Source organism: Cocleimonas sp. KMM 6892 (assembly GCF_035798195.1).
Taxonomy (GTDB): domain Bacteria; phylum Pseudomonadota; class Gammaproteobacteria; order Thiotrichales; family Thiotrichaceae; genus Cocleimonas; species Cocleimonas flava.
Genome location: NZ_JAPFBV010000008.1, coordinates 57,672 through 115,342 on the forward strand (window position 1 = coordinate 57,672; position 57,671 = coordinate 115,342).

57 protein-coding genes (2 of these 57 cut by a window edge) are annotated in these 57,671 nt (G+C 41.1%); 38 read left to right on the plus strand and 19 right to left on the minus strand.

The annotated features are described in order from the left end of the window. Window positions 1-291, plus strand: the 3' portion of a protein-coding gene (locus tag OO007_RS18450) for a putative bifunctional diguanylate cyclase/phosphodiesterase (RefSeq protein WP_325809919.1). Its footprint begins 1,671 nt before the window's first position; only the last 291 of its 1,962 coding nucleotides appear in the window; its start codon lies off the left edge, out of view; it ends in the stop codon at window positions 289-291. 34 nt (window positions 292-325) lie between these two features. Here the strand turns inward: OO007_RS18450 and OO007_RS18455 are convergent, their stop codons facing one another. The 3 genes from OO007_RS18455 to OO007_RS18465 form a co-directional block, all read right to left on the minus strand. Beyond that, a complete protein-coding gene (locus tag OO007_RS18455) occupies window positions 326-1,093 on the minus strand; it encodes an ABC transporter permease (RefSeq protein WP_243651595.1) in 768 nt (255 codons plus the stop codon). After that, complete coding sequence (locus tag OO007_RS18460; RefSeq protein ID WP_325809920.1) at window positions 1,083-2,060, minus strand: ABC transporter ATP-binding protein; 978 nt, start codon at window positions 2,058-2,060, stop codon at window positions 1,083-1,085. Before OO007_RS18460 ends, OO007_RS18455 begins: the two co-directional genes overlap by 11 nt. A gap of 123 nt (window positions 2,061-2,183) precedes the next feature. Further along, window positions 2,184-2,567, minus strand: a complete 384-nt coding sequence (locus tag OO007_RS18465; RefSeq protein ID WP_325809921.1) for a hypothetical protein — start codon at window positions 2,565-2,567, stop codon at window positions 2,184-2,186. Between the two features lie 329 nt (window positions 2,568-2,896). On the opposite strand from OO007_RS18465, the gene OO007_RS18470 reads away from it, so the two are divergent. Next, the gene (locus OO007_RS18470; protein ID WP_165874700.1) at window positions 2,897-3,724 is read left to right on the plus strand and encodes a universal stress protein; all 828 of its coding nucleotides are present in this window, start codon (window positions 2,897-2,899) and stop codon (window positions 3,722-3,724) included. A 213-nt stretch (window positions 3,725-3,937) separates the two neighbouring features. Here OO007_RS18470 and lysS read toward each other — a convergent pair whose 3' ends face one another. The 7 genes from lysS to OO007_RS18505 form a co-directional block, all read right to left on the minus strand. After that, window positions 3,938-5,446: a lysine--tRNA ligase gene (gene lysS / locus OO007_RS18475; RefSeq protein WP_325809922.1), complete on the minus strand. Its 1,509-nt coding sequence runs from the start codon at window positions 5,444-5,446 to the stop codon at window positions 3,938-3,940. Between the two features lie 60 nt (window positions 5,447-5,506). Next, a protein-coding gene (prfB, locus tag OO007_RS18480) for a peptide chain release factor 2 (protein WP_325809923.1) occupies window positions 5,507-6,602 on the minus strand; the annotation gives its coding sequence in 2 pieces (ribosomal slippage) (window positions 5,507-6,529 and window positions 6,531-6,602; 1,095 coding nt in all). A gap of 860 nt (window positions 6,603-7,462) precedes the next feature. Further along, window positions 7,463-8,320: a DUF2189 domain-containing protein gene (locus OO007_RS18485; protein ID WP_131906239.1), complete on the minus strand. Its 858-nt coding sequence runs from the start codon at window positions 8,318-8,320 to the stop codon at window positions 7,463-7,465. Between the two features lie 295 nt (window positions 8,321-8,615). Continuing rightward, window positions 8,616-8,798: a DUF2970 domain-containing protein gene (locus OO007_RS18490; protein WP_131906240.1), complete on the minus strand. Its 183-nt coding sequence runs from the start codon at window positions 8,796-8,798 to the stop codon at window positions 8,616-8,618. A gap of 9 nt (window positions 8,799-8,807) precedes the next feature. Continuing rightward, window positions 8,808-9,719 carry a heme o synthase gene (cyoE, locus tag OO007_RS18495; protein WP_325809924.1) on the minus strand — a complete coding sequence of 304 codons (912 nt, stop codon included), beginning with the start codon at window positions 9,717-9,719 and terminating at the stop codon, window positions 8,808-8,810. Window positions 9,720-9,724: 5 nt separating this feature from the next. After that, window positions 9,725-10,297 carry a hypothetical protein gene (locus tag OO007_RS18500; RefSeq protein WP_131906242.1) on the minus strand — a complete coding sequence of 191 codons (573 nt, stop codon included), beginning with the start codon at window positions 10,295-10,297 and terminating at the stop codon, window positions 9,725-9,727. A 32-nt stretch (window positions 10,298-10,329) separates the two neighbouring features. Next, a complete protein-coding gene (locus OO007_RS18505; RefSeq protein WP_325809925.1) occupies window positions 10,330-11,331 on the minus strand; it encodes a COX15/CtaA family protein in 1,002 nt (333 codons plus the stop codon). A gap of 436 nt (window positions 11,332-11,767) precedes the next feature. Between OO007_RS18505 and coxB the strand changes: the two genes are divergently transcribed. The 8 genes from coxB to OO007_RS18545 all read left to right on the plus strand — a co-directional run bounded on the left by coxB (window position 11,768) and on the right by OO007_RS18545 (window position 18,357). Next, window positions 11,768-12,964 (plus strand): cytochrome c oxidase subunit II, encoded by a 1,197-nt coding sequence (gene coxB, locus OO007_RS18510; RefSeq protein WP_325809926.1) that lies wholly within the window; start codon window positions 11,768-11,770, stop codon window positions 12,962-12,964. An 11-nt stretch (window positions 12,965-12,975) separates the two neighbouring features. After that, on the plus strand, window positions 12,976-14,628 hold the full coding sequence (gene ctaD, locus OO007_RS18515; RefSeq protein ID WP_325809927.1) for a cytochrome c oxidase subunit I: 1,653 nt from the start codon (window positions 12,976-12,978) through the stop codon (window positions 14,626-14,628). A gap of 2 nt (window positions 14,629-14,630) precedes the next feature. Beyond that, window positions 14,631-14,774 (plus strand): hypothetical protein, encoded by a 144-nt coding sequence (locus tag OO007_RS18520; protein ID WP_165874701.1) that lies wholly within the window; start codon window positions 14,631-14,633, stop codon window positions 14,772-14,774. A 17-nt stretch (window positions 14,775-14,791) separates the two neighbouring features. Beyond that, window positions 14,792-15,349, plus strand: coding sequence for a cytochrome c oxidase assembly protein (locus tag OO007_RS18525; RefSeq protein WP_131906246.1), 558 nt, complete (start codon window positions 14,792-14,794; stop codon window positions 15,347-15,349). Between the two features lie 18 nt (window positions 15,350-15,367). Beyond that, complete coding sequence (locus tag OO007_RS18530) at window positions 15,368-16,240, plus strand: cytochrome c oxidase subunit 3 (RefSeq protein ID WP_131906247.1); 873 nt, start codon at window positions 15,368-15,370, stop codon at window positions 16,238-16,240. 71 nt (window positions 16,241-16,311) lie between these two features. Beyond that, window positions 16,312-16,512 (plus strand): twin transmembrane helix small protein, encoded by a 201-nt coding sequence (locus tag OO007_RS18535; protein WP_131906248.1) that lies wholly within the window; start codon window positions 16,312-16,314, stop codon window positions 16,510-16,512. Window positions 16,513-16,515: 3 nt separating this feature from the next. Beyond that, window positions 16,516-17,304, plus strand: coding sequence for an SURF1 family protein (locus OO007_RS18540; protein ID WP_325809928.1), 789 nt, complete (start codon window positions 16,516-16,518; stop codon window positions 17,302-17,304). Between the two features lie 24 nt (window positions 17,305-17,328). Continuing rightward, a complete protein-coding gene (locus OO007_RS18545; protein WP_325809929.1) occupies window positions 17,329-18,357 on the plus strand; it encodes a c-type cytochrome in 1,029 nt (342 codons plus the stop codon). Between the two features lie 93 nt (window positions 18,358-18,450). Here the strand turns inward: OO007_RS18545 and OO007_RS18550 are convergent, their stop codons facing one another. Then, window positions 18,451-18,783 carry a DUF1820 family protein gene (locus tag OO007_RS18550; RefSeq protein ID WP_131906251.1) on the minus strand — a complete coding sequence of 111 codons (333 nt, stop codon included), beginning with the start codon at window positions 18,781-18,783 and terminating at the stop codon, window positions 18,451-18,453. Window positions 18,784-19,404: 621 nt separating this feature from the next. On the opposite strand from OO007_RS18550, the gene OO007_RS18555 reads away from it, so the two are divergent. Together OO007_RS18555 and OO007_RS18560 are read left to right on the plus strand one after the other, a co-directional pair. Beyond that, on the plus strand, window positions 19,405-20,706 hold the full coding sequence (locus tag OO007_RS18555) for a DUF1800 domain-containing protein (protein WP_131906252.1): 1,302 nt from the start codon (window positions 19,405-19,407) through the stop codon (window positions 20,704-20,706). Window positions 20,707-20,844: 138 nt separating this feature from the next. Then, the gene (locus tag OO007_RS18560; protein WP_131906253.1) at window positions 20,845-22,011 is read left to right on the plus strand and encodes a DUF1501 domain-containing protein; all 1,167 of its coding nucleotides are present in this window, start codon (window positions 20,845-20,847) and stop codon (window positions 22,009-22,011) included. 60 nt (window positions 22,012-22,071) lie between these two features. Here the strand turns inward: OO007_RS18560 and OO007_RS18565 are convergent, their stop codons facing one another. Both OO007_RS18565 and OO007_RS18570 read right to left on the minus strand, forming a co-directional pair. Next, window positions 22,072-23,514, minus strand: coding sequence for a YiiX/YebB-like N1pC/P60 family cysteine hydrolase (locus OO007_RS18565; RefSeq protein WP_325809930.1), 1,443 nt, complete (start codon window positions 23,512-23,514; stop codon window positions 22,072-22,074). A gap of 85 nt (window positions 23,515-23,599) precedes the next feature. Beyond that, window positions 23,600-24,076, minus strand: coding sequence for a Rap1a/Tai family immunity protein (locus tag OO007_RS18570; RefSeq protein WP_325809931.1), 477 nt, complete (start codon window positions 24,074-24,076; stop codon window positions 23,600-23,602). A 602-nt stretch (window positions 24,077-24,678) separates the two neighbouring features. Between OO007_RS18570 and OO007_RS18575 the strand changes: the two genes are divergently transcribed. Genes OO007_RS18575 through OO007_RS18615 form a run of 9 tightly spaced genes read left to right on the plus strand, consistent with a single transcriptional unit; the run spans window position 24,679 to window position 32,090 of the window. Then, window positions 24,679-25,164 (plus strand): Na+/H+ antiporter subunit E, encoded by a 486-nt coding sequence (locus tag OO007_RS18575; protein ID WP_131906256.1) that lies wholly within the window; start codon window positions 24,679-24,681, stop codon window positions 25,162-25,164. Next, window positions 25,164-25,436: a monovalent cation/H+ antiporter complex subunit F gene (locus OO007_RS18580; RefSeq protein WP_131906257.1), complete on the plus strand. Its 273-nt coding sequence runs from the start codon at window positions 25,164-25,166 to the stop codon at window positions 25,434-25,436. Before OO007_RS18575 ends, OO007_RS18580 begins: the two co-directional genes overlap by 1 nt. A 6-nt stretch (window positions 25,437-25,442) precedes the next feature. Continuing rightward, window positions 25,443-25,781 (plus strand): monovalent cation/H(+) antiporter subunit G, encoded by a 339-nt coding sequence (gene mnhG / locus OO007_RS18585; protein WP_165874702.1) that lies wholly within the window; start codon window positions 25,443-25,445, stop codon window positions 25,779-25,781. Beyond that, window positions 25,778-26,761 (plus strand): DUF4040 domain-containing protein, encoded by a 984-nt coding sequence (locus OO007_RS18590; RefSeq protein ID WP_325809932.1) that lies wholly within the window; start codon window positions 25,778-25,780, stop codon window positions 26,759-26,761. The genes mnhG and OO007_RS18590 overlap by 4 nt, the downstream gene beginning before the upstream one ends. Continuing rightward, a complete protein-coding gene (locus OO007_RS18595; RefSeq protein WP_207907077.1) occupies window positions 26,758-27,126 on the plus strand; it encodes a cation:proton antiporter subunit C in 369 nt (122 codons plus the stop codon). The genes OO007_RS18590 and OO007_RS18595 overlap by 4 nt, the downstream gene beginning before the upstream one ends. A gap of 2 nt (window positions 27,127-27,128) precedes the next feature. Further along, window positions 27,129-28,613, plus strand: coding sequence for a monovalent cation/H+ antiporter subunit D family protein (locus tag OO007_RS18600; protein WP_325809933.1), 1,485 nt, complete (start codon window positions 27,129-27,131; stop codon window positions 28,611-28,613). Next, window positions 28,610-30,082: a monovalent cation/H+ antiporter subunit D family protein gene (locus OO007_RS18605; RefSeq protein ID WP_325809934.1), complete on the plus strand. Its 1,473-nt coding sequence runs from the start codon at window positions 28,610-28,612 to the stop codon at window positions 30,080-30,082. The genes OO007_RS18600 and OO007_RS18605 overlap by 4 nt, the downstream gene beginning before the upstream one ends. Then, window positions 30,082-30,360 carry a hypothetical protein gene (locus OO007_RS18610; RefSeq protein WP_325809935.1) on the plus strand — a complete coding sequence of 93 codons (279 nt, stop codon included), beginning with the start codon at window positions 30,082-30,084 and terminating at the stop codon, window positions 30,358-30,360. The genes OO007_RS18605 and OO007_RS18610 overlap by 1 nt, the downstream gene beginning before the upstream one ends. A gap of 29 nt (window positions 30,361-30,389) precedes the next feature. Next, entirely contained in the window at window positions 30,390-32,090 is a 1,701-nt protein-coding gene (locus OO007_RS18615; RefSeq protein WP_325809936.1) for a Na(+)/H(+) antiporter subunit D, read from the plus strand. A 126-nt stretch (window positions 32,091-32,216) separates the two neighbouring features. Here the strand turns inward: OO007_RS18615 and OO007_RS18620 are convergent, their stop codons facing one another. Continuing rightward, window positions 32,217-32,855, minus strand: coding sequence for a uracil-DNA glycosylase family protein (locus OO007_RS18620; protein ID WP_325809937.1), 639 nt, complete (start codon window positions 32,853-32,855; stop codon window positions 32,217-32,219). 154 nt (window positions 32,856-33,009) lie between these two features. On the opposite strand from OO007_RS18620, the gene OO007_RS18625 reads away from it, so the two are divergent. The 10 genes from OO007_RS18625 to OO007_RS18670 all read left to right on the plus strand — a co-directional run bounded on the left by OO007_RS18625 (window position 33,010) and on the right by OO007_RS18670 (window position 45,018). Next, entirely contained in the window at window positions 33,010-33,555 is a 546-nt protein-coding gene (locus OO007_RS18625) for a TlpA family protein disulfide reductase (RefSeq protein ID WP_325809938.1), read from the plus strand. Window positions 33,556-33,800: 245 nt separating this feature from the next. Continuing rightward, on the plus strand, window positions 33,801-34,523 hold the full coding sequence (locus OO007_RS18630; protein ID WP_131906262.1) for a GntR family transcriptional regulator: 723 nt from the start codon (window positions 33,801-33,803) through the stop codon (window positions 34,521-34,523). A gap of 89 nt (window positions 34,524-34,612) precedes the next feature. Next, window positions 34,613-35,488, plus strand: coding sequence for a methylisocitrate lyase (prpB, locus tag OO007_RS18635; protein ID WP_325809939.1), 876 nt, complete (start codon window positions 34,613-34,615; stop codon window positions 35,486-35,488). Between the two features lie 2 nt (window positions 35,489-35,490). After that, on the plus strand, window positions 35,491-36,660 hold the full coding sequence (prpC, locus tag OO007_RS18640) for a bifunctional 2-methylcitrate synthase/citrate synthase (RefSeq protein WP_325809940.1): 1,170 nt from the start codon (window positions 35,491-35,493) through the stop codon (window positions 36,658-36,660). 95 nt (window positions 36,661-36,755) lie between these two features. Then, a complete protein-coding gene (gene acnD / locus OO007_RS18645; protein WP_325809941.1) occupies window positions 36,756-39,362 on the plus strand; it encodes a Fe/S-dependent 2-methylisocitrate dehydratase AcnD in 2,607 nt (868 codons plus the stop codon). 11 nt (window positions 39,363-39,373) lie between these two features. Continuing rightward, window positions 39,374-40,600, plus strand: a complete 1,227-nt coding sequence (prpF, locus tag OO007_RS18650) for a 2-methylaconitate cis-trans isomerase PrpF (RefSeq protein ID WP_325809942.1) — start codon at window positions 39,374-39,376, stop codon at window positions 40,598-40,600. After that, the gene (locus OO007_RS18655) at window positions 40,600-41,265 is read left to right on the plus strand and encodes a nitroreductase (protein WP_325809943.1); all 666 of its coding nucleotides are present in this window, start codon (window positions 40,600-40,602) and stop codon (window positions 41,263-41,265) included. The genes prpF and OO007_RS18655 overlap by 1 nt, the downstream gene beginning before the upstream one ends. Window positions 41,266-41,466: 201 nt before the next feature. Further along, window positions 41,467-43,338 (plus strand): propionyl-CoA synthetase, encoded by a 1,872-nt coding sequence (locus tag OO007_RS18660; protein ID WP_325809944.1) that lies wholly within the window; start codon window positions 41,467-41,469, stop codon window positions 43,336-43,338. 9 nt (window positions 43,339-43,347) lie between these two features. Next, window positions 43,348-44,307: an MBL fold metallo-hydrolase gene (locus OO007_RS18665; protein WP_325809945.1), complete on the plus strand. Its 960-nt coding sequence runs from the start codon at window positions 43,348-43,350 to the stop codon at window positions 44,305-44,307. A 306-nt stretch (window positions 44,308-44,613) separates the two neighbouring features. Further along, entirely contained in the window at window positions 44,614-45,018 is a 405-nt protein-coding gene (locus tag OO007_RS18670) for a phosphate-starvation-inducible protein PsiE (RefSeq protein WP_131906270.1), read from the plus strand. A gap of 37 nt (window positions 45,019-45,055) precedes the next feature. On the opposite strand, the gene OO007_RS18675 is transcribed toward OO007_RS18670, so the two are convergent. Next, on the minus strand, window positions 45,056-45,529 hold the full coding sequence (locus tag OO007_RS18675) for an Lrp/AsnC family transcriptional regulator (RefSeq protein ID WP_131906271.1): 474 nt from the start codon (window positions 45,527-45,529) through the stop codon (window positions 45,056-45,058). A 133-nt stretch (window positions 45,530-45,662) separates the two neighbouring features. On the opposite strand from OO007_RS18675, the gene OO007_RS18680 reads away from it, so the two are divergent. Beyond that, the gene (locus OO007_RS18680) at window positions 45,663-49,328 is read left to right on the plus strand and encodes an indolepyruvate ferredoxin oxidoreductase family protein (RefSeq protein ID WP_325809946.1); all 3,666 of its coding nucleotides are present in this window, start codon (window positions 45,663-45,665) and stop codon (window positions 49,326-49,328) included. Between the two features lie 102 nt (window positions 49,329-49,430). On the opposite strand, the gene OO007_RS18685 is transcribed toward OO007_RS18680, so the two are convergent. Continuing rightward, entirely contained in the window at window positions 49,431-50,096 is a 666-nt protein-coding gene (locus tag OO007_RS18685; protein WP_131906273.1) for an OmpW/AlkL family protein, read from the minus strand. A gap of 203 nt (window positions 50,097-50,299) precedes the next feature. Here OO007_RS18685 and OO007_RS18690 point away from each other — a divergent pair, with 203 nt between their 5' ends. Beyond that, window positions 50,300-51,478 carry an NnrS family protein gene (locus OO007_RS18690; protein ID WP_325809947.1) on the plus strand — a complete coding sequence of 393 codons (1,179 nt, stop codon included), beginning with the start codon at window positions 50,300-50,302 and terminating at the stop codon, window positions 51,476-51,478. Between the two features lie 166 nt (window positions 51,479-51,644). Here OO007_RS18690 and OO007_RS18695 read toward each other — a convergent pair whose 3' ends face one another. Next, a complete protein-coding gene (locus OO007_RS18695) occupies window positions 51,645-52,496 on the minus strand; it encodes a hypothetical protein (protein ID WP_325809948.1) in 852 nt (283 codons plus the stop codon). 526 nt (window positions 52,497-53,022) lie between these two features. Between OO007_RS18695 and OO007_RS18700 the strand changes: the two genes are divergently transcribed. The 4 genes from OO007_RS18700 to OO007_RS18715 all read left to right on the plus strand — a co-directional run bounded on the left by OO007_RS18700 (window position 53,023) and on the right by OO007_RS18715 (window position 55,406). After that, window positions 53,023-53,769, plus strand: coding sequence for a sulfite exporter TauE/SafE family protein (locus OO007_RS18700; RefSeq protein WP_325809949.1), 747 nt, complete (start codon window positions 53,023-53,025; stop codon window positions 53,767-53,769). 411 nt (window positions 53,770-54,180) lie between these two features. Next, on the plus strand, window positions 54,181-54,381 hold the full coding sequence (locus OO007_RS18705) for a hypothetical protein (protein WP_325809950.1): 201 nt from the start codon (window positions 54,181-54,183) through the stop codon (window positions 54,379-54,381). 84 nt (window positions 54,382-54,465) lie between these two features. Next, window positions 54,466-54,672: a hypothetical protein gene (locus OO007_RS18710; RefSeq protein WP_131906278.1), complete on the plus strand. Its 207-nt coding sequence runs from the start codon at window positions 54,466-54,468 to the stop codon at window positions 54,670-54,672. 521 nt (window positions 54,673-55,193) lie between these two features. Further along, window positions 55,194-55,406, plus strand: coding sequence for a hypothetical protein (locus OO007_RS18715; protein ID WP_325809951.1), 213 nt, complete (start codon window positions 55,194-55,196; stop codon window positions 55,404-55,406). A gap of 152 nt (window positions 55,407-55,558) precedes the next feature. Here OO007_RS18715 and OO007_RS18720 read toward each other — a convergent pair whose 3' ends face one another. Then, on the minus strand, window positions 55,559-55,936 hold the full coding sequence (locus OO007_RS18720; RefSeq protein WP_325809952.1) for a hypothetical protein: 378 nt from the start codon (window positions 55,934-55,936) through the stop codon (window positions 55,559-55,561). A gap of 160 nt (window positions 55,937-56,096) precedes the next feature. Beyond that, entirely contained in the window at window positions 56,097-57,146 is a 1,050-nt protein-coding gene (locus OO007_RS18725) for a class I SAM-dependent rRNA methyltransferase (RefSeq protein ID WP_325809953.1), read from the minus strand. A 496-nt stretch (window positions 57,147-57,642) separates the two neighbouring features. Here OO007_RS18725 and OO007_RS18730 point away from each other — a divergent pair, with 496 nt between their 5' ends. Next, window positions 57,643-57,671, plus strand: partial view of a S9 family peptidase gene (locus tag OO007_RS18730; RefSeq protein WP_325809954.1) — the beginning only. It continues 2,110 nt past the right edge of the window; 29 of the gene's 2,139 nt are visible here — the first part of the coding sequence; it begins with the start codon at window positions 57,643-57,645; its stop codon lies beyond the right edge, outside the window.

Below are 57,671 nucleotides of genomic sequence, written 5' to 3' on the forward strand. Positions count from 1 at the left end.
TTTGGAACGGGCTATTCATCATTGAGTTATCTGAAGAAGCTTCCTATTACGACGTTAAAAATAGATAAGGAATTCATTGTGGGTTTACCTGACGATAAGGCAGATCATGCCCTAGTGAAAGCTATTATCACACTAGGTCACTCACTGAATCTGGATGTGGTTGCAGAGGGCGTAGAAACCTATGAGCAATTCGCATTTTTGAAAAAGTATTCCTGCGATATCGCCCAGGGGTTTTATTATCACCGACCATTACCCGGAAATAAAATATCTTACTTACAACTAGCAGCATAATGGCTATTAGATAAGTCATTATGCGTGCTTAAGATTATTCTTTTAAACGATAACCCGTTTTAAACATCCAGCTAATTACGGCTAGACAGGCAACCAGAAAGAATACAATCATCCCCAGACTGAGACCGACATTAACATCTGACACTTCAAAAAAGCTCCAACGGAAACCGCTCACCAAATACAATACAGGGTTGAATAAAGTCACTGTTTGCCAGAATGGTGGCAACATGCTGACGGAATAAAAACTCCCACCGAGAAATACTAAAGGCGTAATAATTAGCAACGGAATGATTTGCAGCTTTTCGAAGTTATTCGCCCATAAACCAATAATAAAGCCGAATAAACTAAACGAAATACACGTCAAAATTAAAAATGTAGCCATCCAGACAGGATGAGCAATTTTTAAATCCACAAAGAAACTCGCTGTGATTAAAATCACTACCCCTAGCACAAATGATTTACTCGCCGCTGCACCGACATAACCCACCATTATTTCAAAAAAGGAAACAGGCGCCGACAGTACTTCATAAATACTACCGGTAAATTTAGGGAAGAAAATACCGAATGAGGCATTTGCTATGCTCTGGGTTAATAAAGACAGCATGGTTAAACCAGGCACTATAAACAGGCCGTATGAAACACCTTCTATGGTATCTATTCTAGAGCCTATCGCAGAACCAAACACTACGAAATAAAGCGCGGTTGAAATCACAGGAGACGCCAAACTTTGAAATAAGGTTTTCCAGGCACGCAGCATTTCATATTTATAGATAACTTTAATCGCTTGGAAATTAATGCGCATGAGGCTTCTCCACTTTTGAGTTTTTATGCTGATTTTGATCACCACCATCATCGTGGACTAAATTCACAAAAATATCCTCTAATGAACTTTGCGTGGTCTGCATATCTTTCAAACTCAGACCGGACTCATTAATGGCCTGAAGTAATGATGTAATGCCAGTACCATCACCTCTTGTATCGTAGGTATAGGTTATTTTAGAACCGTCCTCAGACAAGCTAACACTATATTTTGAAAGTTGTGTTGGTAACGTCTCTATAGGCTCTTTTATCTCAACAATTAACTGTTTTTGCCCCAGCTTTTGCATCAATTCTTTTTTGTCTTCGATCAACAACAATTCACCGTTATTGATCACACCTATACGATCGGCTATTTCCTCTGCCTCTTCGATGTAATGTGTAGTCAGAATAATCGTTACACCAGACTCTTTTAAGCGACGAACAATATTCCACATATCTTTACGCAGCTCTACATCTACCCCGGCTGTTGGTTCATCAAGGAACAGAATTTTAGGCTGGTGCGATAACGCTTTGGCAATCAGAACTCGTCTTTTCATACCGCCAGACAACGTTCTTAGCTCATTGTCCTTCTTATCCCAAAGGGTGAGTTCTCTCAATAATTCTTCGAGATAAGCATCGTCTTTCTTTTTACCAAACAAGCCACGACTAAAATTGATCGTATTCCAGACAGTTTCAAACGCTCCCAAGGTTAATTCTTGAGGAACCAAACCAATCAGTTCTCTGGATTCACGATAATTTTTAATGATGTCGTGATTATTGACAGTAACCGTTCCACTGCTGGGAGAAACAATTCCACAAATTGTTGAAATCAACGTTGTTTTACCCGCCCCGTTAGGACCCAGCAAAGCAAGTATTTCACCCTCTTTGATCTCCAGGTTAATTTCTTTAAGCGCCTGATGACCGCCTTGATAAACTTTTGAAAGATTCTGTATCGATACTATAGGATTCATGTCGCGATAGTACGTGCTTTGTTAACTGGCTTCAATTAACTTATGTTTCTATTAAACGTATTTTACGAACATAAAAAAAGCGCTCTTTTGAGCGCTTTTTTTATGTTTAATTGTGGTGCTGATTTAATGTATTGATTCAGTGCTCTTTATTTCAATGGATTTTAATAAAGGCCCCAAACGTACTGGCTTATTCTGCATTTCACGTGCTAATTCTTCGATACTTTTCTCAGCTGTATCCTGATCATTTCGCTCAAACACATCGTTGTATTGAGTGAATTCGATATTTATCGTTTCATCGACATTGGTAATAAACAAACATTGAATTAACGGATGCTCTCTCTTTCTCGGTGTTGAAATACTTACTGCATTCAAGTTTTCATCTAACTGTGTAAAACCCGATACTTTTCTTTGAAAACCGCTTTCATCGGTCAAATGAAATGTCATTTTTCCTTCTGTTTCAGAAAGTTGTTCTTCTTCTTTTCTTGTTAGAGTGAAAGTCTTAAACATAATATTTCCCGTTTTTTTTGTTGATTTATTTATGTACTTTATTACTTAGTTTGTCTGCCTAGTCTGCATAAACTGAACATCACAGATTAAATCGACAAACCAATATATTTATTTTTATACCAGCTATTTTATGCATTTATTGATTCTGAGGGAAATCTATCCGACAAATGGAAGGTTAGTAAAATAGCCTAAATGAAACGGGTTACAAGCCTATCGTTTAATGATTGATATCAAATTAAAGTGGATGATACGGTCTGAAATTTACATATTTCATTATTTTATAAAAGAAAATGATAGAATCTTTGGGAAAATATAAATGGAAAAATAATATGCAATATAAAGATATTCTTGTTTACCTTGATGATGGTAAATCTAATGCAGAACGTATTACTACCGCTTTTTCAATCGCAGAATCACAGAATGCCCGTTTAACTGCAGTTACGTTATCTGCCTTAAAACCATACCACATGCGCGCATCAGATAAAAAAATGCAACGCACAATCCGCATGCAAGAAGCTGAAAAAAGAATCGAAGAATTCAATGCATTAGCAGCTAAAACAGGTCTTGAATACGCAAGTAAAATCATTACTGGTGATAAAAAAGAAGCTCGCTTAAGGCTCTCTCAATTCGCACGAAACTTTGATCTTGTTATCTTTAGACAAGCCAACCCTGAAAATAAGAACTTTGAGTTAGTAGAAAAAATTGCCAGCAAAATAGTCGTGCTCTGCGGCCGACCCGTTTTTTTCATGCCTTATATTGGCGCGCATCGTATCCCTTGTAAAAACGCGATGATCGCATGGGACGGAACACCTGCAGCTACTCGTGCAGTTCACGATGCATTACCGTTATTAAAAGTTATTGATAAAGTCATCATCACCGTTGTTAGAGAAGGCAACAGCAAAACAGCCAAAGGTGAATTGCTCGCCGATGATCTAGTTGCACACCTAAAAAGACATGACGTTAATGCAACGGTAAACCGAATCAATGCAGGCACCTTTGATGTAGCGACAGTCTTGCTCAATGAAATCGCTGATCACAGTATCGATATGTTAGTGATGGGTGGCTACGGAACCCCCGGGCTTAAACAAAAGGTATTTGGTGGTGTGACAGAAACAATGCTGAAAACGATGATTACACCATTAGTGATGTCGCACTAATCAGCCGATTAGAAAAAATGCTTATAAGTAGAGGGGGATTAGAGGGGTGGCTTTTCTTTAAAATAGAAAGCCACCCCCCTACTTTGAGGCATATTTTTGTGAGTTTATATAAGTAGCCACTGCAATAGCCACTTAAAGTAATTTAAAATATTTAAATGCGTTTCAACTCAACGTGCTGAGCACGCAGAGTTGAAAGCATAATGCTCTATGTTCTTATTCCGGACGCATGTGCGGGAACAAGATAACATCACGAATCGATGGCGAGTCAGTCAATAACATAACCAAACGATCTATACCAATTCCTTCACCAGCTGTTGGCGGCATGCCGTATTCCAAAGCGCGAATATAGTCAGCATCGTAATGCATCGCTTCATTATCACCCGCATCTTTCTCAGCAACTTGCTTCTGGAATCTCTCTGCCTGATCTTCAGCATCATTAAGCTCTGAAAAGCCGTTACCAATTTCACGCCCACCAATAAATAATTCAAAACGATCCGTAATAAAATCGTTGTCATCATTACGACGCGCCAAAGGTGACACTTCAGCAGGGTATTCAGTAATGAAGGTAGGATTGAGAAGCTTCTTCTCTACGGTCTCGTCAAAGATTTCCATTTGAATCTTTCCCAGACCCCAATAGTCTTCAACATGAAGGCCTAAGTCTTTAGCGATTTTTTGCGCGCCAGATTCTGTACTAATATCCGCTTCGGTTAAATCAGGGTTGTATTTGAGGATTGAATCTTTTACCGAGATGCGATCAAAGGTCTTGCCGAAGTCGAACGTTTCACCTTGATAGGTTACTTCAGTTTTGCCCAGAATATGCTCGGCTAAACCACGTAATAATTCTTCGGTAATATCCATCAAATCATGGAACGTCGCATAAGCCTGATAGAATTCGATCATAGTGAATTCAGGATTATGACGCGTTGATAACCCTTCGTTACGGAAGTTACGGTTAATCTCAAATACACGCTCAAAACCACCCACAACCAAACGCTTCAGGTACAGCTCTGGCGCAATACGCATGTACATATCAATATCTAAGGCATTATGGTGAGTCTCAAAAGGTCTTGCCGTAGCACCACCCGGGATCACTTGTAGCATCGGTGTTTCTACTTCCATGAAATCATTTGATTCGAAGTAGTTACGAATATAGCTAATCACTTTAGAACGAATTTTAAAGGTATCACGCGTTTCTTCGCTCATGATTAAGTCAAGATAGCGTTGACGGTAACGTTGTTCCTGATCGCTTAAACCATGGAATTTTTCTGGTAGTGGACGTAAAGATTTAGTTAGTAATTGCAGCTTATCTGCCTTAACCGTTAACTCACCTTTTTGGGTCATAAATAATAGACCTTCAACGCCGACGATATCTCCGCTATCCCAACCTTTGAACGATTCGTATAAGTCATCACCCAATAATTTAATTTGCGCATACACCTGAATACGACCAGACATATCTGAAATCGTGATAAAGCTCGCCTTACCCATCACACGCTTTAGCATGATACGACCAGCTACAGATACACGCACTTCGTTCTCATCGAACCACGGTTTCTCTTTATCCCCATATTCATCCTGAAGATTCTGCGCATAATGATCACGTTGGAATGCATTCGGAAATGCTACTCCAGCTTCACGCATCTGGCCCAGTTTTTCACGACGCAATGCGACTAACTGGTTTTCATCTTGTTCTGGGGCTGCTGTTTTTTGCTCTTCGCTCATGTGACTTCTCTGTTATTTACTTCTGCAGTTTACTGCTGCTATTTTCGTATAATGGTTAATTTAAAGACCAGATTTTAAGCTGGCAGTGATAAATTGATCGAGTGAACCATCAAGTACGGCTTGAGTATTACCCGTTTCCACACCGGTTCGTAGATCTTTGATTCGTGAAGCATCTAATACATAAGAACGTATCTGGCTGCCCCAGCCAATATCTGATTTGTTATCTTCTAATTCCTGATTTTCTGCGTTACGTGCTTGCATTTCCTGCTCATACAATTTCGCTTTTAATTGCTTCATTGCTGTTGCTTTGTTCTGATGCTGCGAACGACCATTTTGACATTGCACGACGGTATTTGTCGGCAAATGCGTCAAACGTACCGCAGATTCTGTTTTATTTACGTGTTGTCCACCCGCGCCTGAGGCACGATAAACATCAACACGAACATCAGATGGATCGATTTCAATTTCGATATCGTCGTCAATTTCAGGAGAAACAAATACCGCACAGAATGATGTATGACGACGTCCGCCGGAGTCGAATGGCGACTTACGCACCAGGCGATGTACACCAATTTCAGTACGCAACCAACCAAAAGCATATTCGCCTTCAAAGCGAATAGTGGCAGACTTGATACCCGCAACATCACCCGGAGATGCTTCCATCAATTCGACTTTGAAACCTTTTGCTTCACCCCAACGCAGATACATGCGCAGTACCATTTCAGCCCAGTCTTGGGCCTCTGTACCACCAGAACCTGATTGAATATCGAGGAAGGCATTGTTCGGATCCATTTCACCGGAGAACATCCTGCGAAATTCCAAACGTTCTACACCCTTAGTTGCAGCATCAAGGTCTTGAGTGACTGCTTCTACGGTTTCTGCGTCGTCTTCCATTTCAGCCATTTCGAGTAAATCATTGGCATCATCCAGTTGCACTGTTAACTCATCAATGACGAGTACAACATTCTCGTAGGTTGATTTATCTTTACCTAGCTTGCGGGCTTTTTCCGGATCATTCCAGACTTCAGGGTCTTCTAGCTCGCGGGACGTTTCTTCTAATAGTTCTTTCTTGGTTTCGTAGTCAAAGGTACCCCCTCAACGCTTCAATGCGTTGCTGTAAATCTTTTATCTGCGTGTAGAGAGGATTGAGTTCCATAGAAATTCATTTATGCTAAAAAATGGCAATGATACAGTGATTAACTGGAGAAAATAAGCCCTTAAACGAGTCAAAAGTATAATTGTTTGTGGTTGATCTCACTCTGAGAAGTCGAAAGCCACCCCCCTACTTTGAGGCTTTTTTTTAAACTTGTGGCATTCCCTAAAGTAGAACGACAGATTCTAGCAAACCCGTTATTGAATCACACTGTCAGATTGAATTATAAACATATAGTTTACTGTCCATTATTAATCTATATAAAAATTCATCTGAAGCGCTAAGATTATTTGATTCTTCAATGCCAAATCTTTTAATAGGAATCTGCATCAAAGGATTACTACCAATAAAAATATCTCCGGGAATATGCTGAATCCATTTTTGCGAAAAAGAGTAGATCCATTGTTTACATATTTGTTCATCTACTTTTTGTAATATCAATAACATTAGTCATTCAGTATCAAATATTACAGAAGAAAAATTGGAAAAAACCTGACCGCTTCAAATCGAAACTTATTAAAGAAAAAGCATAAATAAACACTATTCAGCCAAGAACGCTAAACGATGTGTTAGTTGCTTATGTCAATGATATAAAATATCCCTACCTTTGCTTACAACATCAGACAGCGGTTTATATTCGCCCAATGCCGGTCATAACACTAACCAGAAAATCAAAGCATCTACCCATAAAAACAAATTCTTTCTTGTGTACGGCAACAACAAATTAGAACTGACTAAAATCTAGTTACTATTACTCCAACATAGTAAAAATATATGATCAAAAAAAAGCCCCTGATATCAGGGGCTTTTATTAAAACTTAACTAATGTTTTGCTTTTCCATAAAGATCAGCAAACCAAGCACTTATTTTAACTTTCCTCTCATGAAAGGAAATATCGGTAAATCACAGTCTTCAGCAGTCATGACTCTATCATCAACTACTAACTCTCTGTACGCATGCCAACTTGCATGACCAACAATGGGTAATGTTAATGCTACACCGACAAAGGCAAAAGCAAATCCCAAGCCTATCAGGGCAACGATTGCGAATGCCCAAGTTAGCATGACTACTGGATTCTTTTTAACAGCTCTTACGCTGGTAACCATCGCAGTCACAACATCAGCTTTTCTATGCGTCATTAGCGGAATCGATATTGCACTCAATGAAAAACACACTACGGCAAAAAATAAACCAATAATCGTTAACAAGAAGGTAAATGGTACGATTTGCTTATTAGCCATCATGGTTTCGATGACGTTACCGGAAATCGTCATACTACCGAAGTACACAGCAAACAGTGCGGCAGTGATTACCGACCAAAAGACGATAAGCATACCGATAACAATTGAGAAACCAATGACTCCGACAGGGTTGTAACACATTGCGCGACAGCCCTCATTGAAGGTAGGTTTTACCCCTGCTTCAATATGTCGACTCATGCAATACAGACCAACTGCTATAACCGGTCCTGCCAGATAAAAGATGGTAACCATACCAAAGGTATAAATCGGATTGTGGTAAGTAAAGTACATTAAGATCAAACCAATCGCGGCATATAACACACCATACATTAGACTCAGCATTGGGGATACTTTGAAATCGCTGATGCCTTTACTTAACCAACGCATTGGCGCACCGTTATCCAGTTTTCTAATTTCAATTTTTTGAGTGTAATCAAACTCATCTTCTTCGTGAAGTATGTCTTGCTGAACTGCAGTCATATAGTGATCTCCTAGAGCTTTATGAAATTATTGTTTTTGTTGTCGCTTTCCTTGTACTTGTAGCCTTGAAAAAACGGCTAGATATATTTGCTAATATAAAAATACGTTAAGAATATATTAGTATCAATTGCCCGAATGTGAATTCGTTTATGCGTAAAATTTGATAAATATCAAATTTGGTACACTGTTAGTTATATCAAAAGCATTTATTTCGGTCTACAAATATATATAAACTATTAAAATAACAAGGGGATACTCACTAGCAATATTATTAGTTACATGTTTGTAACGCTATTTATGCATTTAAAGCCAGATTAACCACAGCCCAAACAGCGAGAATGAATACGATCGTCATCAGGATTCCTGCAACAATAAAAGGCATTGCAGTTGTTTTGGAGAAATCTTCTTCCAGATTCTTTTTCTTTTGCACGCCTATCATGGCTGACATTACGCTTTTAATTGCTCGTAAAAATTCCATCGCTAAACCCTACAATATATGAAAGAGACTTATGGTGTAATAATGATCGATCAATAAGATGACGAATAAAATCATCAAATAATTGATGGAATAGCCAAACGTCTTCATGGGCAGCGTCTTGTTTTCTGGCTGCCGTAATAACTGAATAGCGTAGTAAAGAAATCCTCCACCGAGTAACAACGCTCCTACTAGATAAATCAAACCACTCATACCTACCAGATACGGCATAACAGTGACTATTACCAGCAAGATGGTGTAAAGCAAAATTTGAATTCTTGTGAAATGATGACCATGCGTTACCGGCAACATCGGAATATTCACTTTTGCATATTCTTTTTGACGGTGAATAGCCAGGGCCCAAAAGTGGGGGGGTGTCCAAATAAAGATTATGGCAAACAACAGCAATGCACCAAGCTCTATTGAATTTGTGATTGCCGCCCAACCTAGCAATGGAGGTGCAGCACCTGCAGCACCACCAATAACGATATTTTGTGGTGTGGCTCGTTTGAGATACATGGTGTAAAAAACCGCATAACCAATCAGGGCAAGCAAGGTCAAAACGGCCGTTAGCACATTCACTCCAATCAATAAAATACCTATACCAACAACGCCTAAGATAATCCCAAATACCAAGGCTGTTTGTTGTGAAATTTTCCCTTCAGGCAACGGTCTATTTTCTGTTCGACTCATTTCATTATCAATTTTCTGATCAATAATATGATTGAACACAGCCGCCGATGAAGAAGCAAAAGCAATACCTATCGACGCCATTATCACTAGGTGCAAAGGGGGTAACCCCGGAACAGCTAAAAACATCCCAACTACAGCGGTCAGCATTATCAAAGCCACTACCTTGATTTTACATAAGGTTAAAAAATCAGAGATAGTTGGATCACAAGTTAACGATGTAGCATTAGGCATATAAATTATCCCAGGTGTGAGTATTTAAGTAATCGACGTATATCCTTGATCATTTTCTTTAAATCAGGATTTTCTTGCGGGTAATACATCATTAAATTACCAAATGGATCAATTAGATAAATAGGTTCTTGTTGTTGTTCTGGAAACTGTTTTAAGAATTCTGAATCAGGCATCGCTTCAGTTAACACTAAATCTGGATTGTCTTTTGACGAAATAGATTTTAAAACGTCATCGCTACTGACTAATACAGTTCGCACTCGACGCATTTGTTCATTCATCAACAAGCGTACTCTTTTAATCGTTCTCAAGCGAGCTTGGCAAAATTCTTCACACTTCCCGTTTTCGATATAAAGCATAGTCCATTTTTTGGTTATTACATCTTCTAAAACGGCAGGTGCACCCGCTTGCTTCAAATCTTCAACCTTAGTTGGTTGGGCAGGTTGGACTAAATTGCCGTAATTAACGCTGCCCTTCTCAAAGCCAAGTCGCTCAAGATTAAAAAACAAAAGTGTTCCAAGTAGAATTGGCGCTACAAATATAGTGACTAACCAGAGGAATGATTTTTTTCCTGAATCCATTTTATTTCCTGAGCAACATCTTAGTAAATATTCTAAGATTTAATAATTCGGTGAGTTATTGCCAACGTGGCGAGTAGAAGTAACGCGGCAAAAAGCGTATGTAACGTGGCTACAGCGATAGGAAGACCTAACATCACATTCATGATTCCTAAACTGACTTGAGAGAACAAAACAACCAATAATAATTTCGCTAGTTTTGAAAATGTTCCGCCAACACTAAGAAGACGAATTCCTAATAACAGCATATAACTAAAAACAACCAAGGCACCCATACGATGCGTGTAATGTATGGCTGTTCTTGCCGGGCTTTCTAATACCCCAAACTCATAATCAACACCTGACTCATGCGTGAGTTCAAAACCCTTAACAAAATCCATATCAGGCCACCACGAATTAAAGCAAGAAGGAAATTGGGTACCACAAGCAAGAGCGGCATAGTTGGTACTTGTCCAGCCACCTAAAAATATCTGGATAATCACTAACAACAACCCAAACAAGGCTGCAATCTTAAGTAATGATGATTTGTGGATAACTGGAGACGAATCTGAGTTATTCGAATGAAGAGTAGTTGACCTGTTATTCAACCATAACCACCATAAAAGTGACAGGGTTGTAAAACCACCTAACAGATGAGCTGTAACAATTAAAGGACTTAGCAATAAAGTCACTGTCCACATGCCTAACAATGCTTGAAAGATCACCGTTGCTAATAACAATAACGGTAGCCCCACGGACTGTTTTAAAACATTTTTTCCTCTGATCGTCATGAAAAGAATAAATAACACGACAAAACCCAAAGTACCCGCAACGTATCGATGAATCATTTCATTCCAGGCTTTATGTTTTTCTAGCGGCCTTTGATATTCATGAGTAGATATATTTTCTGGAACGCTCAATTGCCCATAACATCCGGGCCAATCTGGGCAACCCAATCCGGAATCTGTTAAACGCGTATAAGCGCCAAGAACTATTACAATGAGTGTTAGCAAAACCGCAAAACCTAAAACTTTTGAATAACTCTTTGGATTAATCATCAAATATCTACTGTCTCAATCTTGAAATATGTCTGATAGTAACACTCTAAAAAAATTTGGATAATAAATTCTAAAAATTCATCATCGATATATTTGATGCGCATATCAATTTATTTATGGATCGCTTTGATAGATTAAATATTCAGCATCTAACTATTTAATCATACAAATAATGAATATTAGCATACCTATAAAACACTAAATTACAATCACTTACAGAGTAGTGTGTACCTATAAATATAAATATACGATCCTGACTAGCAATAATTTTTACTTAACTGTAGACTTGGCCAAAAATATTTAGTGTTTTTTGATATTTATCAATGAACTTTTAAGAATATTAGTAACTTCTTATATTTTCACCACATCTAAATAGAAGAAGTTAAGCATTTTCATTACCTTGCAATGAAAATACTTACTTATCAGAGGAGGCTGTATGCCAAGTAAGAGTTCTGTCAGCGATTTTTCGTACCTAAATCAACTTTCGACAATCGTTACTTCATATATAAGAAAAATAAAAAATCTATCTAACTTTTATCTATTACCCCTATTTTTTGCTCCTCAGCTTGCCTTCGCTGAATTCGGTATGAATCTTCCGGAGGGAGTGACTTCGGTTAGTAGGAATATCTACGGCCTTCACATGACGATATTCTGGGTATGTGTTGGCATCGCAATCCTGGTATTTGGTGTCATGATCTACTCAATGATCTTTCATCGTAAATCTAAAGGCGCGGTTGCCGCCAACTTCCATGAAAGTACCTCGGTTGAATTAGCCTGGACTTTAATACCTCTCGCTATTCTTATTGCTGTAGCAGTTCCTGCCACCCGGGTATTGATCGATCTGGAAAACACCGATGCTGCAGACATGACCGTAAAAATAACCGGCTATCAATGGAAATGGCAATACGAATACATTGATCAGGGTGTTAGCTTTTTCAGTAATTTGACCGAAGAACAAAAGAAAGCAACAAGTGACAAAGCGTCAAGAGAAGGCATGGAGAATTATTTGCTAGAAGTTGATAACCATCTCGTATTACCCGTTGGCAAACGTATCCGTTTTCTTATGACATCAAATGATGTTATTCATTCATGGTGGGTAAGAGACCTTGGTGTAAAACAGGATGCTAATCCAGGCTTCATCAATGATGCATGGGCAAAAATTGATGTACCAGGAATTTATAGAGGCCAGTGTGCTGAGCTTTGTGGTAAAGACCACGGCTTCATGCCTATCGTAGTAGAAGCCAAATCAGAAGCAGATTATCAAACATGGTTAGGTGAACAGAAAGAAAAGCAAAAAGCTCTTGCTGCCGCTTCTGGTAAAGTATGGTCAAAAGAAGACTTAATGGCGCAAGGCCAAAAAGTATACAGCTCGACTTGTGCCAGCTGTCACGGTGTAACAGGTGGCGGTATTCCGGGAGTATTCCCTGCAATGACCGGAAGCCCAATAACAACGGGCGATATAAATGCTCACATTGATATTGTGTTAAACGGTAAAGCAGGTACAGCAATGCAAGCCTTTGGAAAACAATTGAGTGATAGCGACCTGGCAGCTGTAATCACCTATGAAAGAAATGCCTTAGGCAATAGTGTGGGTGACCTAGTGCAACCTTCAACAATTAAAGCTGCAAGATAGGAGATTCTATAATGTCTACAACAACGACCGACTTACAAGACGAGATCGATACATTAGAAGGATCTCATGACGACCATCACCATGGACCTGAAAAGGGTTTAATGCGCTGGGTTAAAACGACCAATCATAAAGACATAGGTACGCTTTATATCTGGTTTGCCTTCTCCATGCTGCTAATCGGCGGCGCTATGGCAATGGTGATCAGGGCTGAATTATTCATGCCCGGGATCCAACTGGTTGACCCGCAATTCTTTAATCAAATGACCACCTTACACGGTTTGATTATGGTATTCGGTGCGATTATGCCGGCTTTCGTAGGATTAGCAAACTGGCAGATTCCACTGATGATTGGCGCCAAGGATATGGCACTCCCAAGAATGAATAACTGGAGTTTCTGGATTCTACCTTTCGCAGGCATGATGCTGATTAGCACATTATTCATGGAAGGTGGCGGACCCGCATTTGGCTGGACATTCTACGCACCGCTATCGACGACTTTTGCTCCAGACAGTACTGACTTCTTTATCTTTGCCGTTCACATGCTTGGTTTCTCATCAATCATGGGTGCAATCAATGTAATCGCAACCATCATGAATATGCGTGCACCAGACATGAAATACATGGACATGCCTTTATTCGTATGGACATGGTTAATCACAGCATTCTTATTGATCGCAGCAATGCCAGTTCTTGCAGGCGCGGTCACCATGATGCTGACAGACCGCAACTTCGGCACCAGTTTCTTTGATGCTGCAGGTGGTGGCGACCCGGTGATGTTCCAGCACATATTCTGGTTCTTTGGTCATCCTGAAGTTTATATCATGATTCTTCCTGCATTTGGTGTTGTCTCCCAAATCATACCGACCTTCGCCCGAAAACCGTTGTTTGGTTATAGCTCGATGGTTTATGCAACCGCTTCAATCGCTTTACTTTCGTTTGTCGTTTGGGCGCATCACATGTTCTTAACGGGTATGCCTATCGCAGGCCAGCTTTACTTCATGTATGCAACGATCATGATTTCTGTTCCCACAGGTGTAAAAGTCTTTAACTGGGTTACCACCATGTGGCGTGGCTCAATGACATTTGAAACACCGATGTTATGGGCTGTAGCTTTTGTAATACTCTTCACTATTGGCGGCTTCTCAGGATTGATGTTGGGTATCGCTCCAGCAGATATTCAATATCACGATACCTACTTCGTTGTAGCGCATTTCCACTATGTATTAGTGACAGGCGCCCTATTCTCAATCATTGCGGCAGTGTTCTACTGGTTGCCAAAATGGTGTGGAAATATGTACAACGAAAGACTCGCCAAGATTCATTTCTGGTGGGCTGTTATTTCAGTTAACGTTTTATTCTTCCCACAACACTTCCTAGGTCTTGCAGGCATGCCACGTCGTATTCCTGATTACTCTCTGCAGTTTGCTGATTTCAATATGATTTCAAGTATTGGTGGTTTTGCCTTCGGAGCTTCTTTCATTCTTCTTACTTACATCATTGTTGACTGTATTCGCAACGGCAAGCCTGTAAAAGAAGATAGAGTCTGGGATAGCGCTAAAGGTCTTGAGTGGACGGTTGCTACACCAGCTCCTTACCACACCTTCGATAACCCACCTTCAAAGAAAGTTATTCTTGAAGAATCAAGCCACATTGGTGAGCACTAATCATGACATCTTCAAATAAATACAGTGGTCTAACGGAAGAGCAACTCCTCGCAAAACAACGCGCAGGAGCAAGAATCACCGCGACAATAGTGGGTGTCATAGCTCTTGCCATATTTATCTTCACTCTTTATATGCAAGGCAGATAGGACTTTATAGAAATAATATGGGCCAACAAAAACAAACAATCAGTAAAGCGTTTTGGGTCAAACTTTTCTTTGTCCCATTAGGCATGTTTGGTTTTGCTTTTGCCTTGGTGCCTTTATACGACACATTTTGCGACATTACGGGCTTGAATGGTCGGACTAGTAGTTCCAGCTATGAAGGGCAACCTATATCAGTGGATGAAAGCAGAACAATTACGGTTGATTTTCTAGCCGCTACAGCTCCAGGTTTCCCGGTTAAATTTTACCCAATGACGACCACCATGAAGGTAGTTCCCGGAAAACTTTATACCATTAATTATTACGCAGAAAATAGATCTAATGACGTCATTATTGGGCAGGCAGTTCCTAGTGTAGCACCCGGTGAAGCAGCATCCCATCTTAAAAAACTAGAATGTTTTTGTTTCAACAATCAAAAATTTGAACCCAAACAACCTATTGAAATGCCCGTCAGATTTTTTGTTGATAGTGAGATCGGAAAGGATATTTATAACATCACTTTATCTTATAATTTTATAAAAGTTAAAGATGCGGCCACCGAAGGTGTGGCTGGACTCTAACAGGAGGAGATTAATAGCATGCAATCTAGAGAAGAGTATTACGTTCCGAGTGGAAGCTACTGGCCGATTGTAGGGTCAATAGGTATGTTCGCGTTATTAGGAGGATTTGCTGGCTCTTTGCATGGCAGCATGGCAGGCACAGTAGGCATGATACTGGGCTTTGGCATCATTATTTTCATGGTATTTGGCTGGATGGGCCAAGTGGTTCATGAAAGTGAAACAGGTGATTACAACTTACAAGTTGATAAGTCTTTTAGAATGGGAATGGCCTGGTTTATTTTCTCAGAAGTCATGTTCTTCGCCGCATTTTTTGGCGCCCTATTTTATGCTCGCCAACTATCCGTACCATGGCTGGGTGGTGAAGGGAATAATGCCTTTACCAATCAATTTCTCTGGCCTGAATTCAAATCTGTATGGCCTTTAATTCAAATGCCAGATGCATCAAATTTTTCTGTGCCCAAAGGCATCATTGATGCATGGCATCTTCCTGCATTAAATACCATAACATTATTAACAAGCGGCGCTACCTTAACCTGGGCACATTGGGCACTGATGAATAAAAACCGTAATCAGTTAATTGGCGGTTTAATAGCAACCATCGTACTGGGTGTTATTTTCCTGGGATTGCAAGTTTCTGAGTACATGGAAGCTTATCAGCATCTAGACTTAAAATTAACTTCTGGTATTTATGGAAGTACTTTCTTCATGTTGACAGGGTTTCATGGGTTCCATGTAACATTGGGTGTACTGATGCTGATTGTCATATTGATGCGATGCATCCGCGGTCATTTTAATAATGAACGTCATTTCGGGTTTGAAGCAGTCGCCTGGTACTGGCATTTCGTTGACGTTGTATGGCTTGGTTTGTTCGTCGTTGTTTACTGGTTATAAGTTGTAAACAAAAAATACAACATAATCATTTAAGATTTTTTTAAGAATATAGTGAGAGCTGAACCAAACTAATGAAGTACCTAATTCTTGTTTTCTTTATCTTCATTTTTTACAGCCTCGGCTCTGCATTATATTACATGATGAAAGATGGCGATGGTTCAAAGCGTATGGTTAAAGCATTGACCATGCGTGTTGGAATATCCATTGCCCTCTTCATATTTTTACTTTTTGCTTTTTGGATGGGATGGATAAAACCAACAGGTGTTGCATAGAAGATGGCTGGTTTGCAAGTTCGAGTATCACACTATGTTTTTACTCCAAAATTAGTACCAACACTTGTCACACTCGTTCTTTTTCCAGTTCTAATTTCACTGGGTCTTTGGCAGTTAGATAGAGCCGATGAGAAAAGAGAGATTGATAACGGTATTCAATTAGCCATAGCTAAAACACCACTTAAATTAAATGAAACAACACTAGGAACCAAAGAGTCTGAACAAAAGCTTCTTAAAGAAGTGTATAGACCGGCAACCGTAAAAGGCAAATACGACAATAACAATCAGTTTTTATTAGATAACAGAACACATCTGGGTAAACCTGGATACCACGTTTTAACGCCTTTTTTGTTTGAGAACACATCAGATTCAAACAACAAAAGTCCAGCTTACGCAGTTTTAATAAATCGCGGATGGATAACGTATAACGGCACAAGAGACAACATACCAAGTATTGTGATAGAGAATAACACTCGCGAAATACTAGGACAGATTAAACAAGTATCAGAAGCAATTGTATTAAACGATGATGATAAAAATGCAGTACAAAAGAGTAATAACCCTAAACTGATTCAGTCGATTCAGATATCTGAACTAAACAAGGAGTTAGATTACCCATTACTGCCCATTATTATCGAGTTAAACAAACAAGAAAAAGATGGTTTTATTAGAGAATGGCAACCCTACTACGGCAGTATCGATAAGCATAATGCCTATGCCATACAATGGTTTGCGATGGCAGCAATACTATTGTTTTTATTTATTAGATTAAATACTAAAAAAACTGAATGACATATTTTTTAAAGGAGAAGACCTATGTCGGGTTCACACGAAAAATTACCTAAGCTATTTTGGGTGCAGATTGTTCTGGTAGTCATAGTAGGCGTCTTATATCTACTTGCACCAGAAGCAACTAAACATGTCGCTGAAGCAAGTTCAGAAGTTAAGCCTGTCGTTAAAAAGGCTCAACAAACACTTGCCCCCATTGGTAATGTAGAAGCTAAAGCTGATGAAGTTGCTGGCTCCGCTGTGGCTCGTTCAGGAGAATCAATCTACAAAGAAACTTGTGGCACCTGTCACAATACAGGTATTGCCAATGCACCCAAGATTGACGATAAAGCGGCATGGGAAACACGCATGACTAATGGCGTCGATGGCTTGGTTAAAACAGCTATTGCAGGTAAAGGTGCTATGCCGGCTAAAGGTGGCAACCCTGCAATTACTGATGAAGAAGTAAAAGAAACAATTATTTACATGCTCAAATCTGCAGGTATAGAAGCTGATACCGAAGCAAAAGAAGAAACCGCAGCAACGTCAGCAGAAGATACAGACACAGCTACAGATACGGAAGCAACAACTGCACCTGTTGCGGCAGCCGCAACTACAATGGCTAAAGAACCTGAAACTCCGACTGCACCAACAGCGCCGGCTGCACCAGAACCTACAACAGCACCGGTGGTAACCACGGAAGCGCCTGAAGCCCCAACAGTGGCAGAAACTGAAGCGCCTACAACACCTGAGCAAGAAGTCACTAAAAAGGAAGCACCTAAAGCCCCAGAGCCTATGGCAGTTGCGCAAACTGAAGAGGCGCCAAAAACTGATTTAGCCAAAGGTGAAAAAGTCTACAATAGTTCCTGTTTTGCCTGTCACGCATCTGGTGTTGCGGGCTCACCTAAACTTGGGGATGTCGCTGCATGGGAACCACGATTGGCGGCTGGCAGTGAGGCAATGTACGCATCGGCAATTAACGGAAAAGGTGTAATGCCACCCAAAGGTGGAAACCTGGGACTTTCTGATGAAGATGTAAAAGCAGCTGTTGATTATATGTCAGCTAACTCTCAGTAATCTTTCTCTAAAATAAAAAAATCCCCAGACAAACATGTGTTGTCTGGGGATTTTTTATGGATAACGTTTCTGTAGTAGTAATTTAGTCTCTGCTTAAACTCTATCTCTTCCGCCTTTGTTACCACCCGGAAACGAAGAAACATTCCCCGTATTACCCGGATCTTTAATTTTACACATGCCCTGCTCTTTAACTTCGTCTATACGAATAACGGCATGCATTGGAATAAAACTTCTCTTTACTGAATTAAACTCAGCTTTTAACTTTTCTTCAGAAGGATCAATAACCAACTCACTCTGACTACCAAAGACAATTTCTTCAATCGTAAGAAACCCATAAAGATCTGATTCATAGACTTGTTTCGCAAACAACTCGTAAACCTTATCTTGGTTATAGTAGGATATTTTAAATAATCTTGATTCTTCCATGGTGCAGTTACTTTATAGCAAATCGTTAAGGATCGCCTTTGTATCAGAAAACACCCTGCAATGCACTCTTAAAAAAGCCCTGTAAGTGGGGGGGTGTATTTTAGTGTTTGTACTAAGGTAGGTATACTCGGTGTATTGATTCTTAAGTTAACAATATTCTGCTGAATTCTGTATTTCTTAATTGAATAATTAGGGGACTTAATATCGTTCTTTAAGAGTACCGTTCAGAAGAAATTCCATGATTTTTGAGTAAACATGGAACTATTGATAAGCATTCGAATCATATTAATAATCAACTGAGGCGACTAAAACGAAAGTCGTATCTTGTGACTTGATTACATAGCTGGGGAGCTATCTTTCTATTGGGCATCTAGAACTATAAAAACAGATAAAATCACGATAAAGAAACAACGTAAACAATATGTTATATCAATCAATAATCTAACTATAGATAAAACCTTATCGTTAGATTTATCAGCATAGTTGCTATTACAGCGTTTATAAAACGATTTGTAATCATGTTATTAACAATTTTTTTATGACATTGCCCTTAAAGAATAATCAGACAAAGACTTTAAATCAGTCCTCAGAAAGAATATTTAGAAAAGAGTATAAAAATAAATGGGCAAACTAAATTTCGACGAAGCACGTCATCTCGCTGCACGCACCGGGATAGGAGCAGAGTGGGAAACTATTCAGCGTTTTCAAAACCTGACACGACAACAAGCCATAGAATTTCTTTTAAATAATCGCAATATGCGAACACCACCGCCGCCTGGTATGAGCCCATGGCCCAAGATGGTGAGTTTACGCGGCAATATGCGCCGTAGAAAAATGATCAAACGTATTTCGCGTGTAGAAGGCAAATCACTGCAAGATTGGTGGGTTAAGCATTTAACAGAGACACCGTCGCCCTTTTTAGAGCGCATGACTTTGTTCTGGCACAACCACTTTCCATCTTCTATCAAAAAAACCACTCAACCAAGTATGCTCTACCAGCAAAATTTAATGCTGCGCAAACATGCTTTCGGAAACTTTGGTCAGATGCTCCACAATATCGCTAAAGATCCCGCGATGTTGTTATACCTTGATGGTTACGAAAACATCAAAGAGGAGCCGAATGAGAACTTTGCACGAGAGTTGCTAGAATTATTCACCATCGGCATCGGTCATTATTCAGAAAACGATATGCGTGAAGCTGCGCGAGCGTTTACAGGTTGGAGTATCGATGACAGAAATGGGCGTTTTATCAATAATGCTGCAGATCATGATACTGGGGTAAAAACCTTTCTGGGCAAACGCGGTAATTTCAAGGGCGATGACATTGTCAATATTCTGCTGCAACACCCAAGAACCGCAGAAACTATCGCAGAAAAAATGTGGAAAGAGTTTATCAACATCTCGCGTCCCGATGCTCGATTCACTAGACAATGGGCGCAGACATTTCGTGCCTCTAATTACGACATCGCCACCCTGCTTCGCGCTGTACTAACAAGCGAGCCATTCTGGGATAGAAGAAATCGTGGTGGCTTAATTAAGTCTCCCATTGAACTGACTATCGGCACCTTGCGCACACTCCCGTATTCACTAGGCCGCGGCCGAATGGATCTCGCACATAACTTAAGCATTATGGGACAAGCGGTGTTCGAACACCCTAGTGTCAAAGGCTGGGAAGGCGGTACAGACTGGATTAGTACACAATCGATTTTGCGTAGAAATTCAATGATGACCAATCTCGCTCGTGGCAACTTAAATGAAAAGAAAAACCGCGGAGGGATTGCACAAAAAATGCCAGATATTCCACCGCAAGTATTACGTGAATGGTTGCTCGCTATCGAGCCTTTACAAGCCATGCCGACACAACCCGGCAAACAACGTTTAGCACGCGCTTTTGTACTCGACCCTGCTTATCAGGTTACCTAGGCAACATAGATTAAGTAGATTTAAAAAATGACGTACAAACGAAATACATAAGCCCCCCCCCCTACTTACAGGCCTTTTTTCAGCGAAGAAATTAAGACTGATAAAAGTAGGTAAAATAATAAATAAACAGAGAATAATATGGATCGCAGAGATTTTTTAAAATATGCAGGATTAGTGTCAGCATCTGCATCAGTACCGTTAATAACACCTGAACTAGCGTTTGGTGCAACCGCTATCGGACAAAACAGAATTGTCGTACTGGTCGAACTTGAAGGCGGCAACGACGGTTTTAATACACTGGTGCCTTATACGGATGAACTATATTACAAATATCGACCAAGAATTGCGATCAAACAACGACAAGTGCTAACGCTGGATAAAGCCATGGGACTTCACCCACGAATGAAAGCACTGATGCCGACATGGAATGCGGGCGAAATGGCATGGGTACAAGGTGTCGGTTATCCAAACCCTGTGTTATCACATTTTAGATCAATGGATATCTGGGATTCAGCGTCGAATGCCAATCAAGTGATTGAAGCTGGCTGGCTATCTCGCGTCTTACCCAATTACAAAAAAGGACTACACGGTGTCGCACTGAATAAGGGACAGGCAAAATTAGGCCCATTGCATGGTAGCCAGTTAACCAGTGTCACCATGCAAAACCCTAAAACATTTTTAAACCAGATTAAACGCATTCAGGATGTTAGGCCAAGTAATCAAACACCGGCGATTGCACACGTTAGCCAAACACAGCACCAACTCTTTGGCGTGGGTGAACAGTTAGCGACTAAAATGGGAAATCACCCAAAACGTACTGGCGTGAGCTTTTCCAAAGGCGTCTTCGGCCACAGCCTGGAATCGGTTGCAGAGATGATTATCAGCGGCGTTGATTCTCCCGTCTACAAAGTCACACAAGATGGATTTGATACACATTCAGGTCAACGCGGCGCTCAAGACAACGCCTTATACCAAGTAGCGAATGGTCTGGCATCATTTAGACAGGCAATGGTTAAAGCAGGAATCTGGGACAATGTACTGGTCGTCACCTATTCGGAATTTGGCCGACGCGCCAAAGAAAACCGCGGCGGTGGTACGGATCATGGCACCGCTTCTGCACAAATGATTTTAGGTGGAAAAGTGCGTGGTGGAATTTATGGCACTCACCCTAACATGGCGCAATTAGATGCCAATGGGAATGTCAGACATACCGCAGATTTCAGAGCCATCTACGGCACCTTAGCGCAGCGCTGGTGGAATCAACCCAACCCATGGAAAGGTGCTCCGCTGATTCCTTTTGTATAATGAGCGTGCTTAATCAGAGTGTTTAATTAGCGAGTTTAATGAGTGTACTGAATGAAAAAACTAAGCCGTACTAGACACTGTTTTTGATGAGTAACTCGTTTTTACCAGTTGATGTGCTTGTTCGTTAAGGGTTAATTGGTTCACACATCCTGTAAAACCAAATGCAGCAACGACGTCAAATCCGCGTTGTTGCATCGCCATATCCAGAATATCTTCTGCGGATAGACTAAAGCGACCTGCTCTTTCGATCAATTTGAATGCTATCTTGTTTGAGTTTTCTGGTTTATCTAAAGGCTCTGTATTTCCTGAAGACTCAATTTTTTCTGAGCGGTCACAATCAACCACATCTAATCCATCGAAAGCACGATAAATCACTTCGGTACAGACGAGCTGATCAGAACGGAAAAAATCAAAGTCAAAGTTATAGCCTTTGCCTTCATGACGACTGACTCGTTGTAAGGCTCTAGCCATTCCCGCTTTATCCAGTCTTGGTCTCAATACAACAAATTCATCAACCTGCAAGGTTTCGGTTAAAGGTCGAAATAACACACCATCTTTTTTCGCTTCCAGAGTACGAATTTCACCAACCCAGCGTTTAGCAATATGATCATCCAGTGTTATTCCTAACTGTTGGCGTTCGGCTTCTGTACCTATATACAATGCAGCATGTGGCCAGTAACCCGGTAAAAACAAATTACTCGCGACAAAATCATGCCGTGTAATAATCACATCTCCGGGCTTTAATACCGACAGAGCTTGTTGCAGAATTTCGGCGGTAACGCGTTTGTTTTCACTGTCGCCAATATCAGCGATTACCCGCCCTGCTTTCTCTAAAATGAAAAACGTTGAGAGCTGTTTGCTTACAGCAAAGCGTCTGGTGATAGCATGGAGTAAATACTTCATCCTCAATTTAATAAACGCACGTTGACTTGGATGTAGATTGGTTTCTAATTCAGCCAGATTTTTGATCACAGAACCGATCAACTGATCTGATACAAGACGCTCAATATAGTCTCGATTTGAATCCACAAAATTCATCATGTATTGCATTTTTATGGCATTGTCGGCATCGCTCAATGACTGATAAATATTGGTAAATACTTTACTGCTAATTCTATTTTGCGGTGAGCCTTCATTGATTTTTCGCTGCACCAATTTATGCTTAGCCAATACATTTACGAGTAACCGTGCCATCCCTACAACCTGACAGGAAGAGGCATATCCTAATAAGAAATAACGCCAGTCATCCTGCGTTTTAACATTGTAGGTATCATCCGAAAAGTGCGATGACATCTCGTTGATAAGCTCCCAAAAGCCATTACGAATGGTGAGATAACGCGAGACTAAAGACCATAAACTATCATCCTCTTCAGGCAAAAAATACCCACGAGCGATTGCAGTATCAATAGTGATTTGTTCTGGTTGCTGAGTTTTAAACTCAATTAACGCCTCACTTAAAGAATCGTAAGCGCGTAAAGAATTGATAAAAGGATGATCTGGCATAAGATTAATGCTAAACCTTAAATGCTTTTATGACTATAAATAATAGATAGAACGCTACTTGATAATTCTTTAGCCACCCCCCTACTTATAGGCGTTTTTTTTCACAGGGGTAATTTGTCACTAATGTGTGATAAACAAGGTCTCGTGCTAATGGCGGTTCTTTTAGCTGCTTCCTGGTGGCAAGTTCAGTTACGATTTTTGTTACCACTTGATTCAGTTTAACGGGATCATTCAAACAAAAATCTGCAACATAAGTGGAACCGTATAATCTCAATTTACCCAGTCTGGTGCGTGCCGCCCTTTCTGAAAAAGTTTCTTTCTCTTTGCCGGTAACGATATTTGAAACAACTCGCTCGTCGGTAGCAACCGCGCCATCAATAAAGCCCTGTATATACCGTATACAAAAAACCGCATCAACACCCTCTGGATCTTTTTCATAATGCGAACAGTGAGCAGCAAGTTCTTCAGTCGTTAATGATTCGACGGCCGAAACAGTAGTCGAAGAAAGTAACAAGGAAAGCAGTAAAGACAATGACGAAACACCTAATAAACTTTGTTTCATTGTAAAACTCCCATATTCGATTTGATCATGTAACACGTACAATCAATGTAACTGAAAATCCGTATTAGATACGACACTTTCTTGATATTTAATTCTATTTAAAACAACAATTAATATTTTTTTTCTGTTCCACTATGAATCTATTCATTAGTGGGTGCAATTACGAGTATAACCATATAATCTAGACCTTAACTTGATAAATATTCGTTGCTATACAACAAATATCAATCACGTTTGATATTTTGTGGTGATACTAATTTTACATGAGTGAAAAATTCTTTTTTTCCCTCTGCCAGTTTTAACACCATGATTAAATTTGCTAGGATTAAGCATCTTTTTTATCTGAATTTTTATAGAAATTTGATAAAAAAACGGTGAAGTTTTATAGAACGCATCATTTTTTATTGAAAACTGGTTATAAAATTTATAATTACTTAGAATCAGTAAAGCAAACATGAGAATCCATTGCTATATTTAGATGGATTCTTATGAAAAAGATGACCAATTAGATAGTTTATAAAAGCTGCAAAAAACATAACAAAACAATAATAAGAAAAAAAAGAAATTAATATATTAGAAATTGCTGGAGACATTTAAAGACAATGCCATACCGTTATCTATTGATTATCGGACTCACTATTTTTTGGTTACTGCTATCCGGGTACTGGACTAACCCACTGATTCTAGCACTCGGTGCTGCCTCCGTGGCACTCGCTACATGGATGGCCATGCGTATTGAAAAAAAATACGCGTTTAAAGATAAAGGTGTTGCCATGCTTCTGCGACAGCACACATTCTGGCCGTGGATATTCACAGAAATCATCAAATCAAACATCTCTGTTTTGAAATGCATCTGGATGCCAAAAACCTATCCAATTTCCCCCATTATTCGTCAACTTAAAATGCAACCACAATCACGCATTGCCAGAACGCTGTACGCGAATTCAATAACACTTACCCCGGGCACTGTGTCTGTCGAGGTAAGAGATCAGGAAGTACTGGTCTACGCCTTATTAGAAGAAGCGATGGAAGATTTAGAAGGCGGTGAAATGGGTAAACGCGTACATAAATTAGAAGGTGATAATTAATGTTTGCAGTAACCTGTCTTGCAATTTTAGTAGTCATGGGAATCGCACTTGCACGTGCTTTCATCGGACCTACAATTTACGATCGCATTTTAGCTGTCAATATGTTCGGTACAAAAACGGTATTATTTATCGCGGTTTATGGCTTCCTCACCGAACGACCAGAATTCCTGGATATTGCTCTTATTTATGCGTTGATCAACTTTGTCGGCGTCATTGTCGTACTCAAGTTTGTTGAACGTTACCCACCATCATCTGCCCACAGCGACGAGTAAACTACTATGGCTTTTATCATTGATGCCCTGAGTTGGGCTTGTCTTATTTTGGGTAGCTTTCTAGGAATTAGTGGCGCTATCGGTATTTTCAGCTTTAAAGAATTCTACAGTCGAGTTCAGGCTGCCAGTGTTACAGACACTTTATGCGTTTTCTTTATTATGCTGGGCTTGATCTTACAAGCAGGCTTTACGCTTATTTCTGTAAAACTCATTTTGGCTGTTTTCTTACTCTGGTTAACAGGACCATTAGCAACACATGCGCTGGTTCGTTCGGCTTACCTCACCGGTTTAAAACCCAAGCTATCAATCACTCGCAAAGAAGCGGCAAAGCGAGGCCAGTCATGAGCAATATTAATCTACTGATTGATGTCGTTTTACTGGCGATGCTGGTCTTAACCACAATAGCAATCGTTCGAATAGAAAGCTTATTTGCTATCGTGATGCTCACGGGCGTTTTCTCCTTACTTGCAGCGAATATCTTTATCATTTTAGATGCTGTTGATGTGGCTTTTACCGAAGCCGCAGTAGGTGCTGGTATTTCAACCGTATTAATGCTGGCAACTATCGGAATCACAGGATACGAACAAAAACGAAGGCGGAAAATAAGCTGGGTGGCGCCACTGATAGTGGTTACAATAACCGGTGCTGTACTGGTGTACGGCACATTGGATATGCCTGCTTTTACTGATCCCGAAGCACCTATTCATACTCATGTTGCACCACGTTATATAAACGAATCACCCACCGAAGTTGGCATTCCTAATATGGTTACTTCAGTACTCGCAAGCTATCGTGGCTATGACACCATGGGCGAGGTGATTGTTGTCTTTGCGGCTTTGATTGGGGTGTTATCACTGATCGGTATTCGCGAGCATAAAGGTGATCCGAAGCATCTCGAACCGCCGGCACGTCCTGTTTTACAGGTCATGTCCAAATTTATGATTCCTTTTATTATCTTGTTTGCCCTGTACGTGCAATTCCATGGAGATTTTGGTCCTGGAGGTGGCTTCCAGGCAGGCGTCATCTTTGCCGTTGCAATCATTCTTTATGCATTGACGTTTAGCCAACAAGACGCCATGGATCTGGCCCCTCCTCGCATACTCAAACGCTTAGCCTCACTCGGTGTACTCATATATGGCGGAACTGGTTTGGTCTCGATGCTAAAAGGCGGCAATTTCCTTGATTACAATGTACTCGCACACGACCCTGTACACGGTCAGCACTACGGTATTCTTGTGATCGAATTTGGCGTCGGCCTGACAGTGGCTTGTGTAATGATGCTGATATTTTTTGCCTTTATTAGTCGAGGAGACAGAAACCCATGATGAGTTTAGATCTTTATAACTACTGGGTGGTTATTTTCCTCATGATGGCTGGCTTTTATATGTTAATCGCCAGCAATCATTTAATCAGAAAAATTATTGGTTTAAATATCTTTCAGACATCTGTCTTCATGCTTTATATATCACTCGGCAAAGTTGCAGGTGGTACCGCACCGATTGCGGCAGAAGGTATTGATACGTATTCCAATCCACTTCCGCACGTTTTGATTCTGACAGCTATTGTTGTCGGTATTTCAACAACATCTCTGGCATTAGCCTTAGTTATTCGGATAAAAGAGTCCTATGACACTGTTCAGGAAGATGAAATTCTCGAACTCGATAGTATTGCAGATGAGGAAGGATCGTAAGTATGATCAATGAACACTTGCCTGCCCTTCAGGTCGTCGTTCCGCTACTCGCTGCGCCAATTTGTTTTCTTATACCGAATAAACGATTATCGTGGTTATTTGCGACGCTCGTTAGTTGGTTAAGTTTTGCCATGGCTATTCTATTAGTCATCGCAGTCAACGACGGAACCATCCTTCACTACGAATTTGGTGGCTGGGCGCCACCTTGGGGAATCGAATATAAAGTCGATATTTTCAATAGCTATGTGTTACTCATTGTAACGGCTATTGGTGCCGCGGTTTTTCCGTACAGCTGGAAAAGTATTCAGAAAGAAATACCTGAGACGCACCATCGGATTTACTTTACCGCAATGCTGTTATGTCTCGCAGGACTATTAGGCATGACCATAACCGGTGATGCCTTTAACCTGTTTGTACTGTTAGAGATTTCATCACTGTCCAGTTACACCTTGATCAGTCTGGGACGTGATCGTCGCGCACTTACGGCATCGTTCCAATACCTAATCATGGGAACAATTGGTGCCACCTTCATTTTGATCGGTGTAGGTTTATTGTATGCCTTAACCGGCACTTTGAATATGGCAGATCTGGCATCGCGAATTCCTGCATTAGAAGGCTCTCGTACTTTGGAAGCGGCATTTGCTTTCCTGATACTCGGCTTTGGTTTAAAGCTCGCCATGTTCCCTCTGCATTTGTGGCTGCCTAATGCTTACTCTTATGCGCCGTCATCTGTGTCTGCATTTATCGGTGCAACAGCAACTAAGGTTGCCATTTATGCCTTGCTGCGTTTCTTGTACACCGTATTTGGTTCCAGTTTTAGTTTCGATTATATGCAGGTTCACTGGTTATTAATGCCTTTGGCAATTGCCTCATTCATGTTTGCGTCGATAGTCGCCATTTTTCAGGATGGTATCAAACGTCTGCTGGCTTACTCATCAGTGGCACAGATCGGTTATATCTTATTAGGCATTTCTTTAGTAAATGTCACAGGTTTAACCGCGGCCTTGTTACACATGTTCAATCACGCCCTAATGAAAGGTGGATTGTTCCTGGCGCTGGGTGCGATCGCTTATCGAATAGGCAGTACCCGAGTACAGAGTATCGCTGGCATAGGCCAAGCAATGCCCTATACCATGGCCGCATTTGTTATCGGATCGTTAAGCCTGATTGGCGTACCGCTCACTGTTGGTTTTATCTCCAAGTGGTATTTGATACTCGCCACATTAGAAAAAGGTTACTGGCCACTCACTGTGCTGATTATTATTTCTTCCTTATTGGCAGTTGTATATACATGGCGCGTCATAGAAACGGCTTACTTTCAAGAAAGGCCTGCGGGAGCGCCTGCAGTTAAAGAAGCCCCTCTCAGTCTTTTAATTCCGACGTGGGTAGTTATTCTGGCAAACTTATATTTTGGTATTAATTCTTCATTAAGTACTGACCTTGCATCAGATGCCGCATTACTACTATTTGGAGGAAGTCTCTTATGATGGGATTGACACCAAATGACTTAATTGTACTTGCTTTATGCATTCCACTTTTTACGGCTGCGGGGATTTTTCTTGCAGACAAAAACCCGAATGTGCGTGAAGGAATCACACTGGTTGGTTCTGTATTACTATTCATTACGATAGTCGCTTTAACACCGCATATACTCGATGGCGAACGACCTGACTTAAAGTTGATCGAAATATTACCCGGTCTTGAAATCAGTTTTACGGTTGAACCACTCGGGATGATATTTGCACTGGTCGCAGCGACTCTTTGGCCGATTAATTCCTTATATTCAATTGGCTATATGCGTACCAATAATGAACGCAAACAAACGCGATTCTATATCTTTTTCGCCATAGCTTTATCATCAGTCATGGCAATCGCATTCGCGGGTAATTTGCTGACATTATTTATATTTTATGAAGTACTAACGCTTTCAACCTACCCGCTGGTAACCCATGCAGGAACGGAAAAAGCACGAAATGCTGGTCGCGTTTATCTGGGCATATTAATCAGTACATCGATAGGTCTATTACTCCCTGCTATTATCTGGGTATGGTATGCCGCTGGTACGACTGATTTTAAAGCGGGTGGAATTTTAACCGGTCAAATCAGTGGTCCTTTACTGACTCTACTTGCGGCATTGTTTATTTTTGGTATCGGTAAAGCCGCCGTCATGCCTACGCATCGCTGGTTACCTGCTGCCATGGTTGCACCGACGCCTGTCAGTGCCTTACTGCATGCTGTGGCGGTTGTGAAAGCCGGTGTATTTAGTGTCGTAAAAGTTGTGGCCTATATTTTCGGTTTAGACCTGCTAGCAACTGCACCAGGCATTGAATGGTTACTTTATATCGCCTGCTTCACCGTAGTCGCGGCATCAATCGTTGCTTTGCAACAAGACAACCTGAAAAAACGTCTCGCTTACTCAACGATTAGCCAATTATCCTATGTGGTGATGGGAGCAATGATACTTGCACCGCTTTCACTCATCGGTGCTGCGCTTCATATTGCTGTTCATGCCTTTGGAAAAATCACGCTGTTCTTTGCCGCTGGTTCTATCTATACCGCCAGCAAAAAAACAAATGTAAGTCAGCTAAACGGCATTGGTCGGAGAATGCCCTGGACTATGACAGCATTCAGCATCGGGGCTTTATCAATGATTGCATTGCCTCCTGCGGCAGGCTTCTTGTCTAAGTGGTATTTACTATTGGGCGCTAGTCAACAACAGCAGTACATTGCGATGGCTGTTATCGTCATGTCTACACTTTTGAATGCTGCCTATTTCGTTCCTGTCATATACGCAGCCTTCCTTAAAACCGAAGACCCTGTTCAAGAACGCGACCACAAAGAAGCACCGCTACCGATGGTAGTCGCATTAACAATGACTGCTGCAGCAACTCTATTATTATTCTTATTCCCTGGCCTTGCTTTAGAGCTTGCCAAAGCCGTTGGAGTACCTGTTTGATGAGTAAAAATACATCCCCAGAAAAACAAAAGCACTGGTTATATCGTGAAGAAAACCGTCGAACCCTATGGATTATTCAATTCGCTATTCTATTCATAGCGATTTTGCCTGAGTTCTTTATGCACCATCACGCCAGTTTTGAAGCACAAGGAATACATCTGGATGCCTCGCCTACTTTTTATGCATGGTATGGTTTTGCTACCTGTGCGGCAATGGTATTAGGGGCCAAGCTACTGGGTTACGTACTTAAACGTAAGGATGATTACTATGATGAGTAATGTGATGAATAACATGGTAAGTAGTTGCGATGAATAGTTTAGTCATACCACCTGGCCTGATACTGATTCTCGGTGGTTTATTACTGCCTTGGTTAGCCCCACGTTTGCGAAGTTTTGCAGCAATTGGCTTCCCATTACTTACGTTAATGATGGTCTGGCTGGTCACGCCTGAGCACAGCATGAAGCTGGCTTTTCTGGATTATGAATTAGATATACTTCACCTCACATCTGAAGGTCGTGTATTTGCCACCGTTTTCGCCATGATGGCTGGCATCGGTGCGCTTTATGCATTGAAACATGCTCGCATTTTGGAACTGAGCGCAGCCTTTGTGTATGCCGGTTCAGCGATTGGGGTAACCTTCTGTGGCGATTTAATCAGCTTTTTCGTGTTCTGGGAAATCATGGCAATAGGCTCAACCTTGGTCATTTGGGCGAACTGTCATCAAAATAAACGTGCCTATGGTGCGAGTATGCGTTACTTGCTGGTGCATTTGCTTGGCGGTGTGATTTTGATGATTGGGATCGCAGCCCATGTCGCAAATACTGGCAGTGTTGAATTTACCGCAATGAAGGCGGACAACTTCGCAACCATCATGATTATGATTGGCTTCCTCATCAATGCGGGCGCTCCACCGTTCTCGGCCTGGATTGCTGATGCCTATCCGGAAGCAAGTCCTAGCGGAACCGTTTTCCTTTCTGCATTTACCACTAAAACGGCTGTGTTTGCCTTATTAATGGGTTTTCCCGGCGAAAGCATACTTATCTATGTCGGCATGTACATGGTGTTCTACGGAATCATCTATGCATTGTTAGAAAATGATATGCGTCGTATTCTAGCCTACAGTATCGTCAATCAGGTTGGCTTCATGGTGGTCGCGATTGGCATAGGAAGCGAACTGGCTTTAAACGGAGCAACCGCACATGCCTTCGCACACATTATTTATAAAGGCTTATTGTTAATGTCGGCAGGCAGTGTGCTGCTCATGACGGGTAAACGCAAATGTACCGATCTTGGTGGTTTGTTCCAGTCCATGCCTGTCACCGCAATCAACGGAATTATAGGTGCACTAGCTATTTCTGCTGTCCCACTGACCTCAGGTTTTGTCACCAAATCTTTAGAAACCAGCGCTGCTGCAGAAGCCGGACTTCCCTGGGTATGGTTCATGTTAGTAGCAGCCTCTGCCGGAGTATTCCTGCATGCGGGCATTAAATTCCCCTGGTTTGTATTCTTCCAGAAAGATTCCGGATTACGACCACCCGATCCACCGTGGAATATGCGTTTAGCCATGTGGATTATGTCATTCCTGTGTATTTTGATTGGCATTGTACCGAGCATCATCTACGGCATTTTACCTTACACGTTGGATTACAAACCTTATACCGTGGACCATGTCGTAACACAGATGCAGTTATTGTTATTTGCTGGCTTTGCATTCTTCGCTTTATTGGCACTAATGAAACGAACCCTGACGATCAGTCTCGACCTTGACTGGTTCTACCGTAAACTCATGTTTGGTTTAATTATCTGGATCAAAGAGAACATCCCTCAGTTAATAGCGCCTGTAATTACTGGCTTCAAAAACTTTGGCCAACGAAAATTCGATCGCTTAGTCAGAGTGCATGGTCCTCAAGGTATATTAGCGCGTACCTGGCCAAGTGCCAGCATGGTCTTATGGGTTGCGGTATTACTCGCGGTGATGATGATTCTTCACTATATGAGACCAGACTAACTCTATACATAAAGTCACCCCCCTACTTTGGGGGACTTTTTTCATGCCTGTTAAAATAACAAATAACAATTGTGCTTGTTTGTTACCAGTGATGTTCGCTGCTAATGATGCTTGCTACCAAAACGGCTATTTGTCTTTTTGTTGATCCTTAATCAAGCTCCACGCTTTATGCGAATCAATCAAACCCAGCGCATCTTGCAATAAGGTTTTGCCTGGCTCCATATTAAACCATGTGGAAAGCCCCGATGGGTGTGGCAAAGGAATACAGTCTGCCTGCAATAAAGGCGTATCAATCACAAATTGCTGACCAACCACATCGCTGAGTTTTTTATGCGGCAAATATTGTGAGATAGCCAGTTTACCGATGGGAATAATCAGCTTGGGTTGTAAGATTTTATACTCTTCTTCTATCCAGCTTTTGCAGGTCGCAATCTCCTGTTTGTCTGGCACACGATCACCACTTCCTTTTGGATTCTTTCCGGGAAAACAACGACAGACTGCTGCCATATACACTTGCTGTCGAAATTCATCTTCCTCAACACCAATCGAAGCAAACCATTTAAACAGTGTTTTTCCTGCCGTCCAGCCAAACGGCTTACCGATTCTGCCTTCATGAATTCCCGGGGCCTGACCCACAGTCATAATAGAGGCATCCACTGTATTTCCGGTTATCACAGGTTGAATCATGTTTTCACAGCGCGAACAATTAGAAAGCTCTTGCTGGTGAATTTTAAGTTCTAATAGTTTATTGGGGATAGTTGTCACTGGATTGAATTTAACTTTAAAAAAAGCCTCTATAAGTGGGGGGGTGTATTTGTATTTATCAATAAAATGCGTTTAACTCAGACTCTATCAGGTAGAAACAATTAATCGATTTCGATAGACCCTTCATTATCAGTTAAGCAGAGTAAAAAACATCATGCTAAAACACTACAAAATTAGTTTCGCTTCATTACTTCTTCTATTAAATACCTTAGTATTTGCGCAACCTGATATTGATCTTATCGAATTGAAACATAAACCACCAGCACCAGAATTTGTGTTACCCGACATGCAAAATAAAGCGCATAGCCTTTCAGATTACATCGGCCAGCCTGTAATTGTGACTTTTTGGGCGACCTGGTGCCCACCCTGCATTAAAGAACTTCCTTCTTTTAATCGTGCCTCGGCCAAACTTAAAGATGAAAATATATCAATACTAGGTATTAATGTTGGTGAAGATAGGGATACGATTACTTCGTTTCAACTAGAACATGATGTCGACTTTACAATCTTACTGGATGAAGAAGCAGAAGAGTTAGAAAACTGGAATACCCGGGGTTTACCTACAACCTATATTGTTAACGCCGAAGGCAAAATTGTCTACAAAGCCACTGGCGAACGCGAATGGGATAACGATAGTATTATCAATAAGGTAAGAGCGTTAAAAAACAGTAACAAAAAGACAACATTAACAAAAAAATAGTCTTAAACTTCTATACAAAAACCTTATACCACGGCTCATTTCATAGCCATTCAAACAAAGTCACCCCCCTACTTTAAGGCAGTTTTTTAGTGCCTTTTTTAAGCCTTTCTGTGTTAAATATCGATAACAAAACACTTCATTATAAATATCCTAATAGTTAAAATTAAAATTAGTTTGTTGACAATTTCTGTCAAAACACTAAATTACAGGCACGAAAAACAATATATAGAGAAACATTGTTAACAATGCCAACGCAACCTATCGCAACATTATCTGAACGTCAGACACTTTCTGAGCAAGTCTATAACGATATCAAGGAAGCGATTATTGCGGGTGAACTGATTCAAGGTGCAAAGATCACCGAGGATGAGTTAGCTAAAAAATACGGTATTAGCCGTGGCCCACTTCGTGAAGCATTGCGTCGTCTAGAAAGCATTCGTCTGCTTATCAAAATTCCACATGCAGGTATGCGAGTCGTGACTCTGACACCTGAAATGATCGAAGAAATCTATATCGTACGTGAAGCGCTCGAAGGCATGTCGGCCAGACTTGCAGCGGAACGCATGACAGACGAAGAAATAGAGGATTTAAGAAATTTACTGGTACGTCACTCTAGCAATATTGATAAGTCAGATGGCAAGCAGTATTTCCAGCGCGAAGGTGATCTGGATTTTCATTTCCGAATTGCACAAGCCAGTAATAACCAATGGTTGATGGATTTATTAAGTAGCGAACTTTACCAGCTATTAAGAATGTGTCGCCACCGTACCAGTCAGGCACCCGCAAGACCCACCAAAGCCCTGACAGAACATAAACAAATTGTCGAGGCGATTGCCTCCAGAGATGCCGAACTCGCAGAAATGCTGATGCGCCGTCATATCAGCGGCGCGTGGAAAACCGTAGAAATTTTATTAAAGGAAGAACTCTCCGAGGGAGCACTTCAAAACGATACCGTTACTAAGCAATAACATTTGGTAACAAAGAAAATCAGTAAACAAATTAAGGTCGATATCTACAGTAAATATCGATAAACAAATTAACAGAAAGGTAAATTATTATGAGTATGGGTAAAAAATTCCGTCAAGCTGTCGATGACAACAATCCACTTCAAGTCGTTGGTGCAGTTAATGCCTATATGGCGATAATGGCTGAAAAAGTTGGTCACAAAGCAATCTACTTATCTGGTGGCGGAGTAGCTGCATGTTCAATGGGTATTCCTGATCTTGGAATCACTACCATGAAAGACGTGCTTGAAGATACTTACCGTATTACTGATGCTTCTGAATTACCTTTATTGGTTGATATCGATACAGGCTGGGGTGGCGCTTTCAACATCGCACGTTGTGTTCGTGAATTTACCCGTGCTGGCGCTGGTGCTGTACACCTTGAAGACCAGGTAATGCAGAAGCGCTGTGGACATCGTCCTAACAAAGCCATCATCTCTCAAGGTGAAATGGTTGACCGTGTAAAGTCTGCGGTAGATGCTAAAACAGATTCTGACTTCGTTATCATGGCACGTACAGATGCATTAGCGGTTGAAGGCATGCAATCTGCAATTGATCGTGCAATCGCCTGTGTTGAAGCGGGTGCAGACATGATCTTCCCTGAAGCAATTAATACACTAGAACAATACGAAGAATTTGTAAAAGCGGTAGACGTACCCGTTCTAGCAAACATCACAGAATTTGGTGCGACCCCACTATTCACATCAGAAGAATTAGCCTCTGTTGGCGTTAAATTACAACTTTATCCTTTAAGTGCATTCCGCGCGATGAGTAAAGCAGCACTTAATGTTTACGAGCACATCAAAGAAGATGGTCATCAGAAAGATGTTATAGATTCAATGCAAACTCGCATGGAGCTCTACGATTTTCTTGGATACCACGAATACGAACAAAAACTCGATCAATTATTCGCAAGTGAGGAGAAGTAAGAATGAGCGAAACGAATACTGGCCAAGCAGCTAAAACCGGATTCAAACCTAAAAAATCAGTAGCGCTTTCGGGTACTGCTGCAGGGAACACAGCGGTATGTACCGTAGGTGTTACAGGTAATGATTTACACTACCGTGGATACGATATTCTTGAGTTCGCTGAACAAGCTGAATTTGAAGAAATTGCTCATTTGATTATACACGGCACTTTACCGACAGCATCTCAACTTAAGTCTTACAAAGCTAAGCTTAAAGGTATGCGTGGTTTACCGGCTGCAGTTAAAACGATTTTAGAAAATATCCCACCATCGGCACACCCAATGGATGTAATGCGTACTGCATGTTCTGCAATGGGAACCTGCATGACAGAGAAAGAGAGTCATCCAGAAGCTGAAACGCGTGAAGCCTTAGATCGTTTAATGGCGAGCTTTGGCTCGATGCTACTTTACTGGTATCACTACAGTCATAACGGCAAAAAGATCGATACTGAAACTGATGATGACTCAATCGGCGGGCACTTTTTACACATGCTTCATGGTGAAAAGCCACCTGAAGAATGGGTTAAGGCGATGCACATTTCGTTAACGCTCTATGCAGAACACGAATTCAATGCATCAACCTTCACTTCTCGTGTCATTGCAGGAACAGAGTCTGATGTACATTCATGTATTACCGGTGCAATCGGTGCATTACGTGGCCCTAAGCACGGTGGCGCTAACGAAGTAGCCTCTGATATTCAGAAGCGCTACAACAGTGCAGACGATGCTGAAGCTGATATTCGCGAACGCATGGCACGTAAAGAAATCATTATTGGTTTTGGACACCCTGTGTATACCGTTGCTGATCCACGTAATGAGGTTATCAAACGTGTTGCCAAACAACTGTCTGAATCAAACGGAAATTCTACGATGTTTGATGTTGCAGAACGCATTGAAACGGTTATGTGGGACGAAAAGAAAATGTTCCCGAATCTGGATTGGTTCTCGGCGGTTTCTTATGAGCAGATGGGTGTACCAACAGCGATGTTCACTCCTTTGTTTGTAATCGCTCGAACTACAGGCTGGGGCGCTCATATTATCGAACAACGCCAGGATGGAAAGATCATTCGTCCATCAGCTAACTATGTCGGACCAGAAAACATGCAGTTTGTACCATTATCTGATCGCGGCTAAACCAAGCATATCAAGTACATTATGTATAGATTGCTTGTTGCTTAGCTCAAGCAATCTAGTTGTAACACATAGAAAATTATCACGGGACATATTTAATGAACACAGAATACCGTAAACACCTTGAAGGCACAGACCTGGATTACTTTGATACGCGCGCAGCGGTTGAAGCAATAAAACCAGGATCATACGCAACACTTCCCTACACTTCTCGTGTATTGGCAGAGCAGTTAGTGCGTCGTTGTAATCCGGAAACACTCACAGACTCACTAAAACAACTTATCGAAAACAAACAAGATCTGGATTTCCCGTGGTATCCGGCACGTGTTGTATGTCACGATATTTTAGGTCAGACGGCGCTGGTTGACCTTGCAGGTTTGCGCGATGCAATTGCTGACCAAGGTGGCGACCCATCAAAGGTTAACCCTGTTGTTCCAACACAGCTAATCGTTGACCATTCACTAGCAGTAGAAGCGCCGGGTTTTGATCCTGAAGCATTCGAGAAAAATCGTGCGATTGAAGATCGCCGTAATAAGGACCGTTTTGATTTTATCGAATGGTGTAAAACCTCATTTCAAGATGTAGATGTAATACCTGCTGGTAACGGCATTATGCATCAGATCAATCTGGAGAAAATGTCTCCTGTGATTCAGGCTCGCGGTGGTATTGCATTCCCTGACACCTGTGTGGGTACAGATTCACATACACCACACGTTGATGCACTCGGTGTAATGGCAATCGGTGTAGGTGGTTTGGAAGCGGAGACAGTCATGTTAGGTCTTCCTTCAATGATGCGTCTTCCAAATATTGTTGGTGTAGAGCTAACCGGTAAACGTCAGGAAGGCATCACTGCTACTGACATAGTTCTAGCAATCACTGAATTCCTACGTAATGAGAAAGTAGTTTCATCTTATCTTGAGTTCTTCGGTGAAGGCACTAAGAGTTTGACCATTGGCGATCGTGCAACGATCTCAAATATGACACCTGAATACGGTGCATCAGCGGGCTTATTCTACATCGATGAGCAAACCATTGATTACTTGAAGCTAACAGGTCGTGAGCCTGAGCAAGTCGCATTAGTTGAACAATACGCAAAAGAAACAGGTCTTTGGGCTGATGATCTTAAAGACGTTAAATACGGACGTGTACTTACCTTTGATTTGTCGTCTGTAGAACGTAACTTGGCAGGACCATCAAACCCACATCGTCGTTTAGCCACTGCTGATCTTGCATCGAGCGGTATCGCTAAAGACATGGACAAAGTACTGGAAGAAGAAGCCGAAGGCAAAATGCCAGATGGTGCGGTAATCATTGCTGCAATCACTTCATGTACCAATACTTCTAACCCTCGTAATGTGGTTGCTGCTGGTTTGATTGCACGTAAAGCCAACGAGCTTGGATTAATTCGCAAGCCTTGGGTAAAAACCTCATTTGCACCGGGTTCTAAAGTTGCAGAACTGTATTTAAAAGAAGCTGGTCTATTAACAGAACTTGAAAAACTAGGTTTTGGTATTGTGGGATTTGCCTGTACTACCTGTAATGGTATGTCTGGTGCACTTGATCCAGTTATCCAGAAAGAAATTATTGATCGTGACCTATATGCCACTGCTGTTTTATCGGGCAATCGTAACTTCGATGGTCGTATTCATCCTTATGCAAAACAGGCATTCCTTGCGTCACCGCCATTAGTTGTGGCTTATGCAATTGCTGGCACCATCCGATTTGATATCGAAAAAGATGTATTAGGAAAAGACCAGGACGGTAACCCAATTACATTAAAAGATATCTGGCCTTCAGATGAAGAGATCGATGCGATTGTAGAATCCAGCGTAAAACCTGAAATGTTCCAGCAAATCTATAACCCGATGTTCAATTTAGGTGTGATCGAAGAGGCACAAAGCCCATTATATGACTGGGATGAAAAGAGCACCTACATCCGTCGCCCTCCTTATTGGGAAGGTGCATTAGCAGGCGAGCGTACGATGAAAGGTATGCGCCCTCTAGCGGTGCTTGGTGACAATATCACTACCGATCACTTATCACCGTCAAACGCGATTATGCTTGAAAGTGCTGCAGGTGCTTATCTGCACAAAATGGGATTACCTGAAGAAGACTTTAACTCTTACGCAACGCATCGTGGTGATCACTTAACCGCACAACGCGCGACCTTTGCGAATCCTAAGTTGTTGAATGAAATGTGTTTAGACGATAATGGTGAAATCAAACAAGGATCACTCGCACGTGTTGAGCCAGAAGGCGAAGAAATGCGTATGTGGGAAGCGATTGAAACCTATATGGATCGTGCACAACCATTAATCATTATAGCGGGTGCTGATTACGGTCAGGGCTCATCTCGTGACTGGGCAGCAAAAGGAGTTCGTCTTGCTGGTGTTGAAACAATTGTTGCAGAAGGATTCGAACGTATTCACCGTACCAATCTAGTTGGCATGGGTGTATTACCTCTTGAGTTTATCAATGGTGAAACCCGCAAAACTTACAATATCGATGGTACGGAAACGTTCGATGTAGAAGGTGAAATTGCACCTGGTTCTCAACTCACCGTAAAAATGACGCGAAAGAATGGCGAAGAAGTGAATATCCCAGTGAAATGTCGTCTTGATACTGCTGAAGAAGTACATGTCTATGAAGCAGGTGGTGTATTACAACGTTTTGCTCAAGATTTTCTTGAATCAACAGCGGCTTAAGGAGCAATAGAATGGCATTTGCACCACAGATAAAAATCCCCGCTACCTATATGCGCGGCGGTACCAGTAAAGGCACTTTCTTTAATCTGGAAGACCTTCCTGAAAAATGTAAGGTAGCTGGTAAAGCTCGCGATGCAATGCTGTTGCGCGTTATCGGCAGTCCAGATCCATACGGCAAACAAACCGATGGCATGGGTGGAGCAACCTCAAGTACCAGTAAAACGGTAATTCTGGCGAAAAGTACCAAAGCCGATCACGACGTGGATTATCTTTTCGGACAAGTTTCAATCGACAAACCATTTGTCGATTGGAGTGGTAACTGTGGAAACCTGACTGCTGCTGTTGGCTCTTTTGCCATCAGTAACGGCATGGTTGATGCTGATCGCATTCCTGAAAATGGTATAGCTACCGTAAGAGTTTGGCAGGCGAATATCGAAAAAACGATTATTGCACAAGTTCCTATCACTAACGGTGAAGTACAGGAAACCGGTGATTTTGAACTGGATGGGGTGACCTTTCCTGCCGCTGAAGTTCAAGTTGAATTCATGAACCCTGTCGATGCATCAGAAGCGATGTTCCCCACAGGTAATCTTGTGGATGATCTGGAAGTCCCGGGTATTGGAACATTCAAGGCAACCATGATCAATGCCGGTATTCCGACCATTTTCCTAAACGCTGAAGATATCAATTTCACTGGCGTGAGTTACAACGGCACTGAATTACAATCCGATATCAACAGTGACGAAAATGCACTGGCAATGTTCGAAACCATACGTGCTTACGGCGCGATCAAAATGGGTTTAATTGAATCCATTGAAGAAGCGGCTACGCGTCAACATACACCTAAAGTCGCTTTTGTGGGTAAACCACAAGGCTACACATCATCTAGCGGTAAAGAAATTAACGCTGATGATATTGACTTGAATGTACGCGCTTTATCGATGGGTTTATTGCATCATGCAATGATGGGTACAGCTGCTGTAGCCATCGGAACTGCTGCAACTATTCCAGGCACCTTGGTTAATTTAGCAGCTGGAGGCGGAGATCGCGATTCAGTCATTTTTGGGCATCCTTCAGGTACCTTGAAAGTAGGCGCAGAGGCAATCCAAGTTGATAACGAATGGACTGTAAATAAAGTAGTTATGAGCCGCAGTGCACGTGTCTTGATGGAAGGTACTGTAAGAATTCCTGGCGATGTTCTTGATAATATTCCAGCTGATGATATGGAGAATACTTAATGAATGTTAGTGACGCATTAAAACAGAGAAAATCTGTTCGTGCTTATATGGATAAGCCTGTCGAAGATGAGAAAATTCAAGCCGTTCTTGAAGCTGCAAGATATTCTCCATCAGGAACTAATACGCAACCATGGCAAGTCGCTGTAGTTACGGGCAATTCTAAATTATCACTTCAAGATAAAATCGAAACTGCTTTTAGAGGCGGAGATCGTGGCAAAGCTGATTACGATTATTACCCTACTGAATGGGTTTCACCTTTCAAAGACCGTCGTAAAGAATGTGGTCTTTTGATGTATTCAACATTAGGAATTACCCGCGAAGATACTGATCGTCAAATGGATCAATGGGCTGCCAATTACCGCTCTTTTGATGCACCAGTAATGCTGCTGTTCTTTATGGATAAGATAATGGAACGCGGTTCCTTTATGGATTATGGCATGTTCCTGCAATCCATCATGTTAGCTGCAGAAGAACAAGGTTTAGCCACTTGTCCTCAAGCCTCTCTGGCAGATTACCCACACATCATCAAACCAGAACTTGGTTACGATGATAACACTGTATTGCTTTGTGGCATTGCACTGGGTTACGAGGAAAAAGGCGCATTAGTAAATAGCTATCGTACATCACGATTAGAGGTAGAAGAATTTACACAATTTTTTAAATAACGTTTTTATACAAGTTTTTCAATAACACTTTCTACGATCAAATCCGCTAGATACAAATGATTGATCCAAAGTAAGACATTTGAAGAAAGTAAGACAGAAAGGTGAAATACGTTATTCAGTAAATAAAGTCACCCCCCTACTTTAAGGCACTTTTTTTGCTTTATTTAGGGTGGTATACCAGTTCAATCATAGGAGATTAAAGTGAGTTACCAACAAGAGTTTAATGCTGCAAAAAATGACCCGGAAGGTTTCTGGAAAGACAAATCAGAAGCTTTGGAATGGTTTAAGCCACCGCAAAATATTTTAACCCAGGATGAAAATGGTATTCATCACTGGTTTGCCGATGGTGAAATGAACACGGCATATATGGCTCTTGATTATCATGTCAATAATGGTCGTGCAGATCAGGCGGCATTGATATATGACTCACCCGTTACAAACACCAAGAAAACATACACCTATCGCGAACTACGCGATGAAGTAGCACTCGCTGCCGGTATGTTGAAGGACCTTGGTGTAGAAAAAGGCGACCGCGTCATCGTCTATATGCCGATGATCGCGGAAGCTGCTATTGCCATGTTGGCATGTGCTCGAATCGGTGCCATTCATTCGGTGGTTTTTGGTGGATTTGCTGCACCAGAATTAGCCGTACGTATCGACGATGCTAAACCAAAAGTTATTTTAAGTGCTTCATGTGGTATCGAAATCAAACGCGTTATCGAATACAAACCGCTGATCGACAATGCTATCGAAATCGCTGAACACACACCACAAAACGTCGTTGTATTCCAACGTCCAGAAGCGACTGCTGAGTTATCTCATGATCGCGATGTCGATTGGTCCGAAGCGATCAGTAAAGCACAACCCGCTGAATGTTCTCCGGTAAAGGGTACAGACTTGCTTTACATACTTTACACTTCAGGAACAACAGGAAAACCAAAAGGCGTAGTTCGTGAAAACGGTGGTCATGCCGTAGCAATGAAATACAGCATGAAAGCGGTTTACGATATCGACCCGGGTGATGTGTTCTGGGCGGCTTCGGATGTTGGCTGGGTTGTTGGTCATTCATATATCGTTTACGCACCACTACTACACGGTTGCACAACCATCCTTTACGAAGGCAAGCCAATCATGACGCCAGACGCAGGTGCATTCTGGCGTGTAATCAGTGAATATGGCGTTAAGGGTCTTTTCACTGCGCCTACGGCTTATAGAGCGATTAAGAAAGAAGATCCAAATGCAGATTTAGCCAAGCAATATGACCTGTCTTGTTTAGAAGCACTTTACTCTGCCGGCGAACGTCTTGACCCTGCGACCTTTGACTGGCTGGATGAGCAATTCGGCTTACCTATCGTTGATAACTGGTGGCAGACAGAAACCGGTTGGGCGATCGCGTCTAATATGACTGGCATCGAAAAGATGAAAGTGAAACCAGGTTCTGCAACTGTTCCTTGTACAGGTTTCAATGTGCAAATTCTTGATGAAAACGGCAAAGAATTAGGTCCAAACGAGCAAGGTAATATCGCGATTAAACTACCGATGCCGCCTAGCTGTTTAACTTCAGTCTGGGGTGATCTGGATCGCTTTAAAGCAAGTTATCTTGAAACCTACCCAGGTTACTACGTAAGTGGTGATGGTGGCTATATTGATGATGAAGGTTATTTATTCGTCATGGGCCGAGTTGATGATGTAATCAACGTCGCTGGTCATCGTCTCTCAACCGGTGAAATGGAAGAGATTATCGGCAAGCATCCGGCTATTGCAGAATGTGCAGTTATTGGTCGCGATGACGCATTAAAAGGACAAATGCCCACAGGCTTCGTGGTGCTTAAAAATGGCATTACCATGACTGACGAAGAAATCACCAAAGAATTAATTACTTTAGTTCGCCAGGAGATAGGTGCTGTGGCATCATTCAAAGAAGTACATGTTGTGCCACGTTTACCGAAAACTCGCTCTGGTAAAATTCTTAGAAAAACCATGCGTCAAATCTTTAATGGTGAAGAATATATTATTCCTTCAACCATCGATGATCCTGATTCACTGAGCGAAATTCAAGAACTAAAAGGATAATTAACAAGAATGAAAGCTACGTTTCAAGATCTAGGGAATGGTGTCACCGTTGTTGACGCCGAATACACACAACCGGGTATCGCTGCTCTTTATTTAATCGAAGAAGATGGTGATGTGGCGATTGTCGAGACGGGTACTAATGACAGTATCCCGTATATTCTTGAAGTTCTTGAATCGAAGCAACTCAGTTTTGATGATGTCAAATACATCATTCCTACGCATGTTCATCTGGACCACGCCGGTGGTGCAGGTGAACTCATGCTGAAATGTCCTAATGCAAAGTTGGTGATTCATCCTTATGGTGCGGCTCACATGATTGACCCAAGCCGTTTAATTGCGGGTGCATCAGCGGTATACGGCGAAGAAGCCTTTAAAAAGCTCTACGGTACGATTCAACCTGTCGATGAAGATCGAGTCATTGAAGCACCCGATCTATTTACTATCGACATGAAAGGTCGTGTTTTAGAATTTCTGGATACACCGGGTCATGCCAATCATCACTTTAGTATTTACGATAAAAAGAGCGATGGTATTTTCACCGGGGATACCTTTGGCTTATCTTATCCACAACTAACCACCAAAGAAGGTCGATTCATTTTCTGTACGACTACACCTGTGCAGTTTAATCCTGAAGCGTTACTAGCCAGTATCGATAAGATTTTGGCTAAAAATACGTCAAAGATTTATCTCACGCACTTTAGTGAAATCAAACCGACAGAGAAAGTCATCGAGCAACTCAAGGCCAGTGTGAATGCTTTTGTAGAGATTTCAGAAGCTGCCAAAGACATGACTGAAAATCGTATCGAACATATTGATCAGAAAATCAGAGAGTATTTGCTCAAAGTGTTAGCGGATATGGGTTGTGAACAGGATGTCGATTTCCAAAACAGTGTGATCAAGTTTGATAGTCTATTGAATGCACAGGGATTGGATTTCTGGTTAAGCAAACTAGCGAGAAAAAAGGCTTAGAGCTTATTTAAATCTCTTATTCACTTTAGCCACCCCCCTACTTTGAGGCGTTTTTTCTAAAGCCTCACTTGTATCTATTTTTTTATCTCTTTTATACCTGTATTTTTTACCTGTATTTTTAATCGAAGCTTGCTAAGCTTCTTTTAACGTTTCGCGGTATGCTTTTACATAATTATTTATAACGTTAGTTATTTATAACGTTTTTTAACAAGCATGAAAGTAACCGCCCAACACACTGTCTAACAAAACCAACAATAACCGATAATAGTTAGATAAACAGATAAGACCTTAAAAGGAAAACGTAGGATGCATAAGATTCAACATTCGGCGCATAAACTATTAGTCTATGTAGAAACATTAGGATTATTCATAATCGCGATTTCCACCGTGATTGCGATAGGCTTTGAAATTGCGGTTATGGTCAGAGCGCAAACAGTTACACTGGGTGATCTTTTATTATTGTTCATCTACCTTGAAGTTTTGGCCATGGTTGGCATCTACCTGAAATCAGGTAAGTTACCGGTTCGGATGCCGCTGTATATTGCCATAGTGGCGATGGCGAGATACATGATTCTGGACATGAAGAATCTGGATACCTATAGAATGTTAGGACTAGCCGCAGCAATGCTGGTAGTCGCATTAGCGATTTTAGTTATCCGTTACGGTCATACCCAGTTTCCGTATAAAACCAAAGATGAAGAAAATTTATAAGACACTTTAACCTTCGTCATAACCGATATCTCACCCACTAGAGCTGCGTATTTAACGGCAGCTCGGTAGTATTCTTAATTTCAGTCACTGCCAGATGCGAATGCACTTCGCCAATCATTGGCAACTCCAATAATTTACTACGAACAAATTTCTCGTATTGGCGTATATCACGCACGACTATTTTCAACATATAATCCCATGATCCTGTCATGGTGTAGCATTCAACCACTTCTTCGAACTCTTTAACTCTTTCTTCAAACGCTTCCAGATGTCTTCGGCGTGTCTCTCTAAGATTGATTGTGCTGAAAGCTACCAGATCAATACCTAACTTTTCCCGATTTAAAACGGCTACTTTTTTATTGATAATATCTTTTTGAATAAGCTGATTGATTCGTCTCCAACAGGGAGATTGACTCATATTCAAAATCTCGGCGATATCCGAAGAACTACGGTCTGCATCAGACTGCAGCAGTTTTAAAATTTTAATGTCCTGTTCACTTAAGTCGATCATAATAGATATTTTATACCTTTTCAGATTATATATAGGTAAATATAGACCATTATTGAGTTTCTGTAGTCTATTAAGAATAAATAAACCCACACTTTCTTCCTATACTTTTTAGATAAGTTCATGGAGGATGAATATGACTACAACTACAGACACTAAAAGCAATAATAAAGACATTAAACGAAGCACTAAACAAAGCACTAAACAAAGCTCTAAACAAGGTACTAAACAAGGTACTAAACAAGTAATTAAATTAGCAGAAGTATCGCTCGACGATAAATACAAATTAAACACAACCAGAGCATACATTACAGGTATTGAAGCGTTGGTAAGATTACCCATGCTACAGCACCAGAGAGATCAGGAACGCGGTTTAAATACTGCAGGTTTTGTCTCTGGGTACCGCGGTTCTCCCTTGGGAGGTGTCGACCAGGCCATGTGGAAAGCCAAAAAGTATTTAGACGAACACAATATTACCTTTGTGCCCGGCATCAATGAAGACCTTGCCGCAACCGCAGTTCGTGGTTCTCAGGAAGTGGGGTTAATGCCAGGCAGTAAATTCGATGGTGTATTCGGTATGTGGTATGGAAAAGGACCCGGACTCGATCGCAGTATCGATGCCATTCGCCATGCGAATGCAGCTGGCACCTCAAAGTGGGGAGGTGTACTTGCCGTTGTGGGTGATGATCACGGTTGTAAATCATCCACCTACCCTTATCAATCTGAACATTTATTCATGAGCCTTTCAATGCCAGTACTTGCGCCAGCTAATGTGCAAGAGGTTCTGGATTTAGGCGTTTATGGTATTGAATTATCCCGTTACTGCGGATGCTGGGTTGGACTAAAAGCAATCACCGAGAATATGGATTCGGCGGTGTCAGCTAAAATCGACCCCAATCGTATAGAAATTAAAATCCCTAAAACTTTCCACATGCCAGACGATGGCGTGAATGTGCGTTGGCCAGACACACCCTTGGCACAGGAAGAAAGACTCAATAAATATAAAATCTATGCAGCACGTGTTTTCGCAAGAGAAAACAACCTTAATAAAATTGTTATGGACACCAAAACACCGAAGCTAGGTATCATTACATCGGGTAAAAGTTACCTTGATGTTCTACAAGCCTTTGACGATTTAGGTATCGACAAAAAACTGGCTTCTGAACTTGGCATTCGTGTCTATAAAGTGGGTATGCCCTGGCCGCTGGAACCAGTCACCACGCACGAATTTGCAGAAGGACTAGATGAAATTCTAGTGGTCGAAGAAAAACGCTCGGTAATGGAAGACCAGTTAACCGGTCAACTGTATAACTGGCCTGTCGACAAGCGACCAAAAGTAGTCGGTGAGTACGATGAACACGGTCAGGACCTACTAACAAATCTCGCCGAATTAACCCCTGCAATGATCGCCCGCGTTATTTTTCAACGCATTACACCATACATGAACGACGCAGAGCTTATTAACGATACTGTCATCGAAACCATGCAGAAGCGCGTTGATTTCATTAACCGTAAAGAACGCAAACTCGCCAAACCACGTAAAATCTCCAATCGCGAAGCCATGTATTGTTCTGGCTGTCCGCACAATACCTCTACTGCAGTGCCTGAAGGCTCCATTGCTGGCGGTGGTATTGGTTGTCATTATATGAGCACCTGGAGTAAAAACCGTCCTGCGCATAACTATACGCACATGGGTGGTGAAGGTGTAACCTGGACCGGTATTGCGCCGTTTACTGAAACAAAACACATGTTCCAGAACCTCGGTGATGGCACCTATTTCCATTCTGGATTATTGGCGATTCGTCAATCCGTTGCATCTGGCGTCAACATCACTTATAAAATTTTATACAACGATGCAGTAGCGATGACCGGCGGCCAACCCGTTGATGGAAATCTCAGCGTATCGCAATTGGTACTGCAATTAAAAGGCGAAGGTATTAAGCGCATAGAGATTGTTTCTGATAACCCGAAAGCACATAAATCGTTGAATGATTCTACCGTCAGTATTAGTCATCGTGATCAACTCAATCTCGTTCAGAAGTCACTTCGCGAAACCACTGGAACGACTATCCTCATTTACGAACAAACCTGTGCTGCAGAAAAACGCAGACGACGTAAGCGTGGAATCATGCCGGATATTGATCAGCGTGTGGTAATCAACGAAGCTGTCTGTGAAGGTTGCGGCGACTGTAGCGTCAAATCGAATTGTATGTCTGTTATTCCGAAAGAAACCGAAGTTGGACGTAAACGTCAAATCGATCAAGCTGCCTGTAATAAAGACTTCTCCTGCATCAATGGATTCTGCCCTAGTTTTGTTTCAGTCGCTGGTGGCGAGTTAAAGAAAAACAAAGAATCGAATATCTCTGTAGAGAATAACAATCTACCCGAACCGACACGCCCACTGATTGATCAACCCTGGAATATCCTGGTAACAGGTATTGGTGGTACCGGCGTACTAACGGTAACATCTGTATTGTCTATGGCGGCGCATCTGGAAAACAAAGGTATCGCCACATTAAACCAGACGGGGCTGGCACAAAAGTTTGGTCCTGTAATTAGTCATCTTCGAATTGCTAACGAACAGAAAGACATTCATGCAGTGCGAATTCCTGCCGGTGATGCAGACGTCATGATTGGTTGTGACCTGATTGTCAGTGCCTCTGATGATGCGTTAGCAAAGCTGAATGTAGAACGCAGTCATGCCGTTATCAATGACACGCTTACACCGACTGCTGAATTCGTACACAACCCTGATGCTGTTTTTCAGGATGAAGCAATGAAACACAGCATCATCGATGAATTAAAAGAAGGTCGCGTCGATTTTCTACCGGCCACTGAAATCGCAAATGCGCTATTAGGCGATACCATTGCTACCAACCTATTCATGCTCGGTTATGCCTATCAGAAAGGGTTAATCCCGGTCAGTTCAGAAGCGATCTTTAAAGCGTTAGAACTCAATAAAGTACGAATTGATTTCAACAAGAAAGCCTTTATGTGGGGCCGTATGGCATTACTAGACCGTAAAAAGGTTGAAGAAGCTGCGAATGTTGAAAAGAATCGATTTACGCCGTTAGAAGATTTAGAAGATATTATCGAATATCGCGCTAATGATTTAGTCGGCTATCAGGATGAGGAATACGCTCAACGTTACCGCAATAGTGTCAACGCGGCGAAAGAAGTCGAAACAGCCGTGATGGATAAAAGCGCCGAACTGGATGGACATGAAAATAGCTTGTTACTGACCAAAGCAGTCGCCAAAGTTCTGTACAAAGTGATGGCGTATAAAGACGAATATGAGGTGGCACGTTTGTACACCGACGGACGTTTTAAAAAGCAAATTGAAGAAACCTTTGAAGGTGATACGGAGATGTCTTTTTACTTTGCCATGCCACTAATATCAAAGCGCGATCCTGATACCGGACATCTGGTTAAACGCAAATACGGTGCTTACATGTTACCTGTGTTAAAGAATCTGGCTAAACTGAAACGTTTCCGCGGGACTAAATTTGACCTGCTAGGAAAAACAGCAGAAAGACAGGTTGAACGTCAAATGATAACAGACGTAAACAATACAATAAGCACGGTACTGAAAACTCTGCACCCTGGTAACTTATTGCATGCGATTGAGATCATTGAGCTGGCAAACGATGTCAGAGGTTATGGACACGTTAAAGAAGCAAACTATGAGCAATACCAGTTACGCTTAGCACAACAGTTAAAGAGCTATGAAAACGGTACCACGTTTGACGACAAAACTGGCACAGCCCATGTCGTGCAAATTCATAAAGTGGATGCTGCGTAACTGAGACAGAGTGTGTGTTTTTATAGTCTGTAAAAGTTAAGCAACAATAAAAAAGCCCACTGCGGATAAGTGGGCTTTTTTTCAAAATAGTTTATGAATTACTTAGAATTTATAACCTACATTTAAACGGTAAACCATTGGGTCCAGGTCATAATCTACGTGTAAAGTTGTAGCTCCTGGCCCAGTAAGTGTGGCATCTGTATCAATATCAGCATACATCGCAGAAGCATTCAAAAACCATTTATCATTGATTTGATAATCAACACCGATTTGCGCTGCAAGACCAATAGAGTTATCTAGTTTCAGCTTGGTATAACCCAAACCTGCTGCATCATTCCCCACTTTTTCATGGAAGAATATAGTGTAATTTAAACCAGCACCGACGTATGGTTGAAACTTGCCTTTACCACCTAGAAAATAGTACTGCGCACTTATGGTTGGTGGTAAATGTTTGATCTCTCCGATCGACGCACCATCAAGAGTACCACCATCTGCTTTAATCTGATGAGTAAATGGAGTTGCTGCCAGAACTTCAATGCCTAGCTTTTCAGAAAGCATGTAAGTACCAGAAAGTCCTAATTGAGTTTCGTTATCAGCCGAAACTGCTTCACCAGCGATTTCTTGAATATCATCACTTTTATCATCTGGAACAACTGTCGCTGCACCAAACTTCAATAAAATATCACCCTTTTCGTACGCAGAAGCTGCCATTGGAAGAGCTAAGATTGCAGCACTTACAGCTAGTGCAATAGCATTTACTTTTTTCATTTTGTATCTCCTAATTAATCATGGCTGTATTCTGAACGTATAGAAAAATGTAAATATTGACGCAGATCATATATTGATGATTAAGCTCAATCTTAAATGGATAAGAGTAGAGTAAGATAGCTTCAAACATAAACAAGCAAAGGTCACCCCCCTACTTTGGGGCACTTTTTTATCCCTATTTATTACATAGCTGTGAGCATAAGATGCAAGTCCTGAATTTAAGCACTCCGAGTAATCCACCTAGATTCTCATTTTTTGATTTAGGCTTTAGAGCCTTTTTTCTCGGCGCTGCTGCCTATGCAGTGCTATCTATTTTGATTTGGTTTTTTGTCTATTCGATGGGTTATCAAATGCCACAATCATCGATAACGACGATGCAGTGGCATGCGCATGAAATGATTTATGGTTACAGCATTGCTGTAATAGCAGGCTTTTTATTAACCGCGACCAAAAACTGGACCGGTATCCAGACCCTTAATGGTAAACCTTTATTAGCGCTGGCATGCGTCTGGGTTGCGGCACGTATTGCGCTTTTCTTTGGGGAAATCGTGGCAGCTGCGGTATTAGATCTATTGTTTACCTTGTGGCTATCACAATCCATCGTCGCACCTATCATCAAAGCCAAACAATGGTCGCAACTCGCCATTGTGGTAAAACTTCTGCTGTTATTCGTGACAAACGCCCTGTTCTATTTGGGCGCTATGGGAATACTTGCTCAAGGTGTTAACTGGGGAATATATGGTGGACTGTATCTCGTCATTGGTTTGATCCTGATGATGGCTCGAAGAGTAGTTCCATTCTTTATAGAACGCGGTGTAGATGAAACCGTTACCTTAAAAAATGTGAAATTTCTGGATCTCTCCAGTCTTGCTTTATTCCTGATTTTTATGGTGTTGGAATTGGGCAATCTCAGCCCGCAGTTTTCCGCATACAGCGCAATCCTGTTATTCATCGTCAATGCCATTCGCCTCGTAAACTGGCATACACCCGGGATTTGGAAAAAGCCTCTGTTGTGGAGCTTATACCTTGCGATCTGGTTTATCTGTGTCGGCTTTTTATTATTTGGTTTAAGTTACTTTTTAGGCATATCCAAATTTATCGCCATACATGCATTGTCTTACGCAGGTATCGGCGCAATAACACTGGGTATGATGTCACGGGTAGGATTGGGTCATTCAGGCAGAGATGTGAGTAATCCACCGAAAGCTGTTGGAATTGCTTTAGGTATTTTGATTTTGGGTGCGATAGTCCGCGTCTTCTTCCCGTTGATTGATGCCAGCCATTATCTATTGTGGATCAGTATTTCTCAGGGTTTATGGATACTCGCATTTGTTACTTTTTTCATCACGTATTTGCCCCTGTTGACGAAAGCAAAAACCTAAATCTAAGATGTGAATGATGAGGTGTAACTCTTGAAGTGTAAGTCTTGAAGAGTGATTTTCTTGTATGTACAAAAAACCTCATATAAGTAGGGGGGGTGCCTAACCGCCCTACTGTTTAAATATCAATTGATAATCGTATAAGGATAATCGGATAAGAACGACAAGACTAACGTCGGATGATTTCTCTTACATTATCAGTCAGAAAACGCTGCTCACCTTTAAACACTTCCAGTAAACCCAGAGTTTGATGACCCTGTGCATTCACTTTCAGATGATAACTAAAGTTACCATTGTTAAAAACATAGCGATGATTTCTACCTGTTCTGTCGACTTCTAAACGCCCGTCAGATAAAACGATATCTGGCTTTACCGATGTAGGAGCGTGTACCGGCCACGATGCGTAGCGTAAACGTCCATTACCAATATCATCCACACGAACGTGGTAGCGACTGGTTTTCCACTCAAGCACTGGCTGTGCGTAATTACTCACACTTCTATGCAATGAACTACGACCTCTAGGCGTTGAAGGTCGAGATGGCTGCATCGATGAAGTCGCCTGAGCCACTAATTGTGGCTTACTTTGACCAAGACGGTTATTAGCAGGAGCACGGTTATACGTAGAGGCACCTTTATTCACAAACGTAGACGGTTGCTTTACTGACAGGATATTGCCATCGTGGTCCAGCCACACTAGTCCATCAAATAACATAATGCCGCGCCAGCCAACTGTATTCCAGTCTGTACGCGCGTCTGAAGAAACGATAGATCGCAGCAGATTCTGGTCGAAGACTTCATCAAAACGATTCACAAATTCATACTCATTGTTAATAGCAGGTCGGTTTGATTTACCAATCAGTGGGTATGAAACCATTTTTGCAATGCTGCCAGTGTTTCGACTTTTGAATGCTTCAATCACGGTTTGTACTTTGGCGACGTCTTTCTCTTCTACCGCAAATGCCTGTGGCGTTAATATCGCCCACGAAAGTAATAGATAAGGTAAAGCCTTGGTGAATTTCATAAGTTAATGTGCCCCATACATTTATGATTTTTTTATTCTTATTGTTATGTAGTTTACTACAAATGATAAAATTTATCTCATAGAATCAAACTGTTAGATTTCTATGCAAACATTTTATATGTGTCATTCTTTGATATTTCATAGCAAGCCCTGCTATTACAAGTAAGTAAATCTGACGTTAAATTCCGTTCAATTTATTCGACTTTTATAGATAGACGGTCACAGTCATAAACGATGGTATTGATAAACAGGATGCAATAAAAATAAATACGGTTTATTAGCGGGTTTATAAATAACCGAAAGACAAATTAAATACACATTGATATAACATTCAGTAAAAAAAACGCCTATAAGTAGGGGGGTGGCTTTGAATCACGACTTGTTTAATCAAGACCAGCTCGACAACGGACCAAACAAGCTAGCCCAATGATCCAACATAGCTTTTACAAACATAGCATTTATAAACATAGAATTTACAGACTAAGAATTAACCAGTAATCACCCCAACACTAAGACGCCATATCGAATGCCAATCAGCCCTGAATTTCTCATCATAGCAGCCTCAATCTTCTTCTGTGCGGCTTTGTTTCATGGCAGCATTGGCACGGGCTTTCCTATGATCGCCACACCTTTGCTCGCGCTGATTACCGATCTGCATACCGCAATAATTCTCACCTTGATCCCGACTGTGCTGGTAAATCTAGTTAGTATTATCAGTGAAGGAAATATTTTTACCGCGATTAAACACCATCTACCCCTGGCCTTATATGCATTGATTGGCAGTTCGTTGGGCACCTTATTACTGATTTCAGTAGATTCTGAAATATTCAAAGCACTACTGGGTATAGCCATTCTGATCTATTTATTCATCGATAAGATCAAATTCAATTTATCGTGGATACGACAAAAACCGCAACTCTCGAAACTCATTTTTGGTCTATCAGCAGGCACACTGGGTGGCTTAACTAATGTGATGGCACCGGTACTTATCATCTTTACTTTGGAATCCAGATATTCAAAACAACAGATAATTCAGGCAAATAATTTATGTTTTCTGTTTGGCAAGCTGATTCAAATTGTTCTTTTCACTAGCCACGGCCAATTCAGCAGCAGTGATTTAAAGACCTCATTAGTCATGTTAGCAGCCACAGCGATTGCACTCTTTATTGGCGTTAAAATCAAAAAACGCATTCAAGCCGAAATCTACAATAAAGTGTTAAAAGGTCTGTTACTAATTCTGGCAATCACTATTTTATTGCAGGTGTTTTTCTAATTTACCCCCCCCTACTTTGAGGCCTTTTTTTGTTTCTATCGGTAAAAAATCCGGGTTTAGTGATCAACTTTTTGATGCAATGAATTTAATTTTCACTTTATTTTAAAATATTTATTCAAATAATTTCAGGCTCTCTGCCATCTCATTTAGCAAGCTGTATAAATCAACTTAAAAATTATATTTTATACAATAAATACAGCATCTTACGCTTAATAAACACAGACCAAAAATCACCATAAATTCTGAATTTACAAGATACATTCTGGAGGTATTTTAACGTTGCCAAAACAATTATTTTTAAAATAAATGAATCCAAAAAAAATAAAGCTGCGTTTCTACAACCAAGACACAGACTAAAAAGTCTTTTACGAAATAACAGTAAACATTAACTAAATTTTAAAGGTAAATATTATGAACACTAAAACAAAAGCAATCATAGCAAGCACTCTTCTAACAGCACTTTTTGCAGGTCAATCTGCAATCGCCGGTCAAGCTAGTGACCTGGGTGTTTTCGCAACTCAAGCTGAAATAGCTGCAGCTAACGTAACTGAAAAAGTTAACTACGATGCACCAGCATTCACTAACGAAGTGACAGTAAGCGGCAGAAAATAAACGCTACTTACAACAAGTACTTTTATAAAAAATTATCCATTTATTCAAACGAATTAAATAACTACAAAATACAGGAAACTAAACATGAACACTAAAGCAATCATCGCAAGCACATTACTAACTACTGCTCTAATCGCAGGTCAATCTGCAATCGCTGGTCAAAACGCAGACGGCTTCTTCAACACTGAAGCATCAGCACAGACTACTGATAAAGTGAACTACTCAGCACCAAACGCTAAGATCAGTGCAGAATTAGATGCAGAACTTTTCCCACAGGGTGAAGGTCAATAGTCGCTAAATAAAGACTCAGTAAAACGTAAAAAACTCCCTCCTTTAAAAGCCCGGTATTTGAAAAAATACTGGGCTTTTTTTATGCATGTTTAATATTATTATTTCGCATAGATAGTGATTCACTATCCGGTTTTTCTGCACTTTTTTTTACGCTATTTTCTGCGCTTCTATAACACTACATTTAGGCAGTACTTAAATGCTTTGTTGCCTAAATAACCCTGTCTGCATTAATTTCTACATTAAACTAGAAAATAGTTTAAACATTACTTTTTAAACTATTTACAAGAAATATAAAAACCCCACCAATTAAAATATAAGTCATTGTTTCATAATAGTTAAAACACTAATACAAACACTCAAATACCAAGATTTTTTTCTCCATTTTTGAATATATTTCATTTTATTTTGATCCAAAAAAACAATTCATTCGTTATTACATACAAGACACAGACAATGTAAGTCTTCATGAAAAGCACATGACTTACATTACATTTACTAGACAAATACAGGATATAAATATTATGAACACGAAAGCAAAAGTACTTTTAACAAGCACACTTCTAACTGCTCTATTCGCAGGACAATCTGCCATTGCAGGACAAGATGTAGACGGTGGATATTTCGAAGCTGAAGCAGCGACAAACGTCGCAGATAAAGTTAACTACTCAGCACCAAACGCAACAATCAGTGCAGAACTTGATGCAGAGCTTTTCCCTTCATTTGAAGGTCAGTAAAAAGAAGCACAACAAACACAGACTCTCCCTTGAGGCCCTTTACTTGAAAAAGTAAGGGGCTTTTTTTATCTAGAACAAATAGATAAAAATTAAAGTAATCTTAGAAAGCTATTAGAAGGCTTGTAGAAAGTTGTTTGTAAATAATGAATGAATCAGGAGAAATTAAAGCTAGATGTTTTTTGTCTATCCTGTTTTTTATCAACAAGATCTCCGACACGATAAGCATCGAGAATGCTCAGAATCCACACACCCAAATAAATCAGAAATGCGGTATTCATCACACCTGTATTCACTTCAACCATGCTGTTTGAAAGTATCCCGATTAAACCACCACCTTGATCCAAAGCGCCATTATTGATCTTTGCTACTATCAGTGAAGAAAACTTGATGATCTTCGCCACAATCACAGACAAGGCGATGATTGAAACCAGAGCAAACAGAACGCCAGATAAATAACGCTTTAACACAATTTGACCCGCACCAGGTAAAACCAGAGCCGAGAGCAAAGCTGCTTTAAGAGAGTTTTTCATAACGGTTATTGTATCTATTGAATATTCAGAGTCCATAGTGTCATAACAGCCATGAATAACTGCTGAATCTAGATTCTACTCATGTTTTTCGGAATTAGGGTTTCCAGAATTAGAGTTTCCAGAATTAGAGTTTCCAGAATCATTTTTCCGGAATAAAAAATCACGCGATGGTTAATGACACTATTTTCAAAGGATGATTACCATCAAACGATGGAAAGTCGTGGTGACAATGTAACCAGCTTGACTCACTGACAGAACGTCCCTGTTTTTCAACGCAACGCACTAAGCTGTTAAACCAGCTTTCTCTATCGACCTTCGCCACATTGTTACAGGCAATAATCTTACCCTTCGGCTTCGTTGCTAAGACTGCAGGTTTAAATAAGCTTTGATAGTCATTGATTAAATCAACGGTTCCAAACGCACTTTTAGCAAAACGTGGGGGATCTAAAAATACCAGATCAAACTGCGATGCTGACATTTTAGGATAATGTGGCAGTTTTTTAGGATTACGGCCAGTCACTTTAAGCCCTGCTAATTGGCGTAGTGCTGGAAAGGCATCGCTCTGTATAAACTGACACACTGAATCGGCTCCAGTTTCAAACCCATTCAGTTCAGCATTTTTGCGGCCTGCTTCTAAAGCAAATGATGAGAAATCAACATTAACGACACGCTTGGCACCACCGACAGCAGCTGCCGTTCCAATACCACAGGTATAAGCAAATAAATTCAGCACACTCTTCTTATGGCTGTTTGCTTTAAAAAACTCTCGGCCAACCCGCATGTCCAAAAACAACAATGGATCTTGTCCTGTATGACGTAATTTACTGGTATATAAAACACCGTTCTCACAAATTACTTGTTCTGATCGGGCATAAGCCTCAGTTTCAGCATCGAGCTGATTAAGAATACGTGAGTTTTTATTAGAGCGATCGTTATAAACGATTGGTAAATCAGCAACCGCTAGTAACGCTTTGCGAATCACATCAATTTCATCTTCGCTTAGCGTCTGATGAAAGCTTTGAATTAACCAGGCATCACCATAACGATCAATATTCAGCCCATTTACACCTTCAACCGTGCCATGAAAAACACGAAAACAATTAGTTTTTGATGGATCCGTTTTCAATGAATCAGAGAATTGCGCACTAAGTTGATCAATAAGGTCAGCACGTTTAGCTAAAGCAGTATTCAGCAAAGAAGCGATTGGCATAATCAAGAAACTCGTTTTATGTGTGAGTGTGAAGGCGGATGCAGTCGAAATATAATTCGACCATGTAATTCGACGACATAATGCCAGATAACAAAGTGACATTCTAACAAACTAAAGCGTAAGCCAGAATAATTGAACGCCCCGCAACTTATACAGGATTTTAGCCCCCCCCCCCCTACTTGCCATGAGCTTGCCATTTCGTTTGTTGAAATGGACAACTCAGCCGAGGCATTGCCGAGACAACGTAGGAACACAGTGACGACGACCCGCAGGGTGAGGCTTCAGCCGAATATTTATGCGAAAGCTTAAAGCTAGCTCGCCGATAAGCGATACTAGGTTTTAGCGGGTATTGGAGCCATTTTTTCGCCGCCGGCAACAACTAAACTCTGGATGTCCCTTGTTATTTACTCTCCAATTTATTTAGTATGAAGACAAGAATTCACGATGAAATACTATGTTAGACTCCTGCCACTTCTAGCTATTATCTGATTCTAAAATGCCCGAACAAAAATACCAGCGCTTGCG

What these genes read in the sequence shown, in the direction of transcription:
- OO007_RS18610 (WP_325809935.1), top strand. Translation starts at nt 30,082, where the DNA reads ATGAGTAAAAATACATCCCCAGAAAAACAAAAGCACTGGTTATATCGT.
- OO007_RS18580 (WP_131906257.1), top strand. Translation starts at nt 25,164, where the DNA reads ATGTTTGCAGTAACCTGTCTTGCAATTTTAGTAGTCATGGGAATCGCA.
- OO007_RS18500 (WP_131906242.1), bottom strand. Translation starts at nt 10,297, where the DNA reads ATGGATTCAGGAAAAAAATCATTCCTCTGGTTAGTCACTATATTTGTA.
- OO007_RS18715 (WP_325809951.1), top strand. Translation starts at nt 55,194, where the DNA reads ATGAACACGAAAGCAAAAGTACTTTTAACAAGCACACTTCTAACTGCT.
- cyoE (WP_325809924.1), bottom strand. Translation starts at nt 9,719, where the DNA reads ATGCCTAATGCTACATCGTTAACTTGTGATCCAACTATCTCTGATTTT.
- OO007_RS18565 (WP_325809930.1), bottom strand. Translation starts at nt 23,514, where the DNA reads ATGCCAGATCATCCTTTTATCAATTCTTTACGCGCTTACGATTCTTTA.
- OO007_RS18685 (WP_131906273.1), bottom strand. Translation starts at nt 50,096, where the DNA reads ATGAAAAAAGTAAATGCTATTGCACTAGCTGTAAGTGCTGCAATCTTA.
- OO007_RS18655 (WP_325809943.1), top strand. Translation starts at nt 40,600, where the DNA reads ATGAATGTTAGTGACGCATTAAAACAGAGAAAATCTGTTCGTGCTTAT.
- OO007_RS18625 (WP_325809938.1), top strand. Translation starts at nt 33,010, where the DNA reads ATGCTAAAACACTACAAAATTAGTTTCGCTTCATTACTTCTTCTATTA.
- OO007_RS18470 (WP_165874700.1), top strand. Translation starts at nt 2,897, where the DNA reads ATGCAATATAAAGATATTCTTGTTTACCTTGATGATGGTAAATCTAAT.
- OO007_RS18525 (WP_131906246.1), top strand. Translation starts at nt 14,792, where the DNA reads ATGGGCCAACAAAAACAAACAATCAGTAAAGCGTTTTGGGTCAAACTT.
- prpB (WP_325809939.1), top strand. Translation starts at nt 34,613, where the DNA reads ATGAGTATGGGTAAAAAATTCCGTCAAGCTGTCGATGACAACAATCCA.
- OO007_RS18570 (WP_325809931.1), bottom strand. Translation starts at nt 24,076, where the DNA reads ATGAAACAAAGTTTATTAGGTGTTTCGTCATTGTCTTTACTGCTTTCC.
- mnhG (WP_165874702.1), top strand. Translation starts at nt 25,443, where the DNA reads ATGGCTTTTATCATTGATGCCCTGAGTTGGGCTTGTCTTATTTTGGGT.
- OO007_RS18545 (WP_325809929.1), top strand. Translation starts at nt 17,329, where the DNA reads ATGTCGGGTTCACACGAAAAATTACCTAAGCTATTTTGGGTGCAGATT.
- OO007_RS18605 (WP_325809934.1), top strand. Translation starts at nt 28,610, where the DNA reads ATGATGGGATTGACACCAAATGACTTAATTGTACTTGCTTTATGCATT.
- prpC (WP_325809940.1), top strand. Translation starts at nt 35,491, where the DNA reads ATGAGCGAAACGAATACTGGCCAAGCAGCTAAAACCGGATTCAAACCT.
- OO007_RS18460 (WP_325809920.1), bottom strand. Translation starts at nt 2,060, where the DNA reads ATGAATCCTATAGTATCGATACAGAATCTTTCAAAAGTTTATCAAGGC.
- OO007_RS18520 (WP_165874701.1), top strand. Translation starts at nt 14,631, where the DNA reads ATGACATCTTCAAATAAATACAGTGGTCTAACGGAAGAGCAACTCCTC.
- OO007_RS18575 (WP_131906256.1), top strand. Translation starts at nt 24,679, where the DNA reads ATGCCATACCGTTATCTATTGATTATCGGACTCACTATTTTTTGGTTA.
- OO007_RS18550 (WP_131906251.1), bottom strand. Translation starts at nt 18,783, where the DNA reads ATGGAAGAATCAAGATTATTTAAAATATCCTACTATAACCAAGATAAG.
- OO007_RS18725 (WP_325809953.1), bottom strand. Translation starts at nt 57,146, where the DNA reads ATGCCAATCGCTTCTTTGCTGAATACTGCTTTAGCTAAACGTGCTGAC.
- OO007_RS18490 (WP_131906240.1), bottom strand. Translation starts at nt 8,798, where the DNA reads ATGGAATTTTTACGAGCAATTAAAAGCGTAATGTCAGCCATGATAGGC.
- OO007_RS18665 (WP_325809945.1), top strand. Translation starts at nt 43,348, where the DNA reads ATGAAAGCTACGTTTCAAGATCTAGGGAATGGTGTCACCGTTGTTGAC.
- OO007_RS18690 (WP_325809947.1), top strand. Translation starts at nt 50,300, where the DNA reads ATGCAAGTCCTGAATTTAAGCACTCCGAGTAATCCACCTAGATTCTCA.
- OO007_RS18720 (WP_325809952.1), bottom strand. Translation starts at nt 55,936, where the DNA reads ATGAAAAACTCTCTTAAAGCAGCTTTGCTCTCGGCTCTGGTTTTACCT.
- OO007_RS18695 (WP_325809948.1), bottom strand. Translation starts at nt 52,496, where the DNA reads ATGAAATTCACCAAGGCTTTACCTTATCTATTACTTTCGTGGGCGATA.
- OO007_RS18630 (WP_131906262.1), top strand. Translation starts at nt 33,801, where the DNA reads ATGCCAACGCAACCTATCGCAACATTATCTGAACGTCAGACACTTTCT.
- OO007_RS18670 (WP_131906270.1), top strand. Translation starts at nt 44,614, where the DNA reads ATGCATAAGATTCAACATTCGGCGCATAAACTATTAGTCTATGTAGAA.
- OO007_RS18600 (WP_325809933.1), top strand. Translation starts at nt 27,129, where the DNA reads ATGATCAATGAACACTTGCCTGCCCTTCAGGTCGTCGTTCCGCTACTC.
- OO007_RS18555 (WP_131906252.1), top strand. Translation starts at nt 19,405, where the DNA reads ATGGGCAAACTAAATTTCGACGAAGCACGTCATCTCGCTGCACGCACC.
- OO007_RS18680 (WP_325809946.1), top strand. Translation starts at nt 45,663, where the DNA reads ATGACTACAACTACAGACACTAAAAGCAATAATAAAGACATTAAACGA.
- OO007_RS18590 (WP_325809932.1), top strand. Translation starts at nt 25,778, where the DNA reads ATGAGCAATATTAATCTACTGATTGATGTCGTTTTACTGGCGATGCTG.
- OO007_RS18485 (WP_131906239.1), bottom strand. Translation starts at nt 8,320, where the DNA reads ATGACTGCAGTTCAGCAAGACATACTTCACGAAGAAGATGAGTTTGAT.
- OO007_RS18535 (WP_131906248.1), top strand. Translation starts at nt 16,312, where the DNA reads ATGAAGTACCTAATTCTTGTTTTCTTTATCTTCATTTTTTACAGCCTC.
- OO007_RS18595 (WP_207907077.1), top strand. Translation starts at nt 26,758, where the DNA reads ATGATGAGTTTAGATCTTTATAACTACTGGGTGGTTATTTTCCTCATG.
- coxB (WP_325809926.1), top strand. Translation starts at nt 11,768, where the DNA reads ATGCCAAGTAAGAGTTCTGTCAGCGATTTTTCGTACCTAAATCAACTT.
- ctaD (WP_325809927.1), top strand. Translation starts at nt 12,976, where the DNA reads ATGTCTACAACAACGACCGACTTACAAGACGAGATCGATACATTAGAA.
- acnD (WP_325809941.1), top strand. Translation starts at nt 36,756, where the DNA reads ATGAACACAGAATACCGTAAACACCTTGAAGGCACAGACCTGGATTAC.
- OO007_RS18615 (WP_325809936.1), top strand. Translation starts at nt 30,390, where the DNA reads ATGAATAGTTTAGTCATACCACCTGGCCTGATACTGATTCTCGGTGGT.
- OO007_RS18710 (WP_131906278.1), top strand. Translation starts at nt 54,466, where the DNA reads ATGAACACTAAAGCAATCATCGCAAGCACATTACTAACTACTGCTCTA.
- OO007_RS18560 (WP_131906253.1), top strand. Translation starts at nt 20,845, where the DNA reads ATGGATCGCAGAGATTTTTTAAAATATGCAGGATTAGTGTCAGCATCT.
- prpF (WP_325809942.1), top strand. Translation starts at nt 39,374, where the DNA reads ATGGCATTTGCACCACAGATAAAAATCCCCGCTACCTATATGCGCGGC.
- lysS (WP_325809922.1), bottom strand. Translation starts at nt 5,446, where the DNA reads ATGAGCGAAGAGCAAAAAACAGCAGCCCCAGAACAAGATGAAAACCAG.
- OO007_RS18530 (WP_131906247.1), top strand. Translation starts at nt 15,368, where the DNA reads ATGCAATCTAGAGAAGAGTATTACGTTCCGAGTGGAAGCTACTGGCCG.
- OO007_RS18675 (WP_131906271.1), bottom strand. Translation starts at nt 45,529, where the DNA reads ATGATCGACTTAAGTGAACAGGACATTAAAATTTTAAAACTGCTGCAG.
- OO007_RS18465 (WP_325809921.1), bottom strand. Translation starts at nt 2,567, where the DNA reads ATGTTTAAGACTTTCACTCTAACAAGAAAAGAAGAAGAACAACTTTCT.
- OO007_RS18705 (WP_325809950.1), top strand. Translation starts at nt 54,181, where the DNA reads ATGAACACTAAAACAAAAGCAATCATAGCAAGCACTCTTCTAACAGCA.
- OO007_RS18700 (WP_325809949.1), top strand. Translation starts at nt 53,023, where the DNA reads ATGCCAATCAGCCCTGAATTTCTCATCATAGCAGCCTCAATCTTCTTC.
- OO007_RS18540 (WP_325809928.1), top strand. Translation starts at nt 16,516, where the DNA reads ATGGCTGGTTTGCAAGTTCGAGTATCACACTATGTTTTTACTCCAAAA.
- OO007_RS18455 (WP_243651595.1), bottom strand. Translation starts at nt 1,093, where the DNA reads ATGCGCATTAATTTCCAAGCGATTAAAGTTATCTATAAATATGAAATG.
- OO007_RS18505 (WP_325809925.1), bottom strand. Translation starts at nt 11,331, where the DNA reads ATGATTAATCCAAAGAGTTATTCAAAAGTTTTAGGTTTTGCGGTTTTG.